Annotated in this window: 59 protein-coding genes, 6 tRNA genes and 1 pseudogene (1 of these 66 running past the window's edge); 30 read left to right on the top strand and 36 right to left on the bottom strand. The window is 57.2% G+C overall.

The window, feature by feature from the left end:
* The 6 genes from Q7U76_00530 to Q7U76_00555 all read right to left on the bottom strand — a co-directional run.
* The coding region (locus Q7U76_00530) for a GTP-binding protein (GenBank protein MDO8354867.1) at positions 1-177 on the bottom strand (177 nt) is incomplete at its 3' end.
* 88 nt (positions 178-265) lie between these two features.
* Positions 266-341: transfer RNA gene (locus Q7U76_00535), tRNA-Thr, on the bottom strand.
* Between the two features lie 63 nt (positions 342-404).
* Positions 405-479, bottom strand: a tRNA-Gly gene (locus Q7U76_00540).
* Between the two features lie 92 nt (positions 480-571).
* A tRNA-Tyr gene (locus tag Q7U76_00545) sits at positions 572-656 on the bottom strand.
* A 314-nt stretch (positions 657-970) separates the two neighbouring features.
* Positions 971-1,873, bottom strand: a complete 903-nt coding sequence (locus Q7U76_00550; protein ID MDO8354868.1) for a hypothetical protein — start codon at positions 1,871-1,873, stop codon at positions 971-973.
* Between the two features lie 57 nt (positions 1,874-1,930).
* The gene (locus tag Q7U76_00555) at positions 1,931-3,958 is read right to left on the bottom strand and encodes an ATP-dependent helicase (GenBank protein ID MDO8354869.1); all 2,028 of its coding nucleotides are present in this window, start codon (positions 3,956-3,958) and stop codon (positions 1,931-1,933) included.
* A gap of 171 nt (positions 3,959-4,129) precedes the next feature.
* Between Q7U76_00555 and Q7U76_00560 the strand changes: the two genes are divergently transcribed.
* The 4 genes from Q7U76_00560 (at position 4,130) to Q7U76_00575 (ending at position 9,100) form a co-directional block, all read left to right on the top strand.
* On the top strand, positions 4,130-4,990 hold the full coding sequence (locus tag Q7U76_00560) for a hypothetical protein (protein MDO8354870.1): 861 nt from the start codon (positions 4,130-4,132) through the stop codon (positions 4,988-4,990).
* Between the two features lie 72 nt (positions 4,991-5,062).
* Positions 5,063-7,222, top strand: coding sequence for an alpha-glucan family phosphorylase (glgP, locus tag Q7U76_00565; GenBank protein ID MDO8354871.1), 2,160 nt, complete (start codon positions 5,063-5,065; stop codon positions 7,220-7,222).
* A gap of 20 nt (positions 7,223-7,242) precedes the next feature.
* Positions 7,243-8,628: a HEAT repeat domain-containing protein gene (locus Q7U76_00570; GenBank protein ID MDO8354872.1), complete on the top strand. Its 1,386-nt coding sequence runs from the start codon at positions 7,243-7,245 to the stop codon at positions 8,626-8,628.
* A 16-nt stretch (positions 8,629-8,644) separates the two neighbouring features.
* On the top strand, positions 8,645-9,100 hold the full coding sequence (locus Q7U76_00575; GenBank protein MDO8354873.1) for a hypothetical protein: 456 nt from the start codon (positions 8,645-8,647) through the stop codon (positions 9,098-9,100).
* Between the two features lie 3 nt (positions 9,101-9,103).
* On the opposite strand, the gene Q7U76_00580 is transcribed toward Q7U76_00575, so the two are convergent.
* From Q7U76_00580 to Q7U76_00595, 4 genes are all read right to left on the bottom strand, one after another.
* Positions 9,104-9,922, bottom strand: a complete 819-nt coding sequence (locus Q7U76_00580; GenBank protein ID MDO8354874.1) for a HEAT repeat domain-containing protein — start codon at positions 9,920-9,922, stop codon at positions 9,104-9,106.
* A gap of 50 nt (positions 9,923-9,972) precedes the next feature.
* Positions 9,973-10,179 (bottom strand): hypothetical protein, encoded by a 207-nt coding sequence (locus Q7U76_00585; protein MDO8354875.1) that lies wholly within the window; start codon positions 10,177-10,179, stop codon positions 9,973-9,975.
* A gap of 125 nt (positions 10,180-10,304) precedes the next feature.
* A complete protein-coding gene (locus Q7U76_00590; GenBank protein MDO8354876.1) occupies positions 10,305-10,973 on the bottom strand; it encodes a septal ring lytic transglycosylase RlpA family protein in 669 nt (222 codons plus the stop codon).
* Between the two features lie 301 nt (positions 10,974-11,274).
* On the bottom strand, positions 11,275-11,598 hold the full coding sequence (locus tag Q7U76_00595; GenBank protein MDO8354877.1) for a hypothetical protein: 324 nt from the start codon (positions 11,596-11,598) through the stop codon (positions 11,275-11,277).
* Positions 11,599-11,820: 222 nt separating this feature from the next.
* On the opposite strand from Q7U76_00595, the gene Q7U76_00600 reads away from it, so the two are divergent.
* The 9 genes from Q7U76_00600 to Q7U76_00640 all read left to right on the top strand — a co-directional run bounded on the left by Q7U76_00600 (position 11,821) and on the right by Q7U76_00640 (position 19,732).
* Positions 11,821-12,801: an ATP-binding cassette domain-containing protein gene (locus Q7U76_00600; GenBank protein ID MDO8354878.1), complete on the top strand. Its 981-nt coding sequence runs from the start codon at positions 11,821-11,823 to the stop codon at positions 12,799-12,801.
* A complete protein-coding gene (locus Q7U76_00605) occupies positions 12,798-13,565 on the top strand; it encodes an ABC transporter permease (protein ID MDO8354879.1) in 768 nt (255 codons plus the stop codon). The genes Q7U76_00600 and Q7U76_00605 overlap by 4 nt, the downstream gene beginning before the upstream one ends.
* Positions 13,556-15,085 (top strand): DUF4350 domain-containing protein, encoded by a 1,530-nt coding sequence (locus tag Q7U76_00610; GenBank protein ID MDO8354880.1) that lies wholly within the window; start codon positions 13,556-13,558, stop codon positions 15,083-15,085. Before Q7U76_00605 ends, Q7U76_00610 begins: the two co-directional genes overlap by 10 nt.
* Before the next feature lie 28 nt (positions 15,086-15,113).
* A complete protein-coding gene (locus Q7U76_00615; GenBank protein ID MDO8354881.1) occupies positions 15,114-16,463 on the top strand; it encodes a DUF4340 domain-containing protein in 1,350 nt (449 codons plus the stop codon).
* Between the two features lie 241 nt (positions 16,464-16,704).
* Complete coding sequence (locus Q7U76_00620; GenBank protein MDO8354882.1) at positions 16,705-17,211, top strand: response regulator; 507 nt, start codon at positions 16,705-16,707, stop codon at positions 17,209-17,211.
* Between the two features lie 137 nt (positions 17,212-17,348).
* Positions 17,349-17,425: transfer RNA gene (locus Q7U76_00625), tRNA-Arg, on the top strand.
* 146 nt (positions 17,426-17,571) lie between these two features.
* Positions 17,572-18,870, top strand: coding sequence for a hypothetical protein (locus Q7U76_00630; GenBank protein ID MDO8354883.1), 1,299 nt, complete (start codon positions 17,572-17,574; stop codon positions 18,868-18,870).
* A gap of 8 nt (positions 18,871-18,878) precedes the next feature.
* Positions 18,879-19,289: an Lrp/AsnC ligand binding domain-containing protein gene (locus tag Q7U76_00635; protein MDO8354884.1), complete on the top strand. Its 411-nt coding sequence runs from the start codon at positions 18,879-18,881 to the stop codon at positions 19,287-19,289.
* Positions 19,286-19,732, top strand: a complete 447-nt coding sequence (locus Q7U76_00640; GenBank protein MDO8354885.1) for a hypothetical protein — start codon at positions 19,286-19,288, stop codon at positions 19,730-19,732. Before Q7U76_00635 ends, Q7U76_00640 begins: the two co-directional genes overlap by 4 nt.
* Positions 19,733-19,866: 134 nt before the next feature.
* Here Q7U76_00640 and Q7U76_00645 read toward each other — a convergent pair whose 3' ends face one another.
* The 3 genes from Q7U76_00645 to malQ form a co-directional block, all read right to left on the bottom strand.
* Positions 19,867-21,270 (bottom strand): sigma-54 dependent transcriptional regulator, encoded by a 1,404-nt coding sequence (locus Q7U76_00645; GenBank protein ID MDO8354886.1) that lies wholly within the window; start codon positions 21,268-21,270, stop codon positions 19,867-19,869.
* Positions 21,270-22,433 (bottom strand): ATP-binding protein, encoded by a 1,164-nt coding sequence (locus Q7U76_00650; protein MDO8354887.1) that lies wholly within the window; start codon positions 22,431-22,433, stop codon positions 21,270-21,272. The genes Q7U76_00645 and Q7U76_00650 overlap by 1 nt, the downstream gene beginning before the upstream one ends.
* A gap of 221 nt (positions 22,434-22,654) precedes the next feature.
* A complete protein-coding gene (malQ, locus tag Q7U76_00655) occupies positions 22,655-24,928 on the bottom strand; it encodes a 4-alpha-glucanotransferase (protein MDO8354888.1) in 2,274 nt (757 codons plus the stop codon).
* A gap of 303 nt (positions 24,929-25,231) precedes the next feature.
* Here malQ and Q7U76_00660 point away from each other — a divergent pair, with 303 nt between their 5' ends.
* From Q7U76_00660 to Q7U76_00675, 4 genes and pseudogenes are all read left to right on the top strand, one after another.
* Positions 25,232-25,960 carry a hypothetical protein gene (locus Q7U76_00660; protein MDO8354889.1) on the top strand — a complete coding sequence of 243 codons (729 nt, stop codon included), beginning with the start codon at positions 25,232-25,234 and terminating at the stop codon, positions 25,958-25,960.
* Between the two features lie 128 nt (positions 25,961-26,088).
* Positions 26,089-26,946, top strand: a complete 858-nt coding sequence (locus tag Q7U76_00665; GenBank protein MDO8354890.1) for an HDOD domain-containing protein — start codon at positions 26,089-26,091, stop codon at positions 26,944-26,946.
* A 115-nt stretch (positions 26,947-27,061) separates the two neighbouring features.
* Positions 27,062-27,289, top strand: coding sequence for a DUF433 domain-containing protein (locus Q7U76_00670; GenBank protein MDO8354891.1), 228 nt, complete (start codon positions 27,062-27,064; stop codon positions 27,287-27,289).
* A pseudogene (locus tag Q7U76_00675) lies at positions 27,286-27,618 on the top strand (DUF5615 family PIN-like protein). Before Q7U76_00670 ends, Q7U76_00675 begins: the two are co-directional and overlap by 4 nt.
* A 255-nt stretch (positions 27,619-27,873) precedes the next feature.
* Here Q7U76_00675 and Q7U76_00680 read toward each other — a convergent pair.
* From Q7U76_00680 to ald, 11 genes are all read right to left on the bottom strand, one after another.
* A complete protein-coding gene (locus Q7U76_00680; protein ID MDO8354892.1) occupies positions 27,874-29,055 on the bottom strand; it encodes an acyltransferase in 1,182 nt (393 codons plus the stop codon).
* A gap of 214 nt (positions 29,056-29,269) precedes the next feature.
* Entirely contained in the window at positions 29,270-30,112 is an 843-nt protein-coding gene (locus Q7U76_00685) for an SPFH domain-containing protein (protein ID MDO8354893.1), read from the bottom strand.
* A gap of 303 nt (positions 30,113-30,415) precedes the next feature.
* Complete coding sequence (locus Q7U76_00690) at positions 30,416-30,802, bottom strand: cytochrome c (protein ID MDO8354894.1); 387 nt, start codon at positions 30,800-30,802, stop codon at positions 30,416-30,418.
* 4 nt (positions 30,803-30,806) lie between these two features.
* Positions 30,807-30,941, bottom strand: a complete 135-nt coding sequence (locus tag Q7U76_00695; protein MDO8354895.1) for a hypothetical protein — start codon at positions 30,939-30,941, stop codon at positions 30,807-30,809.
* A gap of 150 nt (positions 30,942-31,091) precedes the next feature.
* The gene (gene queC, locus Q7U76_00700) at positions 31,092-31,796 is read right to left on the bottom strand and encodes a 7-cyano-7-deazaguanine synthase QueC (GenBank protein ID MDO8354896.1); all 705 of its coding nucleotides are present in this window, start codon (positions 31,794-31,796) and stop codon (positions 31,092-31,094) included.
* 139 nt (positions 31,797-31,935) lie between these two features.
* Complete coding sequence (locus Q7U76_00705) at positions 31,936-32,514, bottom strand: TraR/DksA family transcriptional regulator (GenBank protein ID MDO8354897.1); 579 nt, start codon at positions 32,512-32,514, stop codon at positions 31,936-31,938.
* A gap of 109 nt (positions 32,515-32,623) precedes the next feature.
* Positions 32,624-33,148: an adenine phosphoribosyltransferase gene (locus Q7U76_00710; protein MDO8354898.1), complete on the bottom strand. Its 525-nt coding sequence runs from the start codon at positions 33,146-33,148 to the stop codon at positions 32,624-32,626.
* Positions 33,149-33,151: 3 nt separating this feature from the next.
* On the bottom strand, positions 33,152-34,123 hold the full coding sequence (locus tag Q7U76_00715) for a sigma-70 family RNA polymerase sigma factor (GenBank protein MDO8354899.1): 972 nt from the start codon (positions 34,121-34,123) through the stop codon (positions 33,152-33,154).
* Between the two features lie 27 nt (positions 34,124-34,150).
* Positions 34,151-34,447: an acylphosphatase gene (locus tag Q7U76_00720; protein MDO8354900.1), complete on the bottom strand. Its 297-nt coding sequence runs from the start codon at positions 34,445-34,447 to the stop codon at positions 34,151-34,153.
* A 290-nt stretch (positions 34,448-34,737) separates the two neighbouring features.
* Positions 34,738-34,814, bottom strand: a tRNA-Pro gene (locus Q7U76_00725).
* Between the two features lie 38 nt (positions 34,815-34,852).
* A complete protein-coding gene (gene ald / locus Q7U76_00730; GenBank protein ID MDO8354901.1) occupies positions 34,853-35,956 on the bottom strand; it encodes an alanine dehydrogenase in 1,104 nt (367 codons plus the stop codon).
* 172 nt (positions 35,957-36,128) lie between these two features.
* On the opposite strand from ald, the gene Q7U76_00735 reads away from it, so the two are divergent.
* The 4 genes from Q7U76_00735 to Q7U76_00750 all read left to right on the top strand — a co-directional run bounded on the left by Q7U76_00735 (position 36,129) and on the right by Q7U76_00750 (position 37,611).
* Positions 36,129-36,515, top strand: a complete 387-nt coding sequence (locus Q7U76_00735; GenBank protein ID MDO8354902.1) for a hypothetical protein — start codon at positions 36,129-36,131, stop codon at positions 36,513-36,515.
* Positions 36,516-36,529: 14 nt separating this feature from the next.
* Positions 36,530-36,880, top strand: coding sequence for a (2Fe-2S) ferredoxin domain-containing protein (locus Q7U76_00740; protein ID MDO8354903.1), 351 nt, complete (start codon positions 36,530-36,532; stop codon positions 36,878-36,880).
* Positions 36,881-36,901: 21 nt separating this feature from the next.
* Complete coding sequence (locus tag Q7U76_00745; protein MDO8354904.1) at positions 36,902-37,315, top strand: hypothetical protein; 414 nt, start codon at positions 36,902-36,904, stop codon at positions 37,313-37,315.
* Positions 37,316-37,383: 68 nt separating this feature from the next.
* Positions 37,384-37,611 carry a hypothetical protein gene (locus tag Q7U76_00750; protein ID MDO8354905.1) on the top strand — a complete coding sequence of 76 codons (228 nt, stop codon included), beginning with the start codon at positions 37,384-37,386 and terminating at the stop codon, positions 37,609-37,611.
* 848 nt (positions 37,612-38,459) lie between these two features.
* On the opposite strand, the gene Q7U76_00755 is transcribed toward Q7U76_00750, so the two are convergent.
* The 3 genes from Q7U76_00755 to Q7U76_00765 are packed head-to-tail and all read right to left on the bottom strand — an operon-like array spanning position 38,460 to position 40,839.
* The gene (locus Q7U76_00755; protein ID MDO8354906.1) at positions 38,460-39,329 is read right to left on the bottom strand and encodes a DUF6159 family protein; all 870 of its coding nucleotides are present in this window, start codon (positions 39,327-39,329) and stop codon (positions 38,460-38,462) included.
* Between the two features lie 20 nt (positions 39,330-39,349).
* On the bottom strand, positions 39,350-40,396 hold the full coding sequence (locus Q7U76_00760; GenBank protein ID MDO8354907.1) for a phytoene/squalene synthase family protein: 1,047 nt from the start codon (positions 40,394-40,396) through the stop codon (positions 39,350-39,352).
* 2 nt (positions 40,397-40,398) lie between these two features.
* Positions 40,399-40,839 (bottom strand): cupredoxin domain-containing protein, encoded by a 441-nt coding sequence (locus Q7U76_00765; GenBank protein ID MDO8354908.1) that lies wholly within the window; start codon positions 40,837-40,839, stop codon positions 40,399-40,401.
* Positions 40,840-41,059: 220 nt separating this feature from the next.
* On the opposite strand from Q7U76_00765, the gene htpX reads away from it, so the two are divergent.
* Together htpX and Q7U76_00775 are read left to right on the top strand one after the other, a co-directional pair.
* The gene (gene htpX / locus Q7U76_00770) at positions 41,060-41,947 is read left to right on the top strand and encodes a protease HtpX (GenBank protein ID MDO8354909.1); all 888 of its coding nucleotides are present in this window, start codon (positions 41,060-41,062) and stop codon (positions 41,945-41,947) included.
* Positions 41,948-41,961: 14 nt separating this feature from the next.
* Positions 41,962-42,582, top strand: a complete 621-nt coding sequence (locus tag Q7U76_00775; GenBank protein ID MDO8354910.1) for a glutathione peroxidase — start codon at positions 41,962-41,964, stop codon at positions 42,580-42,582.
* Between the two features lie 4 nt (positions 42,583-42,586).
* Here Q7U76_00775 and Q7U76_00780 read toward each other — a convergent pair whose 3' ends face one another.
* From Q7U76_00780 to Q7U76_00790, 3 genes are read right to left on the bottom strand one after another with little or no spacing between them, the layout of a single operon-like run.
* Positions 42,587-42,871, bottom strand: a complete 285-nt coding sequence (locus Q7U76_00780; protein ID MDO8354911.1) for a hypothetical protein — start codon at positions 42,869-42,871, stop codon at positions 42,587-42,589.
* Between the two features lie 23 nt (positions 42,872-42,894).
* Positions 42,895-43,167: a zinc ribbon domain-containing protein gene (locus Q7U76_00785; GenBank protein ID MDO8354912.1), complete on the bottom strand. Its 273-nt coding sequence runs from the start codon at positions 43,165-43,167 to the stop codon at positions 42,895-42,897.
* A gap of 28 nt (positions 43,168-43,195) precedes the next feature.
* Positions 43,196-43,864: a hypothetical protein gene (locus tag Q7U76_00790; GenBank protein MDO8354913.1), complete on the bottom strand. Its 669-nt coding sequence runs from the start codon at positions 43,862-43,864 to the stop codon at positions 43,196-43,198.
* A gap of 131 nt (positions 43,865-43,995) precedes the next feature.
* Between Q7U76_00790 and Q7U76_00795 the strand changes: the two genes are divergently transcribed.
* A complete protein-coding gene (locus Q7U76_00795) occupies positions 43,996-45,393 on the top strand; it encodes an MFS transporter (protein MDO8354914.1) in 1,398 nt (465 codons plus the stop codon).
* A gap of 13 nt (positions 45,394-45,406) precedes the next feature.
* Here Q7U76_00795 and Q7U76_00800 read toward each other — a convergent pair whose 3' ends face one another.
* Positions 45,407-45,628 carry a hypothetical protein gene (locus Q7U76_00800; protein MDO8354915.1) on the bottom strand — a complete coding sequence of 74 codons (222 nt, stop codon included), beginning with the start codon at positions 45,626-45,628 and terminating at the stop codon, positions 45,407-45,409.
* Between the two features lie 179 nt (positions 45,629-45,807).
* On the opposite strand from Q7U76_00800, the gene Q7U76_00805 reads away from it, so the two are divergent.
* The 5 genes from Q7U76_00805 (at position 45,808) to Q7U76_00825 (ending at position 51,611) form a co-directional block, all read left to right on the top strand.
* The gene (locus tag Q7U76_00805; GenBank protein MDO8354916.1) at positions 45,808-46,254 is read left to right on the top strand and encodes a GatB/YqeY domain-containing protein; all 447 of its coding nucleotides are present in this window, start codon (positions 45,808-45,810) and stop codon (positions 46,252-46,254) included.
* A gap of 71 nt (positions 46,255-46,325) precedes the next feature.
* Positions 46,326-46,964, top strand: coding sequence for a response regulator (locus Q7U76_00810; GenBank protein ID MDO8354917.1), 639 nt, complete (start codon positions 46,326-46,328; stop codon positions 46,962-46,964).
* A gap of 50 nt (positions 46,965-47,014) precedes the next feature.
* A complete protein-coding gene (locus Q7U76_00815; protein ID MDO8354918.1) occupies positions 47,015-48,019 on the top strand; it encodes a diguanylate cyclase in 1,005 nt (334 codons plus the stop codon).
* A gap of 161 nt (positions 48,020-48,180) precedes the next feature.
* The gene (locus Q7U76_00820; protein ID MDO8354919.1) at positions 48,181-51,285 is read left to right on the top strand and encodes a response regulator; all 3,105 of its coding nucleotides are present in this window, start codon (positions 48,181-48,183) and stop codon (positions 51,283-51,285) included.
* Complete coding sequence (locus Q7U76_00825; GenBank protein ID MDO8354920.1) at positions 51,282-51,611, top strand: Hpt domain-containing protein; 330 nt, start codon at positions 51,282-51,284, stop codon at positions 51,609-51,611. Before Q7U76_00820 ends, Q7U76_00825 begins: the two co-directional genes overlap by 4 nt.
* Positions 51,612-51,648: 37 nt before the next feature.
* Here Q7U76_00825 and Q7U76_00830 read toward each other — a convergent pair.
* The 3 genes from Q7U76_00830 to purM all read right to left on the bottom strand — a co-directional run bounded on the left by Q7U76_00830 (position 51,649) and on the right by purM (position 53,527).
* Positions 51,649-51,724, bottom strand: a tRNA-Ala gene (locus Q7U76_00830).
* 101 nt (positions 51,725-51,825) lie between these two features.
* Positions 51,826-52,500, bottom strand: coding sequence for a phosphoribosylglycinamide formyltransferase (gene purN / locus Q7U76_00835; protein ID MDO8354921.1), 675 nt, complete (start codon positions 52,498-52,500; stop codon positions 51,826-51,828).
* Entirely contained in the window at positions 52,490-53,527 is a 1,038-nt protein-coding gene (gene purM, locus Q7U76_00840) for a phosphoribosylformylglycinamidine cyclo-ligase (GenBank protein ID MDO8354922.1), read from the bottom strand. Before purM ends, purN begins: the two co-directional genes overlap by 11 nt.
* A gap of 162 nt (positions 53,528-53,689) precedes the next feature.
* Between purM and Q7U76_00845 the strand changes: the two genes are divergently transcribed.
* Positions 53,690-54,412, top strand: a complete 723-nt coding sequence (locus tag Q7U76_00845; GenBank protein MDO8354923.1) for a DUF4197 domain-containing protein — start codon at positions 53,690-53,692, stop codon at positions 54,410-54,412.
* 51 nt (positions 54,413-54,463) lie between these two features.
* Here the strand turns inward: Q7U76_00845 and Q7U76_00850 are convergent, their stop codons facing one another.
* Complete coding sequence (locus Q7U76_00850) at positions 54,464-55,858, bottom strand: sigma-54 dependent transcriptional regulator (protein MDO8354924.1); 1,395 nt, start codon at positions 55,856-55,858, stop codon at positions 54,464-54,466.
* A gap of 90 nt (positions 55,859-55,948) precedes the next feature.
* Positions 55,949-56,768, bottom strand: partial view of an ATP-binding protein gene (locus Q7U76_00855; protein ID MDO8354925.1) — the 3' portion only. 1,520 nt of this gene lie beyond the right edge of the window; 820 of the gene's 2,340 nt are visible here — the last part of the coding sequence; its start codon lies beyond the right edge, outside the window; its stop codon occupies positions 55,949-55,951.

Here is a 56,768-nt window from a genome sequence, read left to right on the forward strand (position 1 = left end):
CCGACCCTGGCTTTCGCTCGCCTTCGCCACTTCGTCGTAGCTGATGAACTTGGCCATACCCTTATCCGCGCTCACCTTGGTCAAGGCCGCGGTCAACGTCGTCTTGCCGTGGTCCACATGTCCGATCGTCCCGATATTCACGTGCGGCTTCCGCCGCTCATATTTCGCCTTCGCCATGCCTAAACTCCCTTTCTAAAAATCTCCCAAAGCACTATTCCCGTCGCGCTAACTGAATAATGAGCGCGCTGATCGAGCAAGCCCTACTTGGAGCCCACGACGCGGATCGAACGCGTGACCTCGTCCTTACCAAGGACGTGCTCTACCAACTGAGCTACGTGGGCCATCACTTCACGCCTTTTCCCGTCGCGCCCATCGTATTCGCTCCGGGTCGAGCAAGCTCGGTTTGGAGCGGGCGATGGGATTTGAACCCACGACAGCCAGCTTGGAAGGCTGGAACTCTACCACTGAGCTACGCCCGCCCGTCTTCTCCCCACACCCTCAAACCTCCGCCGCACACTTCACAACCGTCCTCAATCAAGCCCCAAACCCCTACGGCCCACAAGCCAGATGATGGTGGGCAGGCAAGGATTCGAACCTTGGAAGCCGATGGCAACAGATTTACAGTCTGCCCCCTTTGGCCACTTGGGTACCTGCCCAATACGCCCCACACGGCAAATCCACAGACATAATTGCCAGCTTCTTTTTCATCGCACGATGAAGAAAGAAGAGTAAGCTGGTCCACGCACATCTCCCCCTGTCCTTATAAATAAGGACAATTGCGGCGAGATGCGGACACAGCCTTGTTCAGGAAACGCTCGATTCTATTGATGAGGTATGGCGAAGTCAAGACCCAAAATCAGAATTGTCTTGTTTTTCTCAGAGTACCCACGCGCGACTCTGCCAAATGACCATCCATTCACGACTTTCGGCACCACCAGCCCCACCTCTCCCCTACATTCCTGAAGACACTTCATGGCATGACGGAGCGCGAGCGCTTGCCCTCACATTGCCCCTGTCGCTCGCCCCGCTCTTCCGATCCAGCCAATACACCACTCGCGCGAGTGAGGAGACCGGGGGAGGCCCCCATCACATCCCTCATCAGCACCACCGCTTCCTCTGATGACAAGCGCGAGGCAGCCGCCAAGTATCGCTTTTGGGTTACAACCCTCTCAGCAGGGTCTTCAGGCTCGTAATACCCACGAAGGGCCCCTTCACGATCGGCAGCCCTGAGACGACGCACCCATTCGTCCTGGCTACTCCCGGACTTTTGGATCGACTGCCCTGCGTCCTTCGTCAGCTCCAACTGATTCCACACCATCCACCCGACAAACACCGCCCAGGTTTCGTTGAGAGCTTCCCACGATTCACGTTCGGTCAAAAATCGCTCCTCCGTTTCGCCCCTCCTCTGCACCACCGGCGTGATCAGGACCGCTCCATAGCGACAGCCCTGCTGCATTTTTGCGAACCTAAGAACCGGGTCCGGCAACGCCTCAGCCGCCGCCGTGGCCAGATAATCGACATAGGCGTGAAACAGTTCGTGGTAAAGCGTCTCGATTTCGGTATGCGTAAGCCGTCCAAGCGGACGCAACGTGGCGCCGGCACCATTAAAGGACAACGCACGGTTGAGCACCATCCGATGCTCGCCGAGATGATACTCGGCGGCATAGGTGCGCAAATCGTCGAACTCAAACTGGATGAAGCTCGGCGGGATCGCCTTGAGGAACTTCGTCGGAAGACCCAGCGTCTGCGCCTCACTGAGCAGCTGACTCCACATCCGGTCCGTCAACGATGGACGCTCCTCCGACAACCCCGCATTCGGCAGGGAGAGGAGTCCGCCTAACAGGAGGCCTATCAGGGCCACTCTATGCAACATAGGCACCATCGATATTGATCCACTCGGGGATGGGAGGGCTATCGCTGGAAGTATCGGTCACATCTCATGGTCATCGCGGGCATACCAATCAGGCCGCCCACCTTCCTCCATGAGGGTCAGCTGATTCAGCAACGCAGGCGATACAGGATCCAGGAAACGAGAGGGGTTCGAGAGCACCATGCCGCTTCCCCGATCGAACACATTGATCGGATAGGTGAGGTACAGATACCGCTTGGCTCTCGTCACGGCAACATAGAACAGCCGCCGCTCCTCCTCCAGCTCCTCATCTTCACCGAACGCATAGACCGATGGAAACCGTCCATCCACAACCCACATGACGAATACACATTGCCACTCAAGCCCCTTAGCCGAATGGATGGTGGACAGCACGAGCCTCTCGTCATCGCGATCAGGGGCCTCGTTGCCGGCGGCGCTCCCATCCGGGGGCTCCAGCGCCAGATCGGACAAGAAAGCTTCGAGCTCTTGATACCGCTCCGCGATCGTCTGCAAATGGTCCAGATCCCGCGCACGCTTGGGATAGTCGTCGTACTGCTCCTTGAAAATCGGCAAGTAATACTCATAGATCTGGCTAACCAAATGCGCGGGCCGTAGCGCTTCGTCTCCCGCAAGGCTTTCGAGAGTCAGCGCCAAATCCTTCAGCCCCTTCCCCGTTCGCCCCGGCATCATAGAAAGGGCGCGATAGGGATTATCGGACTTCACCAACGCCGCCATGACATCCTGGGCCTTCTTCGGCCCGACCCCTTCGATGAGCATGAGTACGCGATGCCAGCTGACAAGATCTAGAGGGTTCGCCACCACTCGCAAATGGGCCAGCAGATCCTTGACATGTGCGGTCTCGATAAATTTGACCCCGCCACGCTTGATAAATGGCAGTCCGTGACGCGACAGCTCAATTTCCAGATCGAAGGAATGGAAGCTCGACCGAAACAGCACCGCCATTTCGCTGAGCGGGACCCCTTCCTCTCGCAGCTCCAAAATTTTCTGCGCGATGAAACGCGATTGAGCATTCTCCCCTGCCGCTTCCACCAATGTCGGCAATGGCCCGTCCAACTTCCGCGTAAAGAGCCGCTTGGTATATTTCTCGGTTGCCACATCGATCACGGCATTCGCGAGATTCAGGATCGGCTGGGTGCTGCGGTAGTTCTCTTCGAGCTTATAGATCGTGGTGCCGGGAAAGAGCGACGGAAACTCCATGATGTTTTTGAACGTCGCACCACGAAACGCGTAGATTGATTGCGAGTCGTCGCCGACAACCATAACGTTCCGATGAGTGGACGCAAGGTGCCTAATGACATCCGCCTGCAAGCGATTGGTGTCCTGATACTCATCCACCAGAATGTATCGATACAGCGATGAAATCGTCCGCCTGACCACTTCATCTTCCATCAAAAGCCGCCGCAGCAGCACCAGTAAATCGTCATAATCGACCAGCTGGCGCTGGCGCTTCGACGCCTGATAGCCCTGCCGTAACTGACCCAGCGCCTCCAGATGGTCCGCGAAATGATTGAACTCTTCGACGACAATCTCGTCGAGCGGGCGCAGGGTATTCTCGGATTTACTGAACATCTCCGCGATCGTACCCTTGCGGGGAAACCGCTTGTCTTTTTCGTTCAAGCCGAGTTGCACACGAACCAGGGCGATCAAGTCTTCGGCATCACCACGATCAAGAATCGTAAAGCCCGGCTCCAGTCCGATGGATCGACCATAACGCCGGAGTAACATATTGGCTACGGAATGGAACGTGCCGCCACGCACTCGCTCGCTGCGCACGCCGATCAGCTCGCCCGCCCGCTCGAGCATCTCCTGCGACGATTTTCGCGTAAAGGTGAGCAACAGAATGTGAGACGGATCGACCCCCGAGTCGATCAAATAGGCCACGCGATAGACCAGCGTTCGCGTCTTGCCGCTGCCGGCGCCGGCAATGACCAAGGCCGGCCCTTCGCCTGCAGTCACCGCCGCAAGCTGCTGGGCATTCAACGCCGAGGCATAGTTAAGCGAGAGCACGGAGGCCGGCCCTTGGTCCGGCGACCGCTTCAACACATACGGGGTACTGTCTCGGTTCATGTGGCAGCTCGTGAGGTGGTCGCGCTCTATAGCATACTGGGGTGGCCCTTTCAAATCGACCCATCGGTCCCGGCCCATGCCTGACCGATCAAAAGACTCACCAGAGAGACGGCCCTTGGAGACCAAGCCATAACCTGTATATAATGGCCCCTCTTTTTATGTGAGGTCATTGTGGGAACGTCCAAAAATCCTTATAGCGAACAACTCCGCGGAATCGCCGAACTCATACTCGCCGTCGCAGGCGAATCCGTGACCGTCATGAAACGGAACGCCCCGGAGCGAGCCTTGAAATTGAAACGACACGATGAATGGGGCATCTACCTTGAATTCCTCAAAGTCATGTTCAACCTCACGGACCGGCTCTCCATTCTCTACTTGCCGATCAAAGACCAGCCCCTGTTTATGGACAGTCTCGAAGACGCGGTGACACTGCAATTGAAAAGTGTGCTTGAACCGGCATTCGGTACTGGCGCCGACCAAACGGAAATCATGCTCACCGTCGGTGCGGCGGTGGCAGAAAGCCGGCAAATCTATGAACGATACCGGTTCCTGGTCACCGAGGACACCCCCGAGAAAAACGAGATGCTGAAAGACTTTGGCGGACGAGTCGCCGATGCGATGGGCATCGCAGGGAACGAGCACGTATCCTCGGCGGCGACCCTCTGCGCGAGCGCCGTCATTCCAGCCATCAAAGCAGTCTTAGCCGGAGACGCGCCACCAGCCGCCGCCGTCAATACCGCCAGTCCAGCGACCGCGACCGCATCCACCCTGCCACCGCCCCCTGCGACACCTGAACCTCAGGGACCAACAGGAACCGAAATCAAATTAGTCAGCGTGATGTCAACCGTCGAGGGAGAAGAAGTCGAAACTCGCTGGGGACTGCACCCGCGATTCCGCCAAGATCTTCCTCCGGAGGACATGCAACAAGTCACCAGGCTGATGAATCGAGTAGCAAAAATCCTTGGCGAACGTTACGCCTCCGTGGCATTCTCCGACGAATGGACGTCCTGGCATAAAGCCGGTCACGCCTAATCGCTCTCGCCAGTTGAACGCGGCCGTTCCCACACGACGACGCCGGCTCCCCACCAAAAACTTGGAGGTGCAGTGGATACTTCGCAAACAGCAACCAGTGTATCGAATGGCATTCCATCCAGCCTCTCACGTCTCATGGAATTGGCACATAACCTCTGGTGGAGTTGGACCCCGGAGACTCGTCGACTGTTTGAACACATCGATCCAACCCTCTGGGTACTGACCCACCACAACCCCGTAGAGTTACTGGCAAAGGTCCGGCCAGACCGACTCATGCACCTCACCCAAGATCCCTCGTATATGCGGTTGTACTCTGCCGCTCTTAAGATATTTGACGAGTATCTTCAGAATAAACAAAGTTGGTTTAAAACACAGCACGGCGATTTGAAAGCCCCCACCATTGCCTACTTTTCTGCAGAGTTTGGTCTACATAGATCCATCCCCATTTACAGTGGTGGCCTAGGCATTCTTGCCGGGGACCATTGTAAGGAAGCCAGCGACCTGGGCGTGCCCCTGGTGGGAATCGGATTCATGTATCCACAAGGATATTTTCGACAACGGATCACGCCGGAAGGATGGCAAGAAGCGGCTTATGCTCCATTTAAACAAGCAGAGTCCCCGATTCATCCTGCCCTCACTCCATCAGGAGAGCCCTGCAGGATTACGGTCGAGATCGGTAGCCGAGTCGTCACTGCAGCAGTCTGGAAAGTGCTTGCCGGGCGGGTCCCCCTCTACCTTATTGATACAGACGTCCCCGAGAACAGCCCTGAGAATCGGGCTCTTTCAGCTCGACTGTATGGCGGCGATCAAGAGATGCGCCTCTGCCAAGAATATCTGTTAGGTATCGGCGGTGTCCGCATGCTTCGTGCCTTGGGCATCGCACCGACGGTCTGGCATGCCAATGAGGGCCACTCTGCCTTCCTCACACTCGAACGCATTCGTGAGTTGATCCAGAAAGGATCGACCCACGCAGACGCCTGCGAAGTGGTCCGCCAGAGCACGGTCTTTACGACCCATACCCCGGTGCCAGCCGGCCACGACGTGTTCCCCCATCACCTCATGGACCGGTACTTTACCGGCTATTGGGAACAACTGGGTCTCTCGCGGGAAGACTTCCTTCGATTGGGAGACACACCCGAGTCGCAAGGACAAGGATTCAACATGACGGCACTCGCGATCCGGATGGCCGCGCATGTGAACGGGGTCAGCCGTGAGCACGGACGGGTCTCGCGTGAGATGTGGCACCATATGTGGCCGGGACTGGCAATCGAACAGGTCCCGATCCGTAGCGTGACGAATGGCATCCACGCCCCGACCTGGATCGCACCGGAACTCAACCAGCTCTATGGCAAATATCTGGGCCCGGAATGGGCGGACAAATGCGACGACACGGCGATGTGGCAACGGGTCCTGGATATCCCCGACCAGGAACTCTGGGCCGTGCGCCAAACCAGAAAGCGTAAACTGATGGGCTTCATCCGGGAACGTGCCAGAAGCGGCTGGATGCAGGGCCACCTCCAAGCCTCGCAAGTATTAACACGAGGCACGTTGCTCGACCCCGAAGCGCTCACCATCGGCTTCGCCAGGCGTTTTGCCACCTACAAGCGGGCAACCTTATTGTTCCGCGATCTCGAACGGCTGAAACAGTTACTCCATAACCAATGGCGTCCCGTCCAATTGATCTTTGCCGGCAAGGCCCATCCAGCCGATGAACCTGGTCGCTATTTCATCCATGAAGTATTGAGTTTTTGCGACGACCATAAATTGGGCGGACACGTGGCGTTCATCGAAAACTATGATATGCACATGGCAAAATTTCTCGTCCAAGGGGTCGACATTTGGCTCAACACCCCACGCTTTCCCTTGGAAGCGAGCGGAACGAGTGGGCAAAAGGCCGCACTCAACGGCGTCATCAATCTCAGCGTCCTTGATGGCTGGTGGAAAGAAGGCTACAACGGAGCCAATGGATGGGGCATTGAACCATTACTCGAAAACCAGGATATTCAGGCCCAAGACGAGCACGATGCCCAACAGCTCTATCGCATGCTGGAGCAAGAAGCCATCCCCCTCTACTATCAACGAGACCTTGACGGGATACCCCGCGGCTGGGTGCAGCTCATGAAGGAAAACCTTCGGACCAATGCGCCCAGATTCTGCACCAAACGAATGGTCAAGGAATACGTCGACAAGCTCTATGCACCGGCTATGGTTCGCACACCCTCGACATGGTAAACGACCTTCAACCTAGCCCTATGCCAGAGCGTCACACCGCAGCCATATGGCTGCAGTTACTGCTGCTGCTCTGTCTTGGGACAAGCGTGCTACGCCTCCCCTTAGCCGAAGCAGGCACAGCAAACTCCCCGATAGGAGCTGCCCTTGAACGCGAGGCCACGAACGCGTTCAACCATGCAGAGTACGACCAGGTGATGAAACTCTGGCAATCGATCCCGCCAGAAGCCACCCCATCGAAATCGCTCATCCACCTCGTCTTCCACAGTGCCCTCAAGCTTGGACGGCCGGAAGAGGCCCTCACCCTCTATCACCGGTTTGTCCCACCTGACGCGCCAGACGATCGAACCCTCTTACGGCCATTGGCCCTCAGCTTCGTAACCAGCCATGTCCGCGATTCGCAGGAATATGTCAGGATCGCAGCCTACACAGTCCTAGCCGAACTCGGCCTCGCAGAGACACAAGCCGTGCTGGAAGACGGGCTCCTCGATACATCGGTCCTCGTACGAGCCCGCGCCGCCGAAGCGATCGGGAAGGCCGGTCTCGCAGGAAAGTCAGGCCCCATACAGCGGGCGATGAACGATGCCATGCCAGCCGTACGTATTGCCGCCATGAACGTGCTGAGCGAGGCCAAGGTCACGGCCATCATGCCCCAGCTCATCGCGGTCGCCAGGACGGACGACGGACCGGAAGCCGTGTTCGCCTATGCCGCACTCTATCGGCTCGGCAAACTGGATATGCTGACCGACATTACCGGCGCGGCAACGCTTCCGGACCCCGAGGTTCGCATGGCGGCCCTGGGAGTGCTTGGACAACTGAAGCGCCCAGCAAGTCTGTCGGTCCTGAGCCAGGGAGTCTACGATCCCGAGCCATCGGTCCGCGCATTCGCCGCAGGGGCATTGGGTGACTTTGGACAATCCGGTGGGGTCGCACCCTTAACCCATGCGCTGGGCGATGACAACGCGCGCGTACGCGCCATCGCCGCCACGAGCCTTGGACGGTTGGGAATACGGGAAAACAGACCGTTGCTGCAAGCCCTCACGCGAGATGCCAACATGCAGGCACGAGCCAGTGCCGCAGAGGGGCTGCTTCGATTAGGCGACACATCGGCCATCTTACTCGCAGCAGACTTGGCAAGACACCCGGATCCCTCTATACGCGCCGCCGCGGCCCACGCATTAGCCGCGACGTCCGATAAGCAAGCCGCCGTTATTTTACAGATGCTCCTGCAAGACCAGCAACCGCAGCCGCGCCTCATGGCCGCGAAAGCCCTGGGAAAGAGCACCGCGCCGGTGATGCCGTTGCTCAAGAAAGGCTTGCAGGACTCAGACGTCGCCATTCGACTGGCAGCCGCCGGCAGTCTCTTGCAACAACTCCGACGCTCCGCGCCATCCCCCAAAGCCCATTAGTCGAAAGGATCTCGCCATGTGGAAATTCGTCGGAGCCCTCGTCCTGGCCGCCACATCGTTCGGCCTCGGATTTTATTTCGGCCAACGCCCGGTCGGCACGTTACAACACACGATCTCAGACCTCCAACGTTCCATCACAGACATGTCGCGAAACATTTACGACACGACGAGAGGGATCGAGCGGGACCTCCGCAGGCGGCAGGCGCTACTCGACAGTAAATCGAGAGTGGTACAGGCGAAAGCAGAACTGTTCGAGAAAAACGTTGGAGAAGCCGCGAAGCAGTTAAGTGCGGCGGCCGAGACGTTGGAGAATGCGACCAAAGGGGCCAAACAGGACGAATCGATGCTCGCCGTGCGAACACTCACCGGCACGATTCAAGAAGTCAGGCTGGAATTGTCGATGGGGAAACCGGTATCACTGAAGAAGATCGATGACATTCAACGGGAAGTCGACCGGCAACTGAATAAATAACCGCTACGCGTTGGCAGGCTGCTTCTTCCACTTCGCCAGGATCCGCTCCACCCGCATCCTGACCACCATGTCCGAATCTTTCATCAACGGCTTAATCGCATCGCGGCCCCGGTCATCGCCGATTGCCTCGAGTGCCGCCGCGGACGTCAACCGGGTAAACCAATCCTTATCGCTGAGCATCACGATGAGAGGATCGATCGCCTCGGCGCTCTTGATCCGGCCCAGGGCCATGATCGCCTGCTTCTGAACCATTTCATCCTTGTCCTTGAGCGCTTTGACCAAGCGAGAAACTGACGGCTCCCCAAGTTCAACGAGGGCATTCGTGGCATCGTCCTTAAACTCGTCATTTTTCAGCTGCAGCATCAACGGGTCGAGCACACGTTCGTCGCGAATCTTCCCTAACGCCGCAATCACATACTTCCTGACATCCCAATCGCGAAGCAACTTGATCAATAGTTCGACGGCAGGAGAACCGATCTGGCCCAACCCCTCGATAGCGACTTCCCTGACTTGCCAGTCGCCGTCACGCAACGCATTGCACAGTGGCTCCACGCAGCGTTCATCGCCCATTTCCCCGAGCGTGATCGCGGCTTCGCGACGGACCACCCAATCGGAGTCCTTGAGCAGATCGATCTGGATCTCGATCTCATCCTTGACCTTCTCTTCTTCAAGGACCACTTCCTCGGTGAGCTCCGCCGTCGGCAAAACCGGGACCGGGATTTCTCCGGTCAAATCCGCCGCCACCTGATCGGTGAATTCGTCACTCACCGTCTCCGGGGCAGTAGGACTGGCAGATGCTTGTTTGTGCTGTGGTTGTTCCATAGGTACTACCTTAATAATTCACTCGCCCATCACTGACCCAAGCCGGGATATTACTTTGCGGGAGCGGCTGTTTTCTTGCTCGCCGAATTCTTTTTGCGTAACGTGACCGTACGCCGTTTACGTTGCGTCCGCCGCAGCCGCTTCTTCAACGAACGAAGCGCTTCGTCCTCTTTAGGATTTTTGTGGCCGGTTAATTTCTCCGCCACCTTCTTCTTGAGTCTGGTTTCGTCCGATTCAGTCGCCGTTTTCTTCGCCATCCGGATTCGGGCCTCCATGTATACCAAATTGATCTAAATTATTTCCCGGTTCCCACCGGGAGTTGGCAGTCTAGTGGAGAGCTTCACGCCCTGTCAACCGGCGGTTCGACCGGCAGGCGACAAACCTAGGAAGTGACGACCGTCGCCACCTCGGTATGGTCGGTATGATCGGCTGTCTGTAGCCCCGTCAACCGGCGCGCACGCCGCGAGACCCAGATATCGCCAGGAGAGAGCCGCACAGGATAGACCAGCAGAGGGTCCGACTGACCCCACGGTACTGCAGGGAACGCCAGCGCCCCCTGACCAAGCTGCTCTCGCCCAAGAAGAAGCGACGTCGAGACCGTCTCCATCGCTTCTGATGAGAGCAACGCCACCGGCCGGCGTTCTCCAACCAACTGCACCCGGACCACGGAGAGTCCCCCTGCCAACATCCCTATCCGAGCTGCGGCGCCTCGTGAAAGATCGAGAATCCGCCCGTTGACATAGGGGCCCCGGTCCGTAATGCGGACATGAACATGCTTCCCGTTCACTAAGTTCACCACCCGAACCACACTGCCGAGCGGAAGGGTCCGATGGGCTGCGGTCAGACCATCCATATCGAACAGTTCTCCGTTCGCTGCTTGCTTGCCATGAAACGACTCGCCATACCAGGACGCCACGCCACGATCTTCAGCCCCCACGTCCAAGTGCGACACCCCCGTAGGAACCCACGAGCAAGCCCCCAGAAGCATCCCCAGGCTAAGACTCATCGCCCCCAGTAACTGGCGGCTATTTCCACACTTGTGATCGATCATCGAAGACCTCATATCCCAGGTTGAACCAACTGTCCCACAGACCCTGGCCTGTGTACCCTCACCATACGGTCCAACCGGCAGTCCAACAATACCGAGAGCGTAGCCCCACCCCCTACATTTGGATGAAGAAGGAAGGGAAAATCGAAGAGGGATTGTTCAAAAAAGAACCGATACCCGAGCTTTGAGGAGTAAACGACTCTACCCATATAGAAGAAAATACGTGCGACAGTCAACCCTCATCGGCTCGACTCCCCCGTCGGAACATTACAGGTTGTTTGGCTGGCGAGGTAAACCAGAAAGGTTATTGAACCTGGATGACCTGAGCAAACACCCCATCCCGCTGCTTCACATAGGTCAGCCACACCGTTTCACCCACTCGGATGGTCTGAAGCCCAACCCGCTTCCCCTTTCGGGTCACCTTGGTTTGACCTGTCACCCTGGCCCCCACGGTCATATCGTTATGCTTACTCAAAGGTGTCTTGACGACAATCGTGTGCGGAGGCTGTGCGACGTTTACCGCCATGACCTGGCCATGAACCCGATAGCTGCGCCCATCGGCTGCCCGACTCTCGACCGGCAGACAGACGAACAGCACCAACGCAACAACGGCGAATAGTCCCCTCATGCTTATCGCACCCAGGTCATGGTTCAATCCCCTCTAGCAAGCTGATCCGTACGCGCGCGGACTCTAACAGGATGGCCAAAACCTGTAAAGTTACAGGAAGCAGAACCCGATATTGACTGCCCCAATCCGACTGAGTAAGATGCCGACCTGTTGCCTGTTCGGTTGCGAATGCACAACCCGCCGGCTGTGCGCCCCAAACTCACACGATCCAAGTCAGCGCATATGATTGAAGTCCAACAGATCACGAAGCGGTATGGGCACCATACCGCTATCGATCGGGTCAGTTTTTCTGTCGCAAAAGGCGAGGTGTTGGCGTTCCTGGGTCCCAATGGGGCAGGGAAAACGACCACCATGCGCATCCTAACCTGCTTCATGCCGGCCACCGAAGGCACGGCACGAGTGGCAGGATTCGACTGTGCAGACCAGTCACTCGAAGTGAAACGCCGGATCGGGTACTTGCCGGAGACCCCCCCGGTCTACCTCGAATTGACCGTCACAGAATATCTTCAGTTTGTCGGCCGCCTCCGTGGTCTGACCGGAAAAACGCTCACCTCGTCCATGCAACGCGAAATCGAGCGGCTCGGCCTTGGCACGGTGCAGCACCGGCTCATCGGCAATCTGTCGCGCGGATACCGCCAGCGCGTCGGCTTGGCCCAAGCGTTGCTCCATGATCCTCAAGTATTAATCCTGGACGAGCCAACCGTCGGACTCGACCCGAAACAAATCATCGAGATCAGGGAGTTGATCAAGAATCTGGCCGGCTCTCATTCCGTGATTCTCAGCACCCACATTCTTCCCGAAGCCACCGCCGTGTGCCAGCGCGTCGTCATCATCAGCGGCGGACGGATCGTGGCCGAAGACACGCCGGACCAACTCTCTGCGCGGTTACGCCAGTCGGAAAAAATCTCACTCACGCTTAAATCTCCCGCTGTGGATACCGACAGCCGCCTGAAGGCCGTCCAAGGGGTCCAGAACGTGTTTGCGAGCGGCATCCCCGGCACCTTTCTTCTGGAATGCGAACTGGGCCGAGATGCAAGGGAAGAGGTCGCTCGGCTGGCAGTCACCAGTGGATGGGGACTACTTGAGTTAAAAGCCATCTCGATGACATTGGAAGACGTTTTCCTCCAACTGACAAGAGACGAAACAGGACTCCCGCAAGGCGCAGTGGTTGCCGCAGCAGAACCAACAGGCCAGCCAGCATGACACCTGTCCAAGCCATCATCGCCAAAGAGCTGCGCTCCTACTTCGTCTCACCCGTGGTGTATGTCGTAGGGGCGGTGTTTCTCTTAATTGTAGGACTGCTCGCCTATCTCTACATTGTCTTTGCCGGAGCCCAAGCGATTCAGCTGATGCAAATGCAGGGAACAGCCCAGATCAATCTGAACGACTTGGTCTTCCGGAATCTGTTCTCCAGCGTGCGATTTATCCTGCTGATTATTCTGCCGATCCTGACGATGCGGCTCTTCGCCGAAGAGCGAAAACTCCGCACCTTTGAGTTCCTGTTGACCTCTCCGATCGGCATCAACGAAATTGTCGTCGGCAAATTCATGAGTGTCTTCCTCGTCTTTTTGGGGTTGCTCGGACTGACCGGGCTCATGCCGCTTGTACTCGCGCTCTTCTGCGACTTCGATTGGTATCCCGTGCTGACCGGCTACCTGGGACTGGTCTTGCTTGGCGCCCTCTTTCTCTCCGTCGGCGTGCTGGCCTCGGCCCTGACCGAAAACCAGATCGTCGCAGCCTTTGTAAGCTTTGGCCTGCTGCTGGTCCTCTGGCTCCTCGCCGGTGTCGGCTCACTCCTCGGGGAAACGGCCATCGGGCAGGCCATCTCGTACCTGTCATTTATGGAACATTACGACCATTTAGTCCGTGGATTGGTCGACACGAAAGACCTCGTCTATTTTTGCAGCGGTCTCGCCTTGATGCTCTTTCTGTCTCACCGGGTCGTGGATTCATCACGATGGAAATGAACCTCAAGACGACTCCACTTGGCGTAGTCGGAATAGCCCTGGCCGTAGCCGGCGCGGTCGGCTACAGCCTCGCTCCGGAAAAACTCTGGCTAGTCACCCTCATGGAGGGATCGGCACTGCTCTGTCTCATCCTCTTCGGTGTCGTCCATTTCGGCAGCCTGAAAGCCTTCTCCACTCGTCGTTCGACACGCATGGGCGCCAACAGCCTGCTGATGATCCTTCTCTTCATCAGCATCCTCGCCATCGTGAACTTTCTCGCAGCCCGTCATTCCATCCGTTGGGACCTGTCGGAAAACCAAAACTTCTCCCTCTCCCCGCAAACACATCGCGTGCTCAGGAATCTCCCGCGCGAGGTGCTCGTCACCGTGTTCACCAGAGAAAAAGACCCCGGCTACCAATCCTACAAGGAACGGCTCGATAGTTATCGGCAGGCCAGCTCGAAGATTACCGTGGAATTCGTCGACCCGGAACGGCAGCCGAAAATTGCCCAAACCTATGGCATTTCCAGGACTGACACGGCCGTATTCGAAAGCGGCGGGCACACGGTTCGTATCACCGCTCCCTCGGAAGTGGAACTGACCGGAGCGTTTATCCGCGTGTCTCAAGACAGCAAGAAACGCGTACTCTTTCTCGAAGGACACGGGGAACCGAGCCTCGACGATCGGGAACGAACCGGGCTGTCGGCCGCCAGAGAAATCCTGGTCAAGCAGGGGTACGACGTCGACACCGTCAGCCTGCTGAAAGAGACCGCCGTACCGGATCACACCGCCATCCTCGTCGTAGCCGGCCCCCGTCGTCCGGTGATCGTCGAGGAGCAAGAACGCATTCATAGTTATGTGGAGAAAGGCGGCCATCTGCTGCTGCTGCTCGACCCGAATACGCAAGCCGACCTGAATCCCCTGCTCAAACGGTGGGGCCTGGGAGTCGGCCCTGGATCCCTAGTCGACTTACAAGATCGATTGGCCCAAGGCGATCTCACATCCCTGCTCGTCCGCACGTTCACCGAACATGAAATTACGCAGGACCTCTCCGCGGCCGTGCTCTTTCCCCTTGCACGGCATATCACCTTTGACGAACAGGTTGGCGCGGCATGGGACTACGTGCCGCTCGCCCGCACATCGCCGAACAGTTGGGCAGAAACCGACTTGAAGGGCCGTGTCGTCAACCTCAATGAAAAGGAAGACATCAAAGGTCCCCTGCCGATGGCTGCGGCCCTCACGCCAAAAGTCACACCGGAAGAAGGCAAGCCCCGTCCAGCCATCGTGGTCATTGGCAATTCCACGTTTGCGACCAATGCCTTTGTCAACTTTCCCGGCAACAGCGATTTTTTCCTCCATACGGCTGGGTGGTTGGCTGAAGAACGGAACATGATGGCGATCGCCCCGAAAGATTCCGCACTTCGACCGTTTACACCCAACCCGTTACAGGAACGAGCCCTGCTCTACCTGCAAGTCATCCTCCTGCCGGCCACCATGTTTATCGCCGGCATCATGGTCTGGCGCAAACGCCGACGCCTATAGACTCATGCGTTACTGGCCCACACTCGTCATGGCACTCGTACTGGCTGGGCTCGGCCTGTACCTCTATGCCATCGAACTCCCGCAACAAGAGTCGCACGAGCAGCAAGAGACTGCCGACAAGAAGGTCCTGCTCCTTGACCAGCAAACCCTCACAGGGCTCACAGTCAAAACCGACCGGCACGAACTCGTCTTTGCCCGGACTCCTGAGAAGGGCTGGATGATGACCGCGCCCCTCAAGACTGACGCAGATCAGCGGGAGCTACAGAATCTCATCAGAGCCTTGGTCACCGGCGCCGTGAGCCGTGTCGTCGAAGACCGCCCGGCGAACTTGACCCCCTATGGACTCGACGACCCGATTACCACCATCACCATCACGGCCGGCACCGAACGGGAGACACTTTCCATCGGAGATAGCGGACCTCTCTCCTCTACGCTGTACGTCCTTCGTGAGTCGGATCGCAAGGTCCTGCTCACCAATCTGGCCCCCAAAGACTTCGTCAACAAAACCTTGATGACGTTTCGACGCAAAGACCTCTTGCACCTCTCACAAGGCGATGTCGAACAGATCCGCCTCACCTACCCGACCACAGAAATCGCGCTCTATCAGACACAGGAGAAACCCAAGAGCAAATGGAGGCTGCGCTACCCGATTGAAGCAGAAGCGGATCAAACGGAGGTGCGGACCCTGTTGTTCAGACTCGAAGACCTCAAAGCGTTGGGCATCGTCGATCCAGGCCCCGAACGAGACGCCCTGGCCAATACACTCACCGTTCCCAAAGTCAAAGTCGCCATCCATACGGCCGATGGGGATCAAACGGTCAAGCTCTACCAACCGGACCCGGCCAGCGGCGAAGCCTTTGCGGAAACGACCCCTACTGGCCCGCTGTACCGCATCAATCCCACTGCGATCAAAGATCTGACCAAGGAGCTATTTTCGTTCCAAGACAAGCGGCTGCTCGGCATCGATTACACGGACATCGCCATGCTCTCGGTGAAGACCGCAACCGAGCACTATGTCTTGATCAATCAACAAAAAGAATGGGTCATGGAAGATCGGCCTGAACCATTGGACCAACAGGCCACCGATCTCTTTGTCAGCCGTGTCGCGAATGTGCCTGCCGAAGAACGGGTCATTAAACAAGCCGGACCATTGGCGCCCTATGGGCTCGTGGCACCGGCAGCGGAATTTATCGCCACAGGGCGAGATGGAAGAATTGCAGGAAAACTTTCCATCGGGAGCCATGCCAACGGATTGGCTTATGCGATGGGGCAACGGATCCCTGGCATCTTTCAGATTCGCGCCGACCTGCTCACGCAAGTTCCGGCAAAGAGCGACCTCTTTGCGCAAAAAACCGGGAAGACACCAGCGACACCATAGTTAGAGACGATCACGTTCTCTCCCTCAACGCGGCCACTCCTATCGGTTTTCCACACTCCATCACCCAGCACCTGATAGCACAGAAAGAGGCCACGGCCAGATCTCTTTACTCAGAAGACCTCCCTACCTGCTCATTCAAGTTTCCCTGGAGCAAGACCGATAGAGACGTGGAACATCCACGACCTACAGATACGACGATTGGCTCAGCCCGTTCGTCGTCTGACCGAGCCCGGAGGCCCTCATGGAGAAACAAGCACCTGTGCCCCCATCCCCCACCAAGACGATTCTGATCGTTGACGATGACCCGTCAATGCGCCTGATCTGCGTAAAGACCCTCCGAGCCGAGGGATTTACAGTCCTCGAAGCGGAAGGCAGCTCAGAATCCTTAAAGATCTTAGCCTCCCATACAGAGCCGATCGATTTACTCGTGACCGATCTGATGCTCCCACCGCCAGGCCTTGAGTTTGCCTCCACCAAAAATCCCTATCCGCGGGTCCATGGTCACGAAATCATCCAACGAACCCTGGCCATGAAGAAGACGCTCCGGGTAATCCTGATGTCGAGCTTGTCTGAAAAAGATCGCAAGGCCTATCGCCTCGCCACCGATCACGTCCCCTTTCTCCAAAAACCATTTTCCGTTGAAACCCTCATGCAACTGGTCCATGAGGTGCTCGCAGCAACACCGCTTTCATACGACGAGTCCGCCAGCGCGTCGATTGCCAAGCAAGACGTTAGATGGTATGGCTGACCGCTCGTTCCGCGGCACCTCAATCGTGACCCTCCCAACCCCGGATGAATCTTCACTGAGTCCTCTTGGAGCCTGGTGTCTGTGACCGCAGTCCCCGCTAGACTTTCCTCGATTCCTGCAGTATCGTAGCCCCCGTTGCCCCCGTAGCTCAGTTGGATAGAGCAAGCGTTTCCTAAACGCTAGGTCGTACGTTCAATTCGTATCGGGGGCACCAAATATACCCCGCCCGTGCCTTCTCACCATCGCCATCAGCAGTGAAACGAACCATCCTCCTGCCTCAACAGACTTCCAGCAGACCTGTTCACTTTCCCATGTTTTCTTGCCGAGTTGTGGAGGCTGAGCTAGACTTTCTCCACACTCATGCCACGCGCCAAAACATCAGAACAGTCCCGCTCTCGCTCGAAAGCTGCCACGGTTGAAGAACTCACCCGTGGCGTTGGAAAGCTCCAGGAATTCCTCTCACAGGTAGAAGACCTCGGACGAGAGGGCTTCCCCTATATGGACGCAGCCAGGGCAAGGACAGAGTTACAGTTTCGTGAATGTGTTCGCCGCACCTTTGGCGAGAAGTCCACGGAGTTTCAGGAACATCGCCAGCACAAACTTCTCATGGACAGTCCTGAGGAAACGCAACAGAGCATCGCCCTGATCAAGACCCTGATTGCCAAGATTGAGCAAAAGAAACATGAGCTACAGGGAGGAGCGCCTCCACAACCACTCCCGCCCACCACGACGATGGCGCCCCTTCCCACGCCTCCACAGATGACGCTCGTGCCGGCATCAATCCCTACGGTCCAGATGACCATGTTGCACACAGCACCAGTTGCTTCACCGCCACTGATCATGTCCGTCGCCATGACGACCCATCTCGATCCGTCATCAGTCACCGCAGCACCGAATGTGCCCACGCCGCTGCCGAATCCGCCGGCACCGACTCAGACTGAGACATCTCCTACAGCACCTCAGCCGGTGATTCTCCCTACCCCGGCAGCTCAACATCCGTCGGCACAGACTCCGCAGCCCGTACCGGCGGCTTTGCCAGAGGCCAGCAGACCGACCGCGCCGCCACGACATGACACCGAGGCTGTCGCTCCTCCAACGCTCTCGGCCAAACCAGCGTACGAGGCGCAACAGCCATCTCCCTCAGTGCCGGCTAACCCTTCCCACACCCAAGCGACAGTGCCTCAATCTCTTCTGGCTGAGTCGGATCCGCTCGACCTCGTCAAGGGACTCTGCAGTCGATTCCACGCTGTGGCTCGGCAATTGCGGCTCCGTGGGGAATACCGTGCAACGTTAAGCGTGGAAGACGAGTTCGATGCACAAGATCTGCTGCACGCAATCTTGCGGACCCAATTCGACGATATCGGGACGGATGAATGGACCCCGAGTTATGCAGCGGGCTCCCCGCGCACGACATTCTTGTTAAACGACGGTCGGCTGGCCGTGCTAGTCAAAAAAACACGCCCTGGCCTCACCGCAAAAGACCTCAAAGACCAACTCAAAATTGATGCAGACCGGTATCGATCCCACGATCGCTGCGCGACGCTCCTCTGTTTTATGTACGACCCCGAAGGCCGCATCGGAAACCCTCGAGGCCTTGAAGCGGATCTCACCAGTGTCAGCGATTCATTTATCATCGACGTACTCGTCGCCCCGAAATGAGGATAGCAATGAAGAAGTCGAAGCCTGCCGACGCCACGCTCAGCAAATCGCCAGGGCGCGCTCCCGGATTGACAGAGACGACGGGCATCCGCTACGTTGGCAACGAACCCGCTATTCCTGCGGTACCTTGTACGATTCATGCTCCAGTCGATGGCGGGATCATTATGTCGGATCGGGCCTATGTGCTCATCAATGTCATGCCGGGACAGACCAGCGAAGTGGTGCGGGCATTATCCGCCATCAAGCAGATCAAGACCATCGATCCCTGCTGGGGCAAACCGGATATTATTGTGGTGGTAGAAGTAACCGACCAGGATGCCTTGACTCAGCTAGTCCTGAAGCGGATTCATGAGATCGACGGCGTCTCGCAAACCGACACCCATCTCGTCTATCGATTGAAAGAAAGCAAGGCCAAGTGACCAATATGTTTCGGCCCCTCAGCCTCGCCCTCCTCGTCATCTGGGCATCGGCTTGCGCTGGCCCTCCCATCCCCCATGAACCGGACGTGATCGATGTCACGCTGCACGCGACGGCCGATCAGGTAAAAACAGCCGTAACCAAGGTCCTGACCGAGGCAGGCTACCGCGTCGATCGAACGGATGACGAGAACCTGACGACCGGCTATCGAGAGGAAATCAGCGGCCCCTGGGACTGGTTGCTCCGCTGGCGTTTCGGTACCGGACGAAGCCGTGTGGACGTACTGGTGACGTCGGCATCCGAGGAAAGCAGCAGACTTCGACTGCATGTGCTGTATGAAGGGAAAGACGGGATTTTTACCCGGTGGGAAGAGTCGCCGACCGCAACACCCCAAAGCGCAGAGAATCAATTGCGGCTAATCAAGAACGCACTCCAAATTCTCTAACAGGATCCTGAAACAGTCCGCCAGCTTCGTTCTCGCTTCGCTCAGATACTCAACGTACTGAAAAGTACGTCTCGCATCTTCGCTCGCTGCGGCCTTGCTGGACGAACTGTTTGAGCATCCTGTTGACCCTAATCCTACTCTTTCTCTCCGCTGTCGGCATCGTCGCCGAGGTCCAATCCAAACCGCTCAGCCATCCGATAGAGCGTCCGCCGATCGATGCCGAGAATCTTTGCCGCTTTGACTTTATTTCCCTTGGTTTCCTTCAGCACGCGAACCAGATGACGCTTCTCGACCTCCTCAAGCGTCAAACAGGCCTCATCGCTGTGGTCGATCGCTCCGACGGTCTCCTTCGACTGCAGCTCCGTCTGGCGTAACGACGCCGGCAGATCCTCCGGCGTGAGAAGTGGACCATGACTCAACGAGACAGCCCGCTCAATGGCGTTTTCCAACTCGCGGACATTGCCGGGCCACCGGTACTGCGTCAACAACGTCATCGTCTCGGGCAGCACCCCACGCACCGCATGCGCCGCCCCAGCCGCGCATTTTTGCAAGAAGTGGTGCACCAACATCGGAATATCTTCCCGCCGCTCCACCAGCGACGGCAACGTGATCCGTACGACATTGAGCCGATAAAATAAATCGTCCCGGAACTTCCCTTCCTTGACGAGCTGCTCGAGGTCTCGATTCGTCGCCGCGATGGTACGGACGTCGACCTTCGCCGATGTCGTGCTCCCCACGCGGCGGACTTCGTGATCCTGCATCACCCGCAACAACTTCACTTGCAGCGCCTGGCCCATCTCGCCGATTTCGTCGAGAAACAAGGTGCCCCCGCTCGCGGACTCGAACAGGCCGATCTTATTCCCCACCGCGCCGGTAAAGGCGCCCTTCTCATACCCGAACATTTCCGACTCCAGCAAGGTATCCGGCAATGCCCCGCAGTTCACCGGAATGAACGGCTTGTCCCGACGAGGCCCATTCGCATGAATCGCCCGCGCAATCAACTCCTTGCCGGTCCCGCTTTCCCCTTGTAGCAAGACCGTGCTCTTGCTTTCCGTCACCCGCGCGACCAGCTTATACACCTCCAACATGGCGGTGCTGCTTCCCACCAACGGAGACCATTCATCTTTACTCTTCAATTCTTCACGGAACCGGGCATTCTCCCGGACGAGTTGGCAGTGATCGAGACTCCGCTTGACCACCAGCTTGATATCCTCTTTCTTAAACGGCTTGGCCAGATAGTCGTAGGCCCCTTGTTTGATCGCTTCGATCGCCCCTTCAAGCGATCCGAAGGAAGTCAGCACGACGACCGCCGTGTCCGAGCTCATCCGTTTGAACTCACGCAACACGGTCAATCCGTCGACCGCGCCCATTCGAATATCCGTCAGCACCAGATCCACTCGCCCCTGGCGGCCACGCGCAATGACTTCTTCTCCGCTGGCAAAAGCCTCAACGGCATACCCTTCCTTCTTTAAGGCCTCTGCCAAGAGCTCCCGTGCAACCGCATCGTCATCAACTACGAGAATATTCGCTGGTGGCATCAATCCCTCTTTCTCACGCTCGTCGAGTCGGCCTGTAATCCAGGCAAGGTCACCGTGACAGTGGTACCGCGGCCCAGTTCGCTCTCAAGCGACAGACTTCCGCCATGAGCCAGAACCGTTTCGCGGCTTAAGAATAGCCCTAATCCAGTGCCCTTGCCAACCGCCTTGGTCGTAAAAAATGGCTCAAAGGCTTTTTGCACATTGGCCTCCGGCATGCCGCATCCGGTATCCCGCACCGCAACCGTGATCACCACAGGGGACATCGCCTCGGCCACTCGCCGACCGAGGTCCAGTTCATCCGATGAGGCGGCACGAGTTCCAAGCACGACGCTCACCGCACCATGCGGCGGGGTAGCCGCTAAGGCGTTGGCCAACAGATTGACCAACACTTGGTGTATTTTCTCCGCATCAGCCCACACGAGTGGGAGATCCACGGGAATCTCGACCGTTAAGGAAATCCCCTTTGCATGAAAGGCCGGTTCCATGAGCACGGCCGCCGGGCTGATGACCTGCTCGACGGGCAACCACGCCGGTTCAGGCTGACGAGGTCTGGTTGAGGAGAGCAAATCTTGAATGATCCGAACCACACGGGTCAGCTGCTCATCGATAATCGTGACTCGCTTCTTCATCTCAGGCGTGACACCCGGCTCTTCAGCCAGCGCTTGCACGTGCCAGGCAATCGAATGCAGCGGCGTACCGACCTCATGCGCCACGGACGCCACCAACTGCCCCACTGCGGCTAACCGTTCCGAGCGATTCAGCTGGTCTTTCGCATCGACCAGCTGCGTATTGGCCTTCAGGAGATTTTCCGTCTCCTGGGCCAGTGCGGCACGCGCCGCCTCCTCTCTCGCCTTACGCTCTTCCCAGGTCATCCCTATATAGGCGACAACCAGCAGCATGCCTGCGACCACGCTGCGATTGATCACCGCCGACTGAAACCGCCCCGGCTTGGTCGGTTGCATCAACCCCATATAGGTCGCCACCACACAAGCCACTACCGTCACAAGCATCAAGCCGCGACTGCGCATCGTCGCCACCAGCAAAATCGGCAACACAAAACCGTATGCGCCGACAATGTTCGCCGGAGCAGCCATTTCAAGTGCAACAATCGCCAGGAACACCGCCCCTGCGATCGCCAGGACAATGCGGTTTTGTTTCAACATGGAAGTGGGGAATCCGTACACAGAAGATGAATCATTGCTAGGTCTCTAGCAAGCTGCGAACAATCACTTCAGCACAGCGGAACGTTGCCGGATGCTCAAACAAGTCGTCAGCAAGGCCGCAGGCGAGTCGAAACCGGAGGCGTACCCTTTGGGGTACGTTGAGGATTTCGATGAGTCGAGAACGAAGCTGGCGGCCTGTTTCAGCATCCGGCCTAAAGGTCTTACCCTAGCGGACGGACCGAACGCAACACAGCCCCAAGCTCTCGCATCCGTTCATCCCCCAGGATCTCATCCACCGGAACGGCATACTTACGGGTCCAGTTCGGATGGCTGTCGACCGTCCCTGGAAGGTTGGTTTGCGACAACTCACTCAAACCGTCTTCGAGATTCGCCAACACGAGCCAGGACGGTGTGCGAGCGAGATAGAGATGAATCGCCCGACAGAGTTCGTTCGTCATGGCAGGCACGGTCGCCAGATCCTCGGTCACGCCATTCGGCAGAAGGCCCTCCCGCTTGAGGGCACTGAGAATCCCCCCCTTGTCGCGCTGCCGTTCCTCCCAGGCTCGCTGGCGTGCCGCGTCATCGGTAAACGCGCCCAATCCTGCCCGGACTTGGAGATCCTCCCCGGACCAAAATCCTGTGAGCGTCGGCAAGTCATGCGTCGTAGCGACCGCCAATGATTGTGCAGGATAATCGCCCGGCGACTTCCATCCGCCGTCCCCACCACGCTCGAAGTAGAACACACGATACGACAACACTCTCGCCTTCGCCAAATGTTCTCTGACCCAATCGGGGACCGTACCCAGGTCTTCGCCGATCACCAACGTCTGAGATCGTACGCTCTCCAATGCCACAATCGCCAACAAGTCTTCAAAGGGATACTGCACATAGGTCCCCTCGGACGCAGGCCTGCCTCGTGGAATCCAGAACAGACGGCAGAACGCCATCACATGGTCCAAACGAATGGCCCCGCCTAAACGAAAATTATGCCGTAACAGCTGGATCATCATTTCATAGCCGCTGGCACGGAGCGCGTGGGGATTGATCGGAGGCAAGCCCCAATTCTGCCCCTCTGGCGCAAAGGCATCGGGCGGAGCGCCGCAGTCGGCCCCGAGCGCCAGCACCGATTGATAGACCCAGGCCTCCGCCCCATTCCGATCGGCGCCAAGCGCCAGGTCGTGATACAACCCGATCGGCATCGCCTGCTGCTCGGCCGTCTGCCGAACCTCGTTCAGCTGTTCACTCGCAACCCACTGGATGTACTGAAAAAACCGAATGCGCTTCCGGTGCCGTTTCGCATATTCACGCACCGGTGGGCCCGGGGTGAGAAATTGTTTCGGCCACTCGTGCCAGGTCGCCGACTTGGATTGAATCAGCCGTCGTTCTTCTTCCAACGTCTGGAAGGTGGCATACAGCTCAAGCGGCGTGCCTTCGGCCTGGATAAACCGTTCCAAGAGCCAAGCGCGGGCCGTCTTCGGCTGAAGATTCGGTTCCTCTCCTTCATAGGCATCTTTGAGAAACTTGCGGTACGCCAGATCGAGCATCGTGCGCTTAGCCGTCGCAATCGCATCGTAGTCCACCCGCCGACTCTCGCGCTGCGCCTGAAGTCTGGATTGAAACTCGGGAGCGCGGAACTGTTGCTGCGCCTCCTCCGACCCGAAAAATTCCGGCAACCGCTCAAGATCGATATACAGTTCATTGAGATAGAGTCGACTGAACGGTGCATAGGGGCTGATATGATAGGGCGCGGTATTCCGCAAGGCGTGCAACGGATTCAGCCCGATGACTCCAGCCCCGAGCCCCTTTCCGGCCCACTCCACAATCCGTCCAAGGTCCGTGAAGTCCCCGCAGCCCCAATTCCGATTGGAGGATAACGAATAGAGCTGCAAGGCCAGTCCCCACAGCCGCTGGTTCGCTTCGAGGGACGGTGGAACATAACATTGGCGAGGCGCCACGATGATGCGCATCGTCCCCACAGTCCCGCCCACTAAACCTTCGGCCCGTACAGTGAGACTGTAGTACCCGAGCGAGAGTCCCCTCGGGGCCGGGATCTCAACACGCACATGCCGTCGATCACTGAGAAAGCGGACCTCCACGGGAGGGAGGCCAGGCCCTGCCAGCCCTTCCTGCACCACGGCGTTCGCTTCATCGCGAAGCTGCCACTCCACCACAACGGAATGTTCTTTCCCGTCTTCGAGGGCGAGATAACAGGACAGGGGAGCTCCAGTGTCATCGTCACGCAGGATTCGCACCGGATCGCAAGGACGTTGCCACGGCGCCTCATCCCATTCTCGCAGCGCCTGTGTCAGCGATGCGGTCGAATCGACCGTCAATCCCATGGCGGTCAGAATCGCGCGCCTGGTGTCATCAGAGGTACGGTGAAGCGTCCCAGCGATATCGTGATACTCAGCCACGATGCCGACTCGTTCAGCGAGTCTGACAAGAAGGGTCTGTTCGGACTGGTTCTGCATGAGCGAGAGTCTGCGTGAAGACATTCGGCATGTCAAGCTATCCTATTGTTCTTGCAGAAGAATTACTCGTAATACTTTTTCGCGTCGACACCTCATCCCTGTTCGATTTGGCACTAGTTCCTGAGCCTATGGCGGCTGGTAGAAGTTGGTTGACCACCAGACCGATTCACACGCCATGTCCAGGCTCGTGAACAACTGAAAAAAGGCCGCTCCTCAACGAACGGCCTCCTTTGTGGTCCATCCGCGTACATGATAGCCTGTTGGAAGGGCCGACTCCCTCACAGCAGACGATCGCCCCTCTCGCATCACGAACCTTGAGGAGGTCCTATGTCGATGCAGCATACGTCCACAGCTCCTCTCTTGCTAGCCGCACTCCTGCTCGCACCACGCCTAGCATCGGCAACAGAACTCCCAACCAATCGCATCGAGATCACGGCCGACTACCGCTACGCCACTCACGAGACGGAGAACCTCGCGGAGACAAAGAACCTGGTCTGCCGTGAAGCCTGGCGCCTGGCCGTCGTCAATTCTCTGCTCTATCGAGAACAAACCGCATCGGTCGTCGACTCGCCACTGCTACGCGACCTGGCCTATACCCTCGCCACGAGCCACGTGCAAGACCAGCAGATTATCGAACAGACTGAACAGGGACGTGTCCTGTCATGCCGCGTACGCGGATTTCTTCCCACCGAAGAGAGTACAGGTGTGATCCGGACGCAACTGGCAGGCGGTCCGTCGTCGGCAGAAGGCCTCGACCAGAATCGCGCACTCCGCATCCTCAGCGTGCGGGAAGAAAGCAGTGGGATCATTGCCGTGCAGTATCAGGCCTTGAAACGATTAGACTGGCTCGGCACCCATTACCAGGGTGGGCTGAGAGAGTCGGCAGATATCATGGTGGACTTCTACGATGGCCAGGGCCTGCTGATCCGAACCGATCGGTTTCCGGCACGACGAACCGCTTCCGGCGAGGATGTCCTGAACCCTGGAGCCGTCGCGATCCTGAAAGTAGCCAAACCGGCAGGAACCAAGACCCATCGTGTCTGGCTGGTGAAATAGCGCCCTCTCTCCGACTCAATCCCGCCCCAGGGGATCTTCTTGCCTCACCCCCTTTAGTTCGAATGAGTTACAACCGATAACGACAACCGAACGCCTCTTCGAATCAGACGTAGGGAGGATGCACGGTCATGTCGTCAGCACAAGAACTTGTTCGCTCATGTTCGAATATTTTCACCCTCCCGGAAATCTACCTTCGTGTCCGGGACGTGGTCGACGACCCGCAGTCGACGATGGACGATTTGGCCAACGCGTTGAAGATCGACCCGGCCATTTCCGCCCGGCTGCTGAGAATCGTCAATAGCCCCCTCTACGGCTTCCCCAAACAAATCGACAGCATCACGCGCGCCGTCAACCTGATCGGGATGCAGGCCGTCAGTGACCTGGTAGCGGCCAGCACCATCGGGAAGACCTTTACCGGCATGACCTCCGACCTCATGGATCTTTCAGCCTATTGGCACAAGAGTGTCTTGTGCGCGCTGATGGCCGGGAAAATTGCCAAAGCCAGTGGCATCGAGGATAGCGAGCGGTTCTTTATCGCGGGGCTGTTGCGAGATATCGGCCACCTGGTGCTCTATCAAACCGTGCCTCAACGGGCCCAATCGGCCCTCGTGGAAGCCGGGAACCTCAGCGCACCATTAGCGGAAGTGGAGCAAGCCAACATCGGGTGCGACTTCACCGAAGTCGGCGCGGAACTGATTCGTGTCTGGAACATGCCGAGCCAGATCGAACAAGCGATTCGCCACCAACTGAATCCCAACGAAGCCGGCGAATTTACACTCCATGCATCGATCGTTCACCTAGCCGGTGCCGCAGTCGATCACGCCGAATTAGCCCAGGCCCAGGCAAGCCAGCAACCAGCGTTTCATACGTTCGCCCTCGCCTGCACGCAATTCAAAGCCGACAAGCACCAGGCCCTGCTCAAAGAAGCGCAAGCCCAACTCCAGGACACCCTCGCCTGTATCTATCCGTTAGCGAAGGCCGCGTAGACCTGCACCGCCCACGGCCTTCGCTCGACCATGCAGCAGATCCCCGTGTTTCGTCACCACCCGCAAACGATGCAAGAGCTTGATCTTGATACATGCTCACGCTACGCTGTCATCCATGAACTGGGAACAACGCATCAGTATTGATCCTGGAAAACGTGGCGGCAAGCCCTGTATCCGTGGGTTGCGCATCACGGTCTATGACGTTCTGGAATATCTCGCGTCTGGCATGAGCGAAGAGGACATCCTCTCGGACTTTCCCGATCTGACCCGTGAAGACATCCGAGCCTGTCTCGCCTTTGCGGCCGATCGGGAACGGAAGCTGATCTCCCTGCCATCCTCGTGAAACTGCTCTTCGATCAGAACCTCTCGCATCGACTCGTCGCGTCCCTCCAGCACGATTATCCCGACTCCATGCACGTATGAGACGTTGGGCTCAGTGCGGCCAGCGACGACGACGTCTGGCAGTATGCCGCCCAACAGGGCTTCACCATCGTCACGAAAGACGCCGATTTCCATCAACGCAGCTTTCTCTTTAGTCATCCGCAAAAAGTGGTATGGATTCGAGCCGGCAACTACTCCACGGCCATGATCGAAACCCTCCTTCGACGACATCGCACTCACCTCCAGGCTTTCTCCACGGAACTGGACGGCGCATTCCTGACACTCGAATAATCCACGCATCCGTCCCCAACATCCAGCCTATCCTAACCCAGGGAACCAGGTTCAGCCCTCGTTGTTTCGATGCCTTGAGCCCTGCGCTCACGCGTAGGCTTTCGATTTCGACTGCCGCATATCGCACATGCCGACCAACAGTTGCTGAATCTGCTAATACCAGCACGCGAGCACATCGACGCCCATCGCCACTGGTGGCCACGGTCCGGGAGGTAACAGACCCGAGCATGTCGAGGAACAGAGATCCGTCGCCACTCAGGAACAATGGATGAGCCGCTTTCGCAAGAACCGTTGCATAGGAATTTCAACATAGCGGTGGCTGGCCAACGACAGAGTCAGCAGGACTACAAAGAACCCTGCCATGGCCCAACCGGAATAGTACAGGGCATGGTCGACGTTGAATCGAGTGGCCAGAATCACGACGAATAGCTGAAGTGGGAAGTGAAGGAGATAAGACGAATAGGAGATGTCCCCGAGAAACGACAGAGACTGTCCGATGGGTCCCACATGATATTCAAGTAACACCAACGCCAGAATGGTGAGGGGAAAGAGCACTACTGTGGGCAAGTTAGACAGGAGCATCTTGATGGCCCAGACCAACGACTGAGGAAACGGCACGAGGAATCCACTGATATCGAATCCCCTCATCGCTGCCACAAAGACAGCAAGCCATGCCCCGGCTAGCAGTCCGACCGCCCATACCGTAGTCATTCGTATTTGCTGTGGTGAGGAGGCCATGATCTGCTGGTAGAGCAAGTAGACACAGCCACCGAGAAAGAAGAATCCCACTCCCCGTCCAATCGGCACATGGTACATTGCTTGGATCAGAAACCCGAGGAGAGAGATGGCCGCCAACAGGATCAGCCTGACCGGGAGAATCCTGCAGCAAGCAAAGAACAATGCGTACAACAGCACTTCAATCGAGATGGACCAGACCGGCCCATTGAAGGAATAACCCTGTTCGAGCCCCCACGAGGAGGCGAACAACAAGTTGAGCAGGAAATGCGTGAGGTCATTGTATTCATAGACGAAGAAGGTGCCTTGCGCCTGCATCACCACATACTGGCCTATGGCGACGAGCACAAGCGTGGCGACATGGAGCGGGTAGAGGCGAGACAGTCGTAGAATCGCAAAGGTACCGGGCGTGATCGAGCCCTCCGCCACCGACCTGGAATATTGCCAATAGAACACGAAGCCGGAGAGACAGAAGAAGAGATCGATCGCCAGCCAACCATGTTCATAGAACAGGAAGAACCAGTCATAGAGCGGCAATTTCATCCTGTCGACCGTTTCGGGAACTGGGCCGGAAAGGAAGAAATGTTGCCAATGCCAGAACACGACGCTGAGCGCGGCGAGACCTCGCAGCGCATCCAACAAATACAAGCGGTCTGAACGCTTAGCCCCGAGGTTCGTCATCTCAGGAAACAATGAGGTCATAGTGAGGTGGGCCAGCCGAACATTTTCCGACTCAAAAAAACACTGCTCCGTCGTCCGCTAAGGTGCCGAGAATCAAACATATCCTTGGCTAGCTCAACAGATTTCCCCAAATTGCCTCAATAAGCCCCGATATATCTGTACGAATACAGTGGAAGGAATCACCGCCAGACGGAGTAGCGAAAGATCTCGCTACTCCGTCTGGCATTTTCGAATCCTAATTGCCCCCTGCGAGCGGCGGCATGTTGATCCCGATACGCTCAAGACCCATGATGACGGTGAGGGCGGCGGGTGAATGTTGGACGATTTCTTTTTGCACTTCGATGCGGCGCAAATCGACGAACTCTACGGCCGTCAATCCCAGCGATTCACGGTACGCCCGGTCGGCGATGCCGCGCTGCCGCTCCGCTTTCTCACGGGACTCTTCCGCTTTCTGGAACTCTACCATCGTAATCTTGCGCTGTTCTTGGATGATGGTCTGCGTCGTCTGCTCCACGACACCCTTCGGAGGCAGGATACTCCCGACGACCACACGGTTCAGCCGCACCGGGATGCCCTGTTTCTCGATCAATTTGGTTTGAACTTCTTTCGCAATGGCATCTTGCAGTTTCTGCCTCGTGGTCGGGTCGGTCGTCAATTGAAAGAGGGGATATTTCTGCACCTCTTCGCGGACGAATGTGCGGAACGCTTCCTTGGCGTTATTGGCATACCAGTTCGGCCCATATTTGCTGATCAGTTCAGGCGAGCGCCCCTCGATCACGTTGGCGATGAGGAATGCATCGAACGACACGGGCGCGTTCTCGGAAGAAATAATATCGAAGTGCTCCGAGTATTGAATGGGACGGACCTCGACATCGATGATCTGCGTGGTCGGAGCGATGGCCACTCGGCCCGTCTTGATCGGAATGGGATCCACCCCGCCATGGCCGAAGAAAAACGGCTTCTCGACCAACACCCCTTCATGCCCTGCATCGACTGCGACGAGGGCGCAACCCGAAGACAATGCGAGCAGAGTCCCCATGGCCAACACACCGATAGTCCCTCTACCTGAACGCTTCATAATCCCCTCCTCTGGTGTAGGCAGCCCACCGATAGCAGGATGCTGAAAAAATCCGCCAGCTTCGCTCGCTGCGGCCTTGCTGAACGGCCCTTTTGAGCATCCTGCATAGTGACCGCCTGTTGTCCAACACGCGTGGACCAGTGACGTTCTCGCCTGCCACAATAGTTTCTCCCCAGACAGATGGGGCGCCCATACAAATGGATCGATCCCCTCTGAGAAAATCCACGCAGCAAATTAACTATTACCTTACGGACCAGATATTTGGAATGTCAAACGAGAGGAAAAATGAAGAAGCGGAAGAACCTACTGAATACCGGCTTGGCGTTGGAGCCACCGGACATACTTCACAATCTGATCGACGTCATCAGCCGTCGCGCCCTCGATCTTCGGCATGTTGCCAAATTCCCAATGGTGCGCCTTGACGCCGTTGGCCGCAGCCCGCTGAAACGCGGCATCGCCATGATGGTTCGGCTCATAGATCTTATGCACCAACGGAGGTCCATGGTCGGTCCCCGCCGCTTGTTTCCCATGACAGGCTGCGCAGTTGGCGGTGAACTTCGCCTCACCGACCTGGAATTCCATTGGTACAGGGGCCCCTCCAACCGCTTGCTTGGGTTGCGAGGAATCGCAGGCTACGAGAAGGCCCACGAAGAACAGCCACATTCCAATATGAGACCGTGATGTTGTCATGCCATCAAGACCGCTGGTCCGGCCCCTTCTGTTGTCCAAACTGATCACGCAGCATCTGTTGCGTACGGTGCAGCGTCGTTCGGCGATAGATTCTGGCACCGATCGGCACAAGCACGATCAGGCCAATTGTGAGATACATGAAAAATTCTTCCGGCGACACAGTCTACAGACTCCTACAGGATGTTCAAACAGGATGGACAGCAAGGCCGCAGCGAGTGAGGGCCCGAGGCGTACTCTATTGTGTACGTTGAGGGTCCGAGGGATGCGAGAACGACGCTGGCCGCCTGTTTCAACATCCTGAGGTTATCGCATATGAGACAGGGTCCACAACCCCAACCTTCGCAAACCCCTCCCGCCGGATCACACAACTATCGCATCGACCGCACGCCTGCTCCCCTACCGGATCGTAACAGCTATGGGTCAGGTGAAACGGCACATGCAGTTCGATGCCCCGCCGGATGATGTCTGCTTTCGTCAGCATCAGCAAGGGGGCTTTGACCTGGAGCGCCTGTCCTGCCACGCCGGCTTTCGTCCCCTCCTTCACCGCCGCTTCAAATGCGCGAATGAATTCAGGCCGACAGTCCGGATAACCGGAATAGTCCAACACGTTCGCGCCAAAATAGATGCACGACGCGCCGACGACTTCCGCATGGGCGGCCGCAATCGAGAGGAAGATGAGATTCCGGCCCGGCACATAGGTGACCGGAATGCCCTGGCTGCGCTCGTGCCCCGCTCGATCCTTGGGTACGGCCTCCTGGCCGGTCAGCGCCGACCCGCCGATGGCACGCAGGTCCAGATGCATCACCAGATGGTTCGCCACGCCTAAAGCGGCGGCAACCTGCCGAGCCCGCTCCACCTCGACGGCATGGCGTTGTCCGTAGTCGATCGTGAGGAAGAAGAGCTCGCACCCCTCCTCCTTGGCGATCGCCGCGGTGACGGTGGAATCCAACCCTCCGCTTGCCAACACGACCGCTCGATGACTCGGTGGCTGCATTTCACCCGCTTCCATAGGCAATGGAGTACGATAGGCACAATCACGATGGGCAGGTCTTGCCCGACGAGGGTCCAGGCAGAATCATCACTAGGGGGAGGCCACGTATGGCGGACACAACAGGGTTCGCGTGGAGGATCGACTAGTCGCGATCCTCTTCTCGCTCGATTTTCTCCAGCAGCTCTTCTTTCGACTGACATTCGACACAGAGCTTGGCAAAGGGCACGGCTTCCAATCGCCGTTCGCTGATCTCCACACCGCATTCGGCGCAGATGCCGTAGGTGCCTTCGGTCAACCGCGTCAACGCTTCATCGATGGCCTGCCGACGGCGATTGCGCATTTCCATCAAGGAAATGCCCAGCTCACGATCGAGATCCATGAGCGCTTGATCGCCCACGTCGCGTGCAGACTCAAGCCGCCGCTGCTTATCTTCAATGAGGGATTGCCCCAGACTCCCCTCGATCTCTTTAATAATCTCTTGGCGCTTCCGCATCAGCATCTGCTGAAGGACTTGGCGTCGGCGCTCCCGATCTTCACGTTCTTTGGGCGACTCTTTGGGTTTGGCAGCCAGGGGGGAGACGGCCATGCTGATGGACTTTTCGACCACCACGACTTCAGCGGGCTTCGATTTGCTGGCCGGCTTCTCTGCCTTCGCCGTCACCTTGGCCGTCGCCTTCACTGTCGCCACCGGTTTCTTCTTGGCGGGAGTTTTTGTTGCCATGACAGATCCTACTCCTGGGGTAAACGTCGAATAGCCGAAAAAAGTTCGGCATTCATAACACGGCGCTAGGATCTTTGACAAGACCTTGTAGTGTGGGAGCTGGGAGACCCTAGGGGTAGAGGATCGTCGAATGGATGGGGTGACCGGCCAGCTTGTCTCGACCATTCAGGCCCTTAAGCTCGACGAGAAAATCGAGCCCGGCGATCTCGCCGCCCAATTGCCGAACGAGAGACACCGTCGCAGCCGCAGTGCCCCCCGTGGCCAATAAGTCATCCACAATCAACACGCGCTCTCCCACCGCAATCGCATCGCGGTGGATGGCTAGGGAGTTCGATCCGTATTCGAGGCTATATTTGACTTCAAAACAGTCGGCCGGCAATTTGCCAGGCTTCCGGACCAGCACGAACCCGGCGTTCAACCGGTCTGCCAAGATCCCGCCAAAAATAAACCCGCGCGATTCAATACCGATGACTTTGGTGATTCCCTGTCCCTGATAGTAGGCGGTCAACTCATCGGCAATCGACGACAGGGCGCGAGCATCTTTGAGCAACGTGGTGATGTCGTAGAAAAGAATGCCGGGCTTGGGAAAGTCGGGGACTTCGCGGATGAGGGCGTGGTAATTGATAGCGGTCATCGATCAGAGCAAATCGGATTGTGTCATGGTTCTGCGCTCGATGGTATGGCGCAAACGCGCCAAGGCGGCCATTTCAATCTGCCGGACCCGCTCACGGGTCAACCCCATCTCCCGGCCGATCTCTTCCAACGTCTTGGCCTCACTCCCATCGAGCCCGAAGCGCGACACAATAACAGTTTGCTCCTTCTCAGGCAACTCCTGCACCCATTCCATCATCTCGGCCCGGCGCATGACCCCTTCGGCCGTATCGGCAGGCGAAATACAGGACGAATCTTCGATCACATCGCGCAAGAATGTATCCGCGCCGTCATTGATCGGACTATCCAACGAACAGGTCGTACGGACCACTTGCCTCAGGTCCAACACCTCTTCGTCCGTCGTCTTCATCTTGACCGCGACTTCCGATGCGGTCGGTTCTCGTCCGAGTTCCTGAACAAGCGCCTCCACCTTACCCAGATAACGATTCAGCCGCTCGACGACATGCACCGGCAGCCGCACGAGTTTGCCCTGATTGATGATGGCGCGTTCGATGTATTGCCTGATCCACCAGGAGGCATAGGTACTGAACCGAAACCCGCGCTTGTAGTTGAATTTCTCGACGGCCTTGATGAGCCCGAGATTGCCCTCTTCGATGACATCGGAAAAGGGAAACCCTCGATGCATGTACCGCTTGCCGATACTGATGACCAGCCGGAGATTCGACTCGATCATCTCTTGGCGCGCCTGCTCGTCGCCCGCCATGACGCGCTTGCCCAATTGCTGCTCTTGCTTAAACGTCAGCAAGGTCGAGTGACGAACCTCGCGCAAATAACACTTGAGGGTATCTAATCCTTCGGAGCGTTGGCTTGTCCGTTCTTCTTCCACCGACGATTCATCCACCTCCGGCGACGCAGCAACGGTGTCTTCGTCGTCACGATCGGTGACGTGTCGGCGCGCTTCGCCCAAACTATGTAGCTCCTCGCCTCCTCGCGCCATCTGTTCCTTCGCTCCTACTGTGTTCGCTCAGTACCACACTTGAAAATCTAAGAAACGACCGGTCGCCGGACTCCACTCCACTTCGACGTCTGTCACTCGCGACGCCGGCGGCCCAGTCTTGGCGTCTTCGATCAGCAGCGCAATCTGCTCTTTGGTGCCTTCAACTTCGAGCTCGACTCGGCCATCGTCAAGATTCCTGACCCCGCCGGAGAGGCCTCGTTGCGATGCCACTCGAAACGCGAATGCTCGATACCCGACCCCCTGAACTCGTCCCTTCACAAACAGCTTGGCTCGGCACACTGTCGGTTCAATCGGTTCGGCCATACAACCAGGAGGACTCTAGATTTCCAAAACAGTCTATCCGACGAACGGATACTCTCACACCTCTACAGAGGCGTCACGCGATTTGCGATTCGGCGCGAGTGAATTTCGCATACTGGTTCACAAAAGAAAAGAATGGATATGCGGCGAGGCATTCGATCTGTGCGACCGCACATACAACACTCTGTGCGAGATCGCTGAAGAAGGGGAACGGAAACGTTGGAGGGGGTGATTCGCCCGCATCAGATTTGCGAACACACACACATGAGCGGACGATACGAACCGGTTCTGTTTGGTCGGGGCGAGAGGATTTGAACCTCCGACCCTTGCGTCCCGAACGCAATGCGCTACCGGGCTGCGCTACGCCCCGACAAAAAGAACAGAACCACCAAGCGAGGGGGGATTGTCTTACATCGGAGGGTCAAAACGCAAGCCATGGGCATCGGCCACTCCCCGGCAGGTAATTTTTCCGGCCGACAGGTTCACGCCCTTCGCCAAACCGGCGTCTGCCCGGATGGCTTCCGCCACGCCCAGCGAGGCCAATCGCAGCAAATATGGAAGTGTTTCGTTCGTCAAGGCGATCGTCGATGTGCGTGGCACAATCCCAGGCATATTGGCCACACAATAATGAAGCACCCCGTCCACGACATAGACCGGATCAGAATGGGTCGTGGGTTTCGTCGTCTCGAAGCAACCGCCTTGATCGACCGCAACGTCCACCACCACAGATCCTGGCTTCATGCGTGCCACCAAAGCACGTGAGACCAGCTTGGGCGCTCGAGCTCCAGGCACGAGCACCGCCCCGATCACGAGATCGGCAGCCATCACGGACTCCTCAATCGCAGCCTGCGTGGAGGCACGCGTCACAATGCGGCCACGATACAATTCATCGAGTGCCCGCAGCCGTTCAAGGTCGAGATTGATCACCGTCACCTGAGCCCCCATCCCAACCGCAATCCGAGTCGCGGCACTCCCGACTACCCCTGCCCCCAGCACCACAACCTTTCCCGGTTCGACGCCAGGCACACCAGCTAGAAGCAGCCCGCGCCCGCCTTGCGTCTTCTCCAGGTAACGGGCACCGATCTGCACCGACATGCGCCCCGCGATTTCGCTCATCGGCTTAAGCATCGGCAACGTGCCGTCTTTCGCCTCGATCGTTTCGTAGGCAATCGCGGTGATCTTGGTATCCAACAAGGTCTTGGTCAGCTCCGGAAGGGAAGCCAGGTGGAGATAGGTGAACAGAACGTGGCCGGGACGAAAGAGGGCACATTCGGAAAGGAGCGGCTCCTTGACCTTCACAATCAGCGTCGAGCGCTCAAACAATTGCTCTTTTGATGTGGCCAGGGTCGCGCCGGCGCTCTGATAATTGTCGTCCGAGTATCCGCTGCCGGCTCCAGCCGATGGCTCGACCACAATTTCGTGGCCGGCCTGACGCAAGGCCCGCACCCCATCGGGCGTGACACTGACTCGATATTCATGATCCTTAATTTCTTTTGGCACCCCGATGACCATGGTCGCTCCCTCCACGCGAAACCCGTTCGCCGATATCTCAATCCATTCTGCTACAACGCTGACAAAAATGCACTGACCGGCTCGCGAGGACCGGCCCATCCGGTGGACAGTGCGCGAGGGCCTGGTGTAAGATTCGCCCCTCTTCAGCTCACGATCGACAGAGGGAGGCTCTATGGATTCCGCATCTGGATCATCCTGCAATGCCTGCGGCGCGACCGGCACCGCACTCATGAAGTTATCGCTCGGGAAGGACTTTTTCGGCCGGACCTACGACCGTCTGTCCCCCTCGACCGATCAAAGCCCCAAATGGTACTGCGAAGGCTGTTCGATGCAGAAAAATCTCCAGCGAGACTTTCGCGATATTCGTGGAGAATTCGACAAACTTTCAGCCGGGCAGGTCTCAACCCTGTCCAACCAAGAAGAGTTTCAACGGGCCTCGTTACGGCTACGTGAAATCACCGCGATTCTCACCGGCACGCCGACGCACTCCCCGTTCCTGACCTCTGCCGACGTCACCCAACTCATCGGCCGCATGCACACCGCGACGATGCCGGCCTAACTGGGAGTCACCTCATGCCCGGATTCAAGAGACATATTTTCGTCTGTACCAACCAACGTTCACCCGACGATCCCCGTGGGAGCTGCTCCAAACTGGGGTCCGAAGCCCTGCATGCCCAGTTCAAGCAAGAAGCGAAACGGCTGGACCTGAAAGACGTCGTCCGCGCCAATAAAGCGGGGTGCCTCGATCGTTGTGCTGAAGGGCCGAGCGTGGTGATCTATCCCGAAGGCGTGTGGTATCAAGTCAAGACCAATGCCGACGTGACAGAAATCATGGAGCGCCACGTCGTCAAGGGCGAGGTCGTGACCCGTCTCATCATGCCCGACCACCCGGCTCCCGCAACCCTCCCTCCGCTCACATTGTAGCGTCGACCAACAAGGATTCTGATGGCCGTCGAAGAAAAATGGAAAGCCAACCTGGAGAAGGTGACCTTCATGAAGCAGTTCCCGGGCTTGCTCGGGAATTGGGAGTCCTTGGCGGACAAGACCGTCAAAGCCGTCATCCCCCTCAAGGGGAAACAGGGAGCCGCGGTGCTCGTCTTCACCGACGGCACCTTTACGATCGCCTCCCCAATGGCGCCGGAACCCTATGAGATCGGCGAGGCCCTGACGGTGGCACGAACACTCCTTGAGCCGACGCATCACAGAGCCTATGTGGAATACGATCGGCTGGCCAAGAAAGACAAAGACGCCCTGATGTCAGCCAGAGCCGACAAGATCCTGGGAGCGATTCAAAACAATCTGGAACAGATTCCAGAACTGAAGGATCGCCTGAAGGAACTTGTGAAGGAGTGGAAGTGAGCGACAGCCTCCCCAACAGAAACATGTTCGACATCTTTTCCCAAGGTCTCTTTGAAGGAGTCAAACCTATGATGATCATCCGCGATCACCTTGTCCGCCACCCAGACCGCTGCACGCACCAGGGCATTTGTATGCCCATCTGCCCGACCGGCGCCTGGCTCTCGACCCCACCGTACAAGTTCGATCCTTCCCGCTGTCTGGAAAGCTGCCGCCTCTGTTTGGACGCCTGTCCCTCGCAAGCGATCTACGGGGTATTCAAGAAGGGCGAGAAGATGTTGGAGCCGCAGAAGAAGTAGTTAAGACAGATTAGTTTTATGACCGATCTACGAGGGATGCCTCTTAATATACCTGTAGCCCATAACGATCGTGAGTCCTGAATCGTTGGTACCTCCAGACTGCTCATGCATCTACAACCATGCGTCCGAGCAAAGACCTGCTAAAGGAAAAGGCAAATGAGATTCGGAAGGCACTCTCTGATCTCGGACAGAGACTCAAGGCCGATGATGAATCTCAACTTCTTGTTAGGTTTCTTCCTGAACCCTAACCTGTGCACACCGACCACTCCACCATCATCCGAAGCTTGGAGGGAGCGGCCGTCTTTTCCCTTCACTTGCCACACCTTAATCGTTGCTGACCTATGAGTTCATCGAGAGACCAAGAGGTCGGGCTACGATGCAGTAGTTGCACAAGACTATTTGCTGGTGCCCACGGACAACCTGTCTACTGCCATAGCTGCTTTCAACTAATCCATCCTCAGGATAGGACAAAATACAGACAGGCCGAGCATGAAGAAGTTCACGAAATAGAAGAGTTAGACCGTATTGGTAGTCGGTGCTTCCATTGCAGAACTTGGTTTACCGGACAACATGGTGCACCTGTGCTATGTACAAAATGCATAGAAAGTTTTGAGCAATTATTTCCAGAAGGAAAATTTAAAACTCTGCACGGACTACCAATTAAGAAAGCGACCCTGCCAGAATTCAAAATAGATCTACATCTGGATAATGAATACGATGACGATAAATAACGTTTCTCGTTGTTCGACTGGTCAGGGCTCAAACAATAGTCTTACTCAAACGGCCTCAGTAGGTCGTGTCAACGTAGACGTAGGCACAAGTGCTCAAGGTCAGAACCATCGACGCACTTATGTCGATTTGGTGACGAAAGAGGCATCAAGGAGCTCGCGGTCGAAGCCTGGGGTGATGGTGCCTGTGCTGGCGTAGCGGTAGAGCACGACGTCGAAGATGGTCGACATGGTGGAGAGGACGAGACCTAAGAGCGGGAAATAGAGGATGGCAAGGACCATGATCGCAATGGCGAGTATGGGATGGGTGGCGATCATGCCGGCGCCAATGACGAACGCAAAGACTCCTGGGATGGCCCAGAAGAAGTAGAGCAGTCCGAATCCGAGACCGGCCAAGAGGTCTTCGCCCCAGGTTCTTCTGAGGAGCTGCACGGATGCTTGAATGGCTTCGAGCGGCCCTTTTCGTTCCGCCACCAACACCGGCACCACGAGAAACGTGGCAACGGTCCAGGCCAGCCCCAAAACGCGCGCCACCATGCTCCCTACAAAACCGGACCTTCGTTCGATCGTTTTGAGGACCACTCCAATGGTGGCTGAAACCAGGGCCCAACCGAGGATTTGAGGAAAGCAGGACAGGGCTTCGCGCAACCCGTCCAGAATCGTCGTCTGTTTCCCTTCCAATTTCCGCAAGACACAGATCGCGAGGGCGGCATTAAAAAAAATGGCGACGCCATAGGTCACCACATAGAACAGAAACATGCCGACGTAGGACCAGGACTCAAGCTCTTGAAGCCCATCAGTCATCGAAGCCCCGGTCAATGCTCCGAGGATCGCAGGCACGGCAAACGAAGCCGTGAGCAACATGAGGCTGGCAGACGAAGCGATGGGCAGGAGCAACAGGGTCTTGTCTTCCCAGAGAATCTGCCAGGCAGCCGACATGATGGCCTGCGTTCGCGCGATCCTCTGAGTCCAGCCGGTGTGGATCTGCATGCAAGCCCTTCGTAGAAAAACTAGATTATTTGTTTTCGGAGCCGACCCCAATAGGCCGTCCCCACATGGCCGCAGGCGCCGGTGAAGGTTGTGAGGGCCATGATCTGGTAGACCGTACTGCGGGGAATTTTTACTTTGATGGCCGGGTTCAAGAGGTCAGGCGACTGCATGACCAGCTTCAGCGATTCGCCGGCGGAGAGAATCGGCCACATACAGGATAGCCTCAGTCGCATCTCGTGGCGTGGGATCGACATGGCGTAGAGCCAGCCTTGATCGAGATGCTCCACCGCCATACGAACCAGTTTACTCAGAACCGGCTGGAACCGTGCGCGGGTTCGCTGGTCCAGTAAGTCTCGTGGGGTGAGTCCGGCTTCGGCCAGCAGGGGCGCCGGCACATAGCAGCGGCCGTTCTGAAGATCCTGCGCAATATCTTTCACGATGTTCGTGAGTTGGAGCCCCTTTCCAAACCGCACCCCGACCTCAGCCATGTCCCGTACCTTCCACGAAGCCAGGGCCTTCCGATGCGCGCACATCAAATCCGTCCAGAACTCGCCCACACAGCCGGCCACGTAATAGGTGTAGCGATCCAGATCGTCCAGCGTCTTCAACGCCGTCAGATCTGCGGCTGACGTGCCGGGAAAGGCGACGAGGTCCATCTCCATGCCTTGCGTCAGCGTGGTCATGAGCCGTTGAATCCGTCTTCTATCGTCCGGCGAAAACGTCAGGAAGAGCCTGAAACAATCTTCAAGCCGTTCAAGCAGGATCCGCTCGGCAGGGTTGTGCTGAACTGGTCCCACGGCTCGCTGGATCTCTTGCACCTGAGTCCAGACAATCTGATCGCTTACGAACTGCGCTTTGAGTTGGCTCAGTAAATCCAGCCGCCGCGGACGGTCGATCAAATCCGTGTCCGCAATCGTGTCCGCTGCTCGAGCAAATAGGTAGCCGAGGCTGACCTGATCGCGCACATCTGCCGGAACGACGACCAAGGTCGTATAGAAGAGACGGGAGACTTGCTTGAGGATATCGCGGAGCAGTTCCTGCTTCGAGGCTTCTACGTTCGTCGCCACAGCTATCGCACTTCCAGCTTGCCTTCCATCCCTTTGTCGCGATGGCTGGGCAATGGCCAGAGCCGCTTGTCGCAATAGATGGGGAAGGTGCCAGGCTGAGTCGGCGTAAATTTGATGGTGACGGTCTTCCCGGCGCTCACATCCTGTTCGACGGAGAGACTTCCCTCTGGATCCTTGATGATGAAATTGTGCGGGATAATGGTCGTCACACTGGTCAGCGTCAGTTCAACCGGCTTCCCGACTTCGACAATCAGATGATTCGGACTATAGGAGTAGCTATCCAGCGTAATCGTGGCTCGCTGCACCCCGTCTGCCGCTACCGGGATCACCGTGGGAGGGCCGGACTGAGAGGGTTCCGCGGCCTCAACAATGGTCCCGCCGACAGCAGTCAGTACCGAGACAATCGCCAACAGGTAGAGGAATCGCACCGTCATCTTGCGCATGCCCCAGTTCTAACAGGAAGAACGGGAGAGGGTCAACTTTACCCAGGAGTTTCAGGCACTTCGGACAACTTGACCTTGGCATTTACAGCGTTATTCTCCACAACACACCGCCATCACAATCTCGATTGAGATGCATTTGACCGAATCGGTTAGTATAATCACTCTCACTGATGGCTCGCCCAATGACGGGGCGAGAACCTGGTCTTGAAGGAGGATCTCGATGAAGTGGATGAAGGGCATATTCCTATTGTTGGCCGCCAACATTCTGATCATGGTGACGCTCTCGCTCACCGTGCCGTTGCTGATCAATATCGTGTTACCGATGTTCGGGATCGATCTGCGAGGATCGGTCGATCTGAGCTCGTTAGTCTGGGCCCTCGTCTTCGGCTTTGGCGGCGCCTTTATCAGTTTGGCCTTCTCTAAACAAATGGCGCGGGCCATGTTGGATTGCCGCCAGATCACGCAACCCCGATCTCAAGCTGAGCAGGTCGTGTTCGGGTCCGTCCAGGAAATCGCACAGCGGCTCCAGATCACAATGCCTGAGGTCTGGATCTATGAGTCTCCCGACCCCAACGCCTTCGCGACCGGCCCCAGCAAGAACAACTCCATGGTCGCGGTCTCGACTGGATTGCTGAGCAACTTGCACGAGCAAGAAGTGCGCGCGGTCCTCGCCCATGAAATGGGCCACGTGTACAACGGGGACATGTTCGCGACAACCGTCCTGGCCGGACTGATGAATACCTTCGTGTACTATATTGCGATGTGGGTGCGCCGGTTCTTCGCAGAACGCGATCAAGCGGCGCTCGGTTTTGGTCTGTCGATCGTGCTCCAGATCATTGTCAGTATCCTGGCCTCCGTCCTGATCAGCTGGTTTTCGCGTCAGCGTGAATTTGGCGCGGACGCCTTTTCCGCCAAGGTCTACGGCAAGGACTCGATGATTTCGGCCCTGCGCTCGATCGATCGATGGGTCAGCCGTTCGCAAGTCGAGTATTCCTCGCAAGATGCGCTCGCGACCATGAAGATCTCCGGCAATTCCTCAGGGTTCATGCATCTCTTTGCCACGCATCCGCCGATTGAAGCGCGCATTGACGCCTTGGACCGCCTCTAACCGCGAGGTGCCCGATGGAACGATTGCATCAGAGTCTGGTGGGATTCCTCATAGGAATGAGCTCGATCGTCGGCATTGGCTCAAGCGACCTGCTTGGGCTAAGCCCCGCTCAGGCGAGAGAAGAAGGAACCATACTCATGGCAGCACAGACACCCATGGTCTATGATTTCACGCTGAACGATATCGATGGCAAGCCGGTCTCACTGAGCCAGTTCCGCGGCAAGGTCCTGTTATTGATCAACACGGCAAGTTTCTGCGGCAATACGCCGCAATACACGGACCTTGAAAAAATGTACGAGCAGTATCGAGAGAAGGGCTTTGAGATCCTGGCGTTCCCTGCCAACAATTTCGGACAGCAGGAACCAGGAACGAATGCGGAGATCAAAACGTTCTGCTACACCAAATACAGCCTGTCGTTTCCGCTCTTCAGCAAAATCAGCGTGAAAGGCGACGACAAACATCCACTCTACCGATACCTGACCGAACAGAGCCCGTTCCCCGGTGAAGTGGAGTGGAACTTTCAGAAGTATCTGGTCGACCGGTCAGGAAAGGTCGTCGCACGATACCCGCACCGCACGAAACCCTTGGCGCCCGAGATCGTCCAGGATCTCGAACGCGTGCTCGCGGCCCGCTAACGCCTCACGTTTTTCGATAAAAAGAAATATTGGCTCGATATTCCTGAATCGCGGCGGCCAGGCTCTGGCTGCCGCGAGGGATATTCGCATCCAGGGCATCTTCAATCGCCGGATCGTCGATTTCCACATCATACCGGTCTTGCACGTTCGTTCTGACCGGCCCCTGCGTAATATCCCGCGGCATGAAGATCTCTTTCCATACTTCCTTCTCGACCAGACAGACATCTCTGAATCGTTCATAGAGCAGCGCCAGCTTCTCCGCATCCGTCACTTTAATACGCTCTCCCATCCTGCTCCTTTTCTCTGTTTTTTTTAATGACTATGGCCGTCGCCGCTACATTCCCCGCCGCTCGGCATCTGTGACGGGGCTGGAATGCCTGTCATGTTCAAACCGGTCGGCTCAGGACTCGAGACCCCCACCGCGCCGGATCGTGCTGCAAACGAGGAAAAAACACGACGTATCGCCGCCCCACAGTCCTTGCAGGCCCTCAGCGGTTCTGCCGATACCCCCTGAATATACTCCCTGCGTCCTGCACAGGGCGGCTGCCGCTGACAATGACCCGTCATATACTCGTAGATAGGCATCGGAACTCTTCTCGCGCGATCATAGTGATTACTTGTGCGGATTCATACCGGCAGGGGGAACAGACTCGACAATGGTAAATCGCATGGTACCCACTTGATTGCCTGCATGAAACGACTGTTGCCCAAGCGGTGTAATGAACAGCTTCACCAAATAGGTCCCCACGGCCCACGCATCACCCGTCCTCTTCAGTTCCAAAAACCCATACCGTTCGTGCCCTGGCACTTCCAACGTATCTTTGCCGAGCGGCACGGACGAGAGAATGCCCTTCTGTTCCTCGAGAAACCATTGCGCGCTAAACTGGGTAGGATCTTCCAGTGGAGCCGACTCGAATACAATATATATCGCGGGGATGTCCCGAGGAAACACCGAGCCAGGATCAACAGGCTTCAGGCGGGGATCCTGGGTATACCAGCCTTTGCGGCCGAACGTATCCCACTCGACATCATATCCTCTGGCCATCTTAATCCAGGTAAACAGGGATTGAGGGATGCCTTTCTTCTGGTCGTCGAATGACGGGCTCTGCGTCGGATCAGCCTCGGTGGTGACCTGCTCTTTCGGGACGAATGAATCCCGCGCCTCGACACCCTCCCAGGCACAGAGTCCATACCCCATAGCGGCCAGTATGCCCACCAGAACCTGCGTCCTTCTTTTGCTTTGTGCGCACATGGAAGCCACCTTGAACGGCTGTTCGCTCATGTTGTTATGGTATCGGGAGCGCCGCTAGGGGTCAATGGCCGACTGACAACATAGCTCATCTTTATACGCTCCGCCTCAGCGTCTATGCTACGCTTAATCAGATATCCCTCTCAGAAAAGGATCCTGTGTAATTGACGTCGACCAACACCCTTCAAGAAACCACGCCAACCACCTCCCGACCCCCAAGTACAGGTGAGCAGGGCCTTCGATACGGCCTTCGAGATGGGGCCTGCCAGGCCATCACGCAAGGTAGCGGAGAACAATACCTCTCTGCCTTTGCGCTGCTTCTGCATGCCAGCCCATTCCAGTTGAGTGCATTATCGGCGCTCCCCCAACTCATCGGAACGGGGGCTCAACTCGCCTCAGTCAAACTCTTGCAGTGGTTCCCCAATCGCAAAGCGCTCATCTCTGTCGGTACCGTAGGACAAGCCCTCGCCTGGATCCCCATCCTGCTCCTGCCGCTCCTGCTCCCGCAGTGGGGGCCCTGGCTCATCGTGGGCGGCGCCGCCGTCTATTTTGCATGCGCCCACTTCACGACACCGGCTTGGAACAGCTTGATTGCCGACTGGATCGATCAGCACGAACGGGGCGCCTACTTCGCACGCAGAGCTCAAATCATCGCCAGCCTCAGCTTCTTCTCACTCTGCGGAGCCGGATGGGTCCTCAGCCTCTGGCAGGATTCCACTGCGGCCTGGTGGGGATTCGTCGTCATCTTCTCCGTCGCAGGGACCGCGCGCCTGCTCTCGGTCTTGGCCCTGTCGCCTATTCAGGATATACACCAAACCGCCCATCGCGAGGCACAACAAGGATTTCGCGGATTTTTCCGTCAGCGGATCACGAAAGACTTTCGTCGATTTCTGCTCTTTGCAGGACTCATGCATGTCGCCGTGTTAGTGGCCGGCCCATTTTTCGTCCTGTACATGCTGCAAGAAATCCATCTGTCCTATTTCGGATACGGAGGATGGCTGGCGGCGGGACTGCTCGGTCAGCTCATGACCCTACAGGCCTGGGGCCAATTCGGAGACCGCTTCGGCAACAAGGCGTTGATGTCCATCACCGGATTCACCGTGCCGTTTCTTCCCATGCTCTACCTCGTGAGCACGAACTTCGGCTTTCTGATGGCAGTCAATTTCTTGGGTGGTGTGATCTGGGCCGGCCTGGCCTTGGGCCTGCAGAATTATGTATTCGATTCGGTCGGCCCTGAGGACCGCGCGAAAGCCATTGCGTTGTACAGCACGGTCAACGCCGTAGGATGGTCGGTGGGAGCCTTGCTCGGCAGTTGGTTGGTCGAGAGCCTGCCCTCTCACGTCGAATGGGCAGGTGCCACACTCACATATGCATCAAATTTACCCTTTGTCTTCTTTCTCTCAGGTGCCCTGCGGCTGCTGGTCTCTGCCTGCCTTCTTGGCACCTTCCATGAAGCGCGGCAAGTAGAGCGGCTGCCACGGCGACAACTGCTCTGGGAATTACCGCTGGTGAAGCCCCTTGCCCAATTTGCAACCTGGGCGAGACCCACAACGAATCGCTAAAAAGGCGGTCACGCTAACGTGGAACCGGCGGCTGAGCGGCTCGCTCTTGTTCCTCTTGTTTGAGCTTCTCGAATGCCCGATCGGCATGGCCCCGAACTTGATCCGCAGTCGGCTGTGGAGTGGGCTTGGGTTGATCGCCGGCGCAGGCCCCAACGACCGAGCACAGCACGAAACCCATCAAGCCCACAACTGCCACTCGCTGCCATGTCTTCGCGCTTGTACGATCGATCACCATTTCGTCCCTCCCGCATTGAGGCCCATGACGTCAACGTCGCATCAATTTATTTTACGCCCCTCATAGTCGGAACACTACCTCACCCCTGGCCTCCACGCTCGCCCCATATGCGTCCGCATTGACTGGGTCAGACCGACAGGGTATTGTGCCCGATAGACCACCTGAACCCCCGAGGCTCCATGTCGCTACACGACCGCCTGACAGAAGATCTCAAGCTCGCGATGAAGGCCCGAGACCAACTGCGCATGGACGTCATCCGCATGGTCAAGGCTGCCGTCATGAATAAGGAGCTTGAGCTCAAGAAGGACCTCGACGATGCGGAAATGAGCCGCGTCATGACGGCTATGATCAAGCAGCGCCGTGAATCCGTCGAACAATTCGAAAAGGGCAACCGCGTCGAGCTCGCGGCAAAGGAGCGACAAGAGATCACCATTCTCGAGTCCTATCTCCCGCAAGCCATTTCACCGGAACAACTCGCCACCATCGTCGACACAGCCATTCAACAAACCGGCGCGCACTCGCTCAAAGAAATGGGAGCGGTGATGAAGGCAGTGATGGTCCTGGTGGCCGGTCAAACGGTAGACGGAAAACAGATCAGCGAACTCGTGCGCGCCAAGCTCCAGTAGCCCGACCGGCACCTGCTATACTCGAAGGTAATTGCTCGCACATTCCGTGTAAGCGCCTGACAGGACACAGCATGGGCATTCTTATCGTCGACGACTCCCCGGACCAGCAAGTACTCCTCCGAGCCATCCTCGGGAAAGCCGGCCATACGGATCTCCAGAGTGCCGACTCAGCACAGGCTGCGTTCCTCCTACTCAACATGGACGGCCAGACACCGCCACCCCAGATCGACTTGGTCCTGATGGACGTCCTGATGCCCGAGCTGGACGGAGTCGAAGCCTGCCGCCAGATCAAAAGCCGACCGCATCTTCGTGACATTCCTATTATCATGGTCACGGCCAAGAGCGACCTTTCCAATCTCCAAGAAGCCTTCGCAGCCGGAGCCATCGATTTCATCACCAAACCCGTAACCAGCGTAGAACTCCTCGCCCGTGCCGCCTCCGCGCTGGCGCTGAAGAAGGAAATGGACTGCCGTAAAGCGCGCGAAGAAGAGCTCCGTCGAAGCAATGATGCGCTACAGAAGGCGATGGGGGAGGTGAAAGTCCTCAGAGGACTCATCCCCATCTGCGCGTCCTGCAAGAAAATCCGGAATGACGGTGGATTCTGGCAGCAATTGGAAGAATACATCGGCGAACATTCCGAGGCTGAATTCAGCCACGGCATCTGCCAGCCCTGCGTCAAAAAGCTTTATCCTGGAGTTTATCAGGAGTAGTTGCTACGCTTTCTCAGGCTCACCACTCGTATTCACGGGGTATCGCGCGCATGGGAATTTTAATCGTTGATGACTCGGCGGACGACCGCCTCCTGCTTCAGTCGATTCTCTCGGCAGCCGGCTACGACCATATCCTGGTCGCCGACTCGGCAGCCGATGCATTCCGGTTGCTCGGACTCGATGGCGACAAGCGCGGAGCCGCCCGCATCGACCTCATCCTCATGGATATTATTATGCCGGAAATGAACGGCATCGAAGCCTGCCGTCAAATCAAAGCGGTCGAACGATTCCGCGACACGCCCATTATGATGGTCACCGTCAAAACCGATCCAGTCGATCTCCAGCTCGCCTTTGCCGCAGGCGCACTCGACTATATTGGGAAACCCATCAACAAGATTGAACTGCTGACGCGCGTCCGATCGGTCTTACGCCTGGTTCACGAAATCGATCGCAGGCAAGCCCGAGAGCAGGAGCTCCTTGAAGTTATGCGCCAACTCCAGGAAGCAAACCAGATGCTCCTCCGCCTATCCTGCCTCGACGGCCTCACCGGCATTACCAATCGCCGTCAATTCGACGACTTCCTGGATCAGGAATGGCGTCGGGCCGTTCGCGAATCGACGCCGCTCTCCCTGATCATGCTCGACATCGATCGCTTCAAATCTTATAACGATGCCCATGGCCATACATCGGGCGACGAATGCCTCAGGCAAGTGGCTGCTGCGATCTCGGGTGCCGTCAACAGACCAGGAGACCTGGTCGCTCGCTATGGCGGCGACGAATTCGTGGTCGTCCTCCCCGGCACCCGTACGGACGGAGCGGCCCAGGTAGCAGAGACACTTCGCCAGCGCATTCAAGCCCTCGGGATTACACATTCTGACGGCAAATTCATCACGATCAGCGTCGGCTTTGCCAGCATCATCCCAAGCCGAACCGCCTCCCCCACCGATTTAATCAAAGCCGCAGACCAAGCGCTGTATCAAGCCAAGCAAGAAGGCCGCAATCGAGCCAAGCAGGCCGGCATTCTCACGCTCGTCCCGCATTCCCACGAGGACTGACCTTCTCCTTGCTATGACCATGATGCCAGGGCCTCGACGAGATGTGCTGGTGGCAATCGGCGCGGCACGTACCGCCACCCTCTCGTTGCCCTTACCTTCATATCCTTTCCCAGTCTCTTCAGGCTATATGCATTCCGTCGTCAGCGAGAGCCTGAGTGTCCATGCCTAAGAAAACACCACCGAGGCGAACGAATCAGACGGCTAAGCGACAACCAACCGCTCCTGCCCCCCGCCGCTTACAGGCCACACAGCCATCAACACGCCAAGTGCCCCTGCCCTCACGTACCGAATCGACAAGGAAGCAAGGACGCCGCGCTGCCCTCCCTCAAAATACGACACAAGCGAAGCTGGCTCTGCAGAGAAGCGAGGAACGGTTTCGCGCCTTGGTGGAAACGACAAGCGATTGGGTCTGGGAAATCGATGCGCATGCAGTGTTTACCTACTCGAGCCCACAAGTTTTCGATATCCTCGGATATGAACCGAAGGACGTACTCGGGAAAACTCTGTTCGACTTGATGCCGCGGGAAGAAGCCCGCCGCATCGAAAACCTGTTTGCCCCCATCGCAGAAGCGCGGCAACCGTTCAGCCGTATCGAGTCCGTCTACCTGCATAAAGACGGCCGCCGCATCGTCCTTGAATGCGGAGGCATGCCCATACTCGATCATGCCAACAGGTTCAGCGGATACTGTGGCATCGATCGAGACATTACGGAACGCAACCGCATCGCAGAGGAAACGAGACACAATCAAACGCTCCTGGCCTCCATCATCGAGAATATCCCCCACATGATTTTCGTCAAAGATGCCAAGACCCTCAAGTTTGTGCGCTTCAACCTGGCAGGGGAACAATTGCTCGGATATCCTAGAGAAGAACTCATCGGTAAAAGCGATTATGACTTCTTCTCCGAACAGGAAGCCGACTTCTTCACAAACTTGGACCGTCAAGCATTGCAGCTCGGGCAGAGTCTCGATATTCCGGAAGAACCCGTCGAAACTCGGCAGAAGGGAAAAAGGCTGCTCCATACCAAGAAAGTCCCGATCAACGGCGAGGATGGCACCCCCCAGTATTTGCTCGGCATTTCAGAAGACATCACCGAGCGCACACACATCGAGCACGGTGAACGAGAGCGGGCGCGCAAGCTGGAACAGCAACAGATTTCGCTGTGTGAACTGGCCAAGCACGAGGCGATCTACTCGGGAAATCTCGACGAAGCGTTGCAATTGATCACCGAAACGGGAAGCCGAGTACTCGGAGTGGAGCGGTCGAGCATTTGGGCGCTCAACGAACAAGGCAATGAGCTTGAACTGCTCGACCTCTACGAACGGATCTCGAACCGGCACACCGCCGGCGCCACACTGCCCGCCCAAGACTACCCGTCTTACTTCCAAGCCATCGGACATGAAGAACATGCGATTGCGGCCCATGACGCGCATGCAGACCTCCGGACCAGGGAGTTTTCCCAATCCTATCTGACCCCACTCGGGATTGGCGCCATGCTGGATGCGCCAGTCCGTCGCAAGGGACAGGTCATCGGCGTGTTATGCCACGAACATGTCGGGAGGCCTCGTTCCTGGACGATGGAGGAAGTGTATTTCTCCAGTTCACTGGCCACCTTTATCACCCTTGCGCTCGAAGCTCACCAACGCCGGGGGGCTGAGCAAGCTCTCGTCCTGGCCAAAGAGGCAGCGGAAGTCGCCAGCCGGGCAAAGAGCGAGTTTCTGGCCGGCGTAAGCCACGAGATCCGGACGCCGATGAATGCGATTATCGGGATGGCCGATTTGTTGTGGGAAACGGACCTCACCCCCGATCAGAGGAAATATTTGCGAATTTTTCGCCGAGCCGGAGGAAACCTCTTAAGTCTGATTAACGATATTCTAGACCTCTCAAAAGTTGAAGTCGGCCATCTTGAATTGGAATCAACCGACTTCGACTTGAACGATTTGATTGAAAAGGCCATCGAGATTCTCGCCATGCGGGCGAATGAAAAAGGCCTCGAACTGGCCTGCCACCTCTCACCCACCGTGCCCTGCGCCTTGATCGGAGATCCCCACCGGCTCCACCAGATACTCCTCAACCTCATCAGCAACGCAATCAAATTCACAGACAGCGGGTCCATCACCGTGCGGGTCACAGAGGACCCCGATGTTCCCACGCCTGGAGCGATTCGATTTTCCGTCAGCGATACCGGTATCGGCGTTCCGTCCGACAAACTCGATACCATCTTTGAGAGCTTTACCCAAGGTCACGCCTCCATGACGCGCAAGTATGGGGGAACCGGTTTGGGCCTCACCATTTCAAAACAATTGGCCGAACTCATGAACGGACGCATATGGGTCGATAGCACCCTCGGGCAGGGCAGCACGTTCCATTGCTCGGTACAGTTAGCGGTGCAATCCAGTCCAGCACCTACGCAGGATAACGCCCTCGTCAATCTTCAGGGAATCAGAACCCTTGTGGTGGACGACCACGCCACCAACCGCCTGATCCTTTCTGAAACCCTGGCCGCCTTGGGTGCAGAAGTGACAGATGTTGCGTCTGGCCGCGAAGCCATCGCTGAATGGCGGCGCGCCTCTATGTCGGCGCGTCCCTATCAGCTCTTGCTTCTCGACTGCCGCATGCCGGAGATGGACGGGTTCCAAGTCGTCGAAACCATCCGACAGGCCAGCCCCTCCCTCGACCTGACGATTGTGATGCTGGCCTCCCACCATTGGGCCGACGACATTGCCCGCACCTACGATATGGGACTCGGCGGGTATTTGATCAAACCCATCAGGAAATCTGATCTGCTGCAGACCGTCGGGATCGCCCTCGACCGTGCAACGGGCACCCACCACGCCACGACTTCAGCACGCGTGACTCCCTCAGCTTCGAACGAAACCAGAGCGCTTCGCATCCTATTGGTCGAAGATTCCCCGGACAATCAAGTGCTGATCCGTTCCTATTTGAAGCAGACGCCCTATCGCCTCGATATCGCGAATCACGGAGGCATCGCATTGGAGCTATTCAAGAATGGTTATTACGACCTGATCCTCATGGACATGCAGATGCCGGTCATGGACGGCTATGAAGCCACCCTCGCGATCAGGGCCTGGGAACGGGAGCATGATCTTCCGCCGACACAGATCATTGCCTTGACCGCTCTAGCTCTGAAAGAAGACGGAATCAAGATTCTCGACGCCGGCTGCAATGCCCATATGACCAAACCCATCAAGAAGCACACGCTCTTAGAAGTACTACAGGCTTGTAAAGGACGCTGCACCTCATGACAAGGGGACAGAATGAAAGCGCAGAGGGGCCCATTACCGTACTGATCGACCAGGACCTCGAAGAGATCGTACCTGGGTTTTTAGAGAACCGTCGAGGTGACGTGAATACGCTCGAACGTGCGTTGAAAGAGAATGACCTGCGCGCGATTCATCTGATCGGTCATCGCCTGAAGGGGGATGGGGGAGGATACGGATTCGACGCCATCAGTGTAATCGGAGGTGTCCTGGAGCAAGCAGCCGCACGAGAAGACCGGGTTGTAATCAGACGACAGATCGCCGAACTCGTCGACTATCTCGCCCGCGTCACAGTGGTGTATCGGAGATGAGAGGAAAGAGGAACAAACGGCACAAGCTAGCTTGGTTTGGTGGAGGGCAGGGGAATTGAACCCCCGACCCCTACGTTGCGAACGTAGTGCTCTCCCAACTGAGCTAGCCCCCCACTCGACCAACTGACAACCGGCGAGACGAACGCCTCACAGATCTGCGCATTATACACAACCATTCTCTGAGACTCTACCGGAAGTTCGTTCCGCGACGGAGTTAGAACGGGCCGATCACCGCATCGCCGACCGGCTTTCCCTCCTCGATCAACACACGACGCCCCTCAACCCGTAATCGCCCTTCGGCGAAGAGCTGAACCGCTCGCGGGTAGATTTTGTGTTCCTGGACAAGAATCCGAGCCGCCAAGGTGTCGGAACTATCCTCGTCGAGAATCGGAACCGCTGCCTGAAGAATGATCGGTCCTTCATCCACGCCTTCCGTCACAAAGTGCACCGTACATCCGGCAAGCTTACAGCCCCACTCAATGGCTTTCTTCTGCACATCCAACCCCGGGAACGAGGGCAACAGGGACGGATGGATGTTCATCATGCGATTGGCGAAGGCCTCCACCAAAACTCTGGTCACGATCTTCATATACCCAGCTAATAGCACCAACTCCACGTCGTGCTGCCTGAGCACATCGAGGAGCGCGAGATCGTAGGCCTCGCGGCTATCAGGCCTGCCTGCATAGAGTTTAGGATCAATGAAGAGACCGGAGAGTCCGTGCCGGCTGGCTCGCTCGAGCGCCGGGGAGTCTTTCTTATTGCTGATGACGGCGACAATCCTGGCCTGAACGGTCCCCGCTTCGATCGCGTCGATCACCGCGTGAAGATTCGATCCGCGCCCGGATGCCAACACGGCGACTCGTAGCGCATCCGTCCGCTTAGTCGACATACTCCACCAATGGTCCATCGCCGGTCGATGACACGATGGTCCCGATCTGACAAGCCGGATCGCCCAACGCCGTGGCCCGCGCAATAACCGCCTGAGCAGACGGCGCCGGCACCACGAGAATCATCCCGACCCCCATGTTGAAGACACGATACATCTCTTCCCGCTCGACCTGCCCAAGCCTGGCAATCGCCTGAAAAATAGGTGGCACGGTCCAGGCACTCCGCTGCACCTGAGCCCGGACACCAGAGGGAAACACGCGCGGGAGATTTTCGGTAATGCCACCGCCGGTGATATGGGCGATGCCCTTGATGGGATATTCCTGAATCAACGAGAGGACCTGTTTGGCATAGATTCTGGTCGGCGTCAGCAAGACATCCCCGAGCGGCCGATCGAGTTCCGGCAAGCGACTGGTCATGTCCAGCTTCGCCTTGTCCAACAAGACCCGGCGGGCCAGGGAATAGCCGTTACTATGCAAACCGGTTGAGGCCAGTCCAATCAGCACGTCGCCCGGCGCGATGCTGCGGCCATCGATCATCTTGGGTCGATCCACCACGCCGACGGCGAACCCTGCCAGATCATACTCGCCCTCAGCATAGAAGGAGGGCATCTCGGCGGTTTCTCCGCCGATCAAGGCGCAGCCAGCCTGGCGACAGCCCTCAGCGATCCCCTTGAGCACGGACTCAGCCTTGGGGACAGCCAGTTTTCCCGTCGCGAAATAATCCAAAAAGAACAGCGGCTCCGCGCCGCTGACCACGATATCGTTCACGCACATGGCCACCAGATCGATCCCGACGGTATCGTGGCGATCCGTGAGGAAGGCAATCTTCAGCTTCGTTCCGACCCCGTCAGTGCCGGAGACCAGGACCGGCTCGGCATAACGATGGGCCTGCAGCCGGAACAATCCCCCGAACCCGCCGATGTCCGTCAGGACTTCAGGACGGAACGTGGATCGCACCAACGGCGAAATACGGTCGACGAACTCGTCGCCCGCATCAATATCGACTCCGGCATCTCGGTAGGTTGTCATAAGAGGGCGCATCTTAACGGACGACACTTGCAGAGGTCAACGCACTGACCCCCGATCTCACAAGAAGACATCGAGACCAATTTCGCCTATACTGTCCTGCCCGCTTGATCATAGGGTCATGCACACTCGACTTCCCCCTCAGCTTAACGAAGGAACAGGCCTATGCCCTATCGTCTTGCACTCATTGGATGGCTCCTCATCACCCTTCCAGCCTGTGCTGAGCTCGACCAATCGTTGAAAGTGCTAGGGCTCCCGTCTGGAGGAGGCCTCCTGGACGAGAGCAGAATCGCCGCGGGCCTCAAGGAAGCCCTACAGATCGGGACCGGAAACGCGGTAAATGTGACGGGGAAGGTGGATGGCTACTTTCACAACCAAGCGATCAAGATTCTGATGCCGGACCAGCTGCAGGCCTTCGAGAAAGGACTCCGTACGTTTGGGTTCGGTCCGGAGATCGACGATTTCGTCATGAGTATGAACCGGGCTGCAGAACGGGCCGCGCCACAGGCCAAACAGATTTTCCTGGGAACGATTCGAGAGATGTCTTTCGCCGATGCCAACCAGATTCTGAACGGAAGTCAGACTGCAGCCACCGACTACTTTAAAGGCAAGACGACCGAGAAACTGACTGCCGCATTCCGACCGGAAGTGGAAAAAGCGATGAACGACGTCGGCGTGACCAAGCAATACAAAGAACTGGTCGGCCACTTCAAGGCCATTCCGTTCGCCAAAAGCGACCTAGTCGACATCGACCGCTATGTGGTGGGAAAGAGCCTCGACGGCCTCTTCCTCATGCTCGCCGAGGAAGAACGGAAAATCAGGACGAACCCTGCTGCCCGCGTTACCGATCTGCTAAAAGAGGTCTTCGCAAAGGCCGGTCGCTCGTAAGTCTCCGTCACAACTCCCGCACCGCCCCAAGATAGCCTCTGCCGTGTCCCTCTAAATTTCAGGCCGCATCTCCACTTCAAGCAGCTTGATCTTCCGGTGGAGATGGCTCCGCTCGATTTTCAAATCTTCCGCCGTACGGGAAATGTTCCAATGGTGCTCGCGCAGCTTTCGCGCGATATAGTCCTTTTCAAATGCATTGCGCGCATCCCGAAGCGAGTCATACGCCTGCGCAAAGAGCGGATTCACAGCAGGAATGGCCGCATGGTTCCCAGACCCGCCTGGGCGCGCCTGCAACGAGCTGGCCGCCTGCGCCGCCTCGATGACCGGTCCCGGCACCATAATCATCAATCGCTCGATCAGGTTTCGTAACTCCCGAATGTTCCCCGGCCATTCATATTGCTGAAACACCGCCATCGCATCCGGTGCAATTTCTTTGCTCCGCAATCCCTGCTCCTCCGCATGGACTCTCATGAAATGGCGAATAAGCAGCGGGATATCGTCCCGGCGCTCCCGGAGAGGCGGCACAATGATCGGCACGACGTTGAGCCGGTAGAAGAGGTCTTCGCGAAACGTGCCTTTCTCGATTTCTTTGAGCAAGTCCTTATTGGACGCGGCTAAGACCCGCACATCCACCTTGAGGAGCTTCGTTCCTCCGACACGAGTGAATTGCTGCTCCTGTAACGCCCGCAAGACCTTCGCCTGGGTGTTCAAGCTCATGTCGGCGATTTCGTCCAGGAACAGCGTGCCCCCATCCGCCTGCTCGAACTGCCCGCGTTTCATCGAGGTCGCGCCGGTAAAGGAGCCCTTTTCATGCCCGAACAGTTCACTCTCGATCAAGGTCTCCGGAATGGCCGCACAGTTCACCGCCACAAACGGTCGAGTGGACCTGGCGCTCTGCGTATGGATCGCTCTGGCGACCAGTTCCTTCCCCGTCCCGTTCTCCCCTCCGATCAACACGCGGCTATTCGTGGGGCCGGCCGTCTCGATCAATTGTCGCAGTTGTTGCATCGCGAACGACTGTCCCACCAGCTCGAACTTCCGTTGAACCGTCGTCCGGAGCGTCCGATTCTCTTGTTCCAGCCTATATTGGTCTAACGCATGTTTGACGCGAAGAATGACGTTCTCGAGCGACAGGGGCTTTTCAATATAGTCATAGGCCCCCAGCTTGATCGCCTTGACCGCCGTTTCAATCGAGCCATGCCCGGACATCATCATGACTTGTGCCGTCGGCGCCAATTCCCGAATCCGGCGCAAGGCTTCCATGCCGTCCATTTCAGGCATCCAGATATCGAGAATCATGAGGTCTGGCGGGTCCAGCGTGAAGGCGCGCAACGCCTCCACGCCGTTCTTCGCCACCGCGACCTCATACCCTTCATCCCGCAGAATGCTGCTCAAGGATGTGAGAATCGCCTCTTCGTCATCTACCACTAAAATCGATGCAGACATGAATCCCCCGTAAAACGTGATCGGTGATCGGCAAGGCGACGCGCATCCTGCCTCTCAGCACTCGATTCTCAACACTCAGCACTTCTTCAATTACACCGGTAACTCGAACGTGAACACGGCCCCTTTCGGCTGGTTCTGGCCGGCCTGGATCTGTCCGTCGTGATCGGTAATGATGCGCCGCACGATGGCCAATCCCAGCCCTGTCCCCGTCTTCTTCCGCGTAAAGTATGGCACAAAGAGCTTCTCCTGGTCTTCCGGCGCAATACCCACACCTTCATCCGCCACGCTCACCACGGCCCGCCGACGCTTCGTATCGTACTTGGTCGACAGCCATACCCGCCCTTTTTGTTGCATCGCCTGAATGGCGTTGTCGAGCAAATTGACCATGACCCGCTTGAGCTGCTCACGGTCGAAATTGAGCGACGGGAGGTCTTCGTCCAGCGCCACAACCAACTCAACATCCTTATGGGCCCCTCGATAGAGTGTCGTGACTTCATTGATCACATCGTGAAGTGATTGATGCGCCATCTGCGGAGTCGGCAGCCTGGCAAACTTCGAAAACTCGTCGACCATATGTTTGAGACTCGTGACTTCGTTGACGATCACGTTCGTGGTCTCATCGAAGATCGCATCGAAGTCCGGCGACTTCTCGTAATATTTCTTCCGTAACCGCTGCGCGGACAATTGGATGGGCGTCAAGGGGTTTTTAATCTCATGGGCCACCCGCCGCGCCACTTCCTGCCAAGCCGCCACCTTTTGCGCTTTAATCAACTCTGTCAGATCTTCGAACACCAGCACGATACCAAGATCCTTATTCGCCTCATCCTTCATACGCGAACCATGAAGCCCAATCGTCAAAAATCGGCCCTCGACCTCCATCGGTCCCTCGAGCGCCAACGTATCGCGCTGA

This window comes from Nitrospirota bacterium (assembly GCA_030645475.1).
Lineage (GTDB): Bacteria > Nitrospirota > Nitrospiria > Nitrospirales > Nitrospiraceae > Palsa-1315.

Bases quoted from the DNA above. Each gene is read 5' to 3' on its own strand.
- Q7U76_00550 (MDO8354868.1), bottom strand. From the start codon at position 1,873: ATGTTGCATAGAGTGGCCCTGATAGGCCTCCTGTTAGGCGGACTCCTC.
- Q7U76_00555 (MDO8354869.1), bottom strand. From the start codon at position 3,958: ATGAACCGAGACAGTACCCCGTATGTGTTGAAGCGGTCGCCGGACCAA.
- Q7U76_00570 (MDO8354872.1), top strand. From the start codon at position 7,243: ATGCCAGAGCGTCACACCGCAGCCATATGGCTGCAGTTACTGCTGCTG.
- Q7U76_00575 (MDO8354873.1), top strand. From the start codon at position 8,645: ATGTGGAAATTCGTCGGAGCCCTCGTCCTGGCCGCCACATCGTTCGGC.
- Q7U76_00580 (MDO8354874.1), bottom strand. From the start codon at position 9,922: ATGGAACAACCACAGCACAAACAAGCATCTGCCAGTCCTACTGCCCCG.
- Q7U76_00585 (MDO8354875.1), bottom strand. From the start codon at position 10,179: ATGGCGAAGAAAACGGCGACTGAATCGGACGAAACCAGACTCAAGAAG.
- Q7U76_00590 (MDO8354876.1), bottom strand. From the start codon at position 10,973: ATGATCGATCACAAGTGTGGAAATAGCCGCCAGTTACTGGGGGCGATG.
- Q7U76_00595 (MDO8354877.1), bottom strand. From the start codon at position 11,598: ATGAGGGGACTATTCGCCGTTGTTGCGTTGGTGCTGTTCGTCTGTCTG.
- Q7U76_00600 (MDO8354878.1), top strand. From the start codon at position 11,821: ATGATTGAAGTCCAACAGATCACGAAGCGGTATGGGCACCATACCGCT.
- Q7U76_00605 (MDO8354879.1), top strand. From the start codon at position 12,798: ATGACACCTGTCCAAGCCATCATCGCCAAAGAGCTGCGCTCCTACTTC.
- Q7U76_00610 (MDO8354880.1), top strand. From the start codon at position 13,556: ATGGAAATGAACCTCAAGACGACTCCACTTGGCGTAGTCGGAATAGCC.
- Q7U76_00615 (MDO8354881.1), top strand. From the start codon at position 15,114: ATGGCACTCGTACTGGCTGGGCTCGGCCTGTACCTCTATGCCATCGAA.
- Q7U76_00620 (MDO8354882.1), top strand. From the start codon at position 16,705: ATGGAGAAACAAGCACCTGTGCCCCCATCCCCCACCAAGACGATTCTG.
- Q7U76_00630 (MDO8354883.1), top strand. From the start codon at position 17,572: ATGCCACGCGCCAAAACATCAGAACAGTCCCGCTCTCGCTCGAAAGCT.
- Q7U76_00635 (MDO8354884.1), top strand. From the start codon at position 18,879: ATGAAGAAGTCGAAGCCTGCCGACGCCACGCTCAGCAAATCGCCAGGG.
- Q7U76_00645 (MDO8354886.1), bottom strand. From the start codon at position 21,270: ATGCCACCAGCGAATATTCTCGTAGTTGATGACGATGCGGTTGCACGG.
- Q7U76_00650 (MDO8354887.1), bottom strand. From the start codon at position 22,433: ATGTTGAAACAAAACCGCATTGTCCTGGCGATCGCAGGGGCGGTGTTC.
- malQ (MDO8354888.1), bottom strand. From the start codon at position 24,928: ATGTCTTCACGCAGACTCTCGCTCATGCAGAACCAGTCCGAACAGACC.
- Q7U76_00660 (MDO8354889.1), top strand. From the start codon at position 25,232: ATGTCGATGCAGCATACGTCCACAGCTCCTCTCTTGCTAGCCGCACTC.
- Q7U76_00665 (MDO8354890.1), top strand. From the start codon at position 26,089: ATGTCGTCAGCACAAGAACTTGTTCGCTCATGTTCGAATATTTTCACC.
- Q7U76_00670 (MDO8354891.1), top strand. From the start codon at position 27,062: ATGAACTGGGAACAACGCATCAGTATTGATCCTGGAAAACGTGGCGGC.
- Q7U76_00680 (MDO8354892.1), bottom strand. From the start codon at position 29,055: ATGACCTCATTGTTTCCTGAGATGACGAACCTCGGGGCTAAGCGTTCA.
- Q7U76_00685 (MDO8354893.1), bottom strand. From the start codon at position 30,112: ATGAAGCGTTCAGGTAGAGGGACTATCGGTGTGTTGGCCATGGGGACT.
- Q7U76_00690 (MDO8354894.1), bottom strand. From the start codon at position 30,802: ATGACAACATCACGGTCTCATATTGGAATGTGGCTGTTCTTCGTGGGC.
- Q7U76_00695 (MDO8354895.1), bottom strand. From the start codon at position 30,941: ATGTATCTCACAATTGGCCTGATCGTGCTTGTGCCGATCGGTGCCAGA.
- queC (MDO8354896.1), bottom strand. From the start codon at position 31,796: ATGCAGCCACCGAGTCATCGAGCGGTCGTGTTGGCAAGCGGAGGGTTG.
- Q7U76_00705 (MDO8354897.1), bottom strand. From the start codon at position 32,514: ATGGCAACAAAAACTCCCGCCAAGAAGAAACCGGTGGCGACAGTGAAG.
- Q7U76_00710 (MDO8354898.1), bottom strand. From the start codon at position 33,148: ATGACCGCTATCAATTACCACGCCCTCATCCGCGAAGTCCCCGACTTT.
- Q7U76_00715 (MDO8354899.1), bottom strand. From the start codon at position 34,123: ATGGCGCGAGGAGGCGAGGAGCTACATAGTTTGGGCGAAGCGCGCCGA.
- Q7U76_00720 (MDO8354900.1), bottom strand. From the start codon at position 34,447: ATGGCCGAACCGATTGAACCGACAGTGTGCCGAGCCAAGCTGTTTGTG.
- ald (MDO8354901.1), bottom strand. From the start codon at position 35,956: ATGGTCATCGGGGTGCCAAAAGAAATTAAGGATCATGAATATCGAGTC.
- Q7U76_00735 (MDO8354902.1), top strand. From the start codon at position 36,129: ATGGATTCCGCATCTGGATCATCCTGCAATGCCTGCGGCGCGACCGGC.
- Q7U76_00740 (MDO8354903.1), top strand. From the start codon at position 36,530: ATGCCCGGATTCAAGAGACATATTTTCGTCTGTACCAACCAACGTTCA.
- Q7U76_00745 (MDO8354904.1), top strand. From the start codon at position 36,902: ATGGCCGTCGAAGAAAAATGGAAAGCCAACCTGGAGAAGGTGACCTTC.
- Q7U76_00750 (MDO8354905.1), top strand. From the start codon at position 37,384: ATGATGATCATCCGCGATCACCTTGTCCGCCACCCAGACCGCTGCACG.
- Q7U76_00755 (MDO8354906.1), bottom strand. From the start codon at position 39,329: ATGCAGATCCACACCGGCTGGACTCAGAGGATCGCGCGAACGCAGGCC.
- Q7U76_00765 (MDO8354908.1), bottom strand. From the start codon at position 40,839: ATGCGCAAGATGACGGTGCGATTCCTCTACCTGTTGGCGATTGTCTCG.
- htpX (MDO8354909.1), top strand. From the start codon at position 41,060: ATGAAGTGGATGAAGGGCATATTCCTATTGTTGGCCGCCAACATTCTG.
- Q7U76_00775 (MDO8354910.1), top strand. From the start codon at position 41,962: ATGGAACGATTGCATCAGAGTCTGGTGGGATTCCTCATAGGAATGAGC.
- Q7U76_00780 (MDO8354911.1), bottom strand. From the start codon at position 42,871: ATGGGAGAGCGTATTAAAGTGACGGATGCGGAGAAGCTGGCGCTGCTC.
- Q7U76_00785 (MDO8354912.1), bottom strand. From the start codon at position 43,167: ATGCCTATCTACGAGTATATGACGGGTCATTGTCAGCGGCAGCCGCCC.
- Q7U76_00790 (MDO8354913.1), bottom strand. From the start codon at position 43,864: ATGAGCGAACAGCCGTTCAAGGTGGCTTCCATGTGCGCACAAAGCAAA.
- Q7U76_00800 (MDO8354915.1), bottom strand. From the start codon at position 45,628: ATGGTGATCGATCGTACAAGCGCGAAGACATGGCAGCGAGTGGCAGTT.
- Q7U76_00805 (MDO8354916.1), top strand. From the start codon at position 45,808: ATGTCGCTACACGACCGCCTGACAGAAGATCTCAAGCTCGCGATGAAG.
- Q7U76_00810 (MDO8354917.1), top strand. From the start codon at position 46,326: ATGGGCATTCTTATCGTCGACGACTCCCCGGACCAGCAAGTACTCCTC.
- Q7U76_00815 (MDO8354918.1), top strand. From the start codon at position 47,015: ATGGGAATTTTAATCGTTGATGACTCGGCGGACGACCGCCTCCTGCTT.
- Q7U76_00820 (MDO8354919.1), top strand. From the start codon at position 48,181: ATGCCTAAGAAAACACCACCGAGGCGAACGAATCAGACGGCTAAGCGA.
- Q7U76_00825 (MDO8354920.1), top strand. From the start codon at position 51,282: ATGACAAGGGGACAGAATGAAAGCGCAGAGGGGCCCATTACCGTACTG.
- purN (MDO8354921.1), bottom strand. From the start codon at position 52,500: ATGTCGACTAAGCGGACGGATGCGCTACGAGTCGCCGTGTTGGCATCC.
- purM (MDO8354922.1), bottom strand. From the start codon at position 53,527: ATGACAACCTACCGAGATGCCGGAGTCGATATTGATGCGGGCGACGAG.
- Q7U76_00845 (MDO8354923.1), top strand. From the start codon at position 53,690: ATGCCCTATCGTCTTGCACTCATTGGATGGCTCCTCATCACCCTTCCA.
- Q7U76_00850 (MDO8354924.1), bottom strand. From the start codon at position 55,858: ATGTCTGCATCGATTTTAGTGGTAGATGACGAAGAGGCGATTCTCACA.